General features: G+C 66.0%; 36 protein-coding genes (1 of these 36 only partly in view). 21 read left to right on the forward strand and 15 right to left on the reverse strand.

Going from position 1 to position 43084, the window contains the following annotated elements; genetic code table 11:
- Positions 1-424 carry the 5' portion of an AGE family epimerase/isomerase gene (locus ABE454_RS11735; RefSeq protein ID WP_346531870.1) on the reverse strand. It extends 1784 nt beyond the left edge of the window, so only the first 424 of its 2208 coding nucleotides appear in the window; the start codon lies at positions 422-424; its stop codon lies off the left edge, out of view.
- Between the two features lie 202 nt (positions 425-626).
- Here ABE454_RS11735 and ABE454_RS11740 point away from each other — a divergent pair, with 202 nt between their 5' ends.
- The 5 genes from ABE454_RS11740 to ABE454_RS11760 all read left to right on the forward strand — a co-directional run bounded on the left by ABE454_RS11740 (position 627) and on the right by ABE454_RS11760 (position 6285).
- A complete protein-coding gene (locus ABE454_RS11740) occupies positions 627-1346 on the forward strand; it encodes a sulfotransferase family protein (protein ID WP_346531872.1) in 720 nt (239 codons plus the stop codon).
- A gap of 58 nt (positions 1347-1404) precedes the next feature.
- Entirely contained in the window at positions 1405-2334 is a 930-nt protein-coding gene (gene argB, locus ABE454_RS11745) for an acetylglutamate kinase (protein WP_346531874.1), read from the forward strand.
- The gene (locus tag ABE454_RS11750) at positions 2331-3044 is read left to right on the forward strand and encodes a pyrimidine 5'-nucleotidase (protein ID WP_346531876.1); all 714 of its coding nucleotides are present in this window, start codon (positions 2331-2333) and stop codon (positions 3042-3044) included. The genes argB and ABE454_RS11750 overlap by 4 nt, the downstream gene beginning before the upstream one ends.
- Positions 3041-3913 (forward strand): 2,3,4,5-tetrahydropyridine-2,6-dicarboxylate N-succinyltransferase, encoded by an 873-nt coding sequence (gene dapD / locus ABE454_RS11755; RefSeq protein WP_346531878.1) that lies wholly within the window; start codon positions 3041-3043, stop codon positions 3911-3913. The genes ABE454_RS11750 and dapD overlap by 4 nt, the downstream gene beginning before the upstream one ends.
- A gap of 302 nt (positions 3914-4215) precedes the next feature.
- A complete protein-coding gene (locus ABE454_RS11760; RefSeq protein WP_346531880.1) occupies positions 4216-6285 on the forward strand; it encodes a S8 family peptidase in 2070 nt (689 codons plus the stop codon).
- 217 nt (positions 6286-6502) lie between these two features.
- Here ABE454_RS11760 and ABE454_RS11765 read toward each other — a convergent pair whose 3' ends face one another.
- Positions 6503-7675 carry an acetyl-CoA C-acetyltransferase gene (locus ABE454_RS11765; RefSeq protein ID WP_346531882.1) on the reverse strand — a complete coding sequence of 391 codons (1173 nt, stop codon included), beginning with the start codon at positions 7673-7675 and terminating at the stop codon, positions 6503-6505.
- 175 nt (positions 7676-7850) lie between these two features.
- On the opposite strand from ABE454_RS11765, the gene trhA reads away from it, so the two are divergent.
- The 3 genes from trhA (at position 7851) to ABE454_RS11780 (ending at position 9640) form a co-directional block, all read left to right on the forward strand.
- Entirely contained in the window at positions 7851-8546 is a 696-nt protein-coding gene (gene trhA / locus ABE454_RS11770) for a PAQR family membrane homeostasis protein TrhA (RefSeq protein ID WP_346531883.1), read from the forward strand.
- A 136-nt stretch (positions 8547-8682) separates the two neighbouring features.
- Positions 8683-9267: a polyhydroxyalkanoate synthesis repressor PhaR gene (phaR, locus tag ABE454_RS11775; protein ID WP_346531939.1), complete on the forward strand. Its 585-nt coding sequence runs from the start codon at positions 8683-8685 to the stop codon at positions 9265-9267.
- A gap of 7 nt (positions 9268-9274) precedes the next feature.
- Positions 9275-9640 (forward strand): hypothetical protein, encoded by a 366-nt coding sequence (locus tag ABE454_RS11780; protein WP_346531884.1) that lies wholly within the window; start codon positions 9275-9277, stop codon positions 9638-9640.
- 269 nt (positions 9641-9909) lie between these two features.
- On the opposite strand, the gene ABE454_RS11785 is transcribed toward ABE454_RS11780, so the two are convergent.
- Entirely contained in the window at positions 9910-10647 is a 738-nt protein-coding gene (locus ABE454_RS11785; RefSeq protein WP_346531886.1) for a glycosyltransferase family 2 protein, read from the reverse strand.
- Positions 10648-10760: 113 nt separating this feature from the next.
- On the opposite strand from ABE454_RS11785, the gene ABE454_RS11790 reads away from it, so the two are divergent.
- The 3 genes from ABE454_RS11790 (at position 10761) to ABE454_RS11800 (ending at position 13863) form a co-directional block, all read left to right on the forward strand.
- The gene (locus ABE454_RS11790) at positions 10761-11177 is read left to right on the forward strand and encodes a DUF2867 domain-containing protein (protein ID WP_346531888.1); all 417 of its coding nucleotides are present in this window, start codon (positions 10761-10763) and stop codon (positions 11175-11177) included.
- 74 nt (positions 11178-11251) lie between these two features.
- Positions 11252-12943 carry an ArnT family glycosyltransferase gene (locus ABE454_RS11795; protein WP_346531890.1) on the forward strand — a complete coding sequence of 564 codons (1692 nt, stop codon included), beginning with the start codon at positions 11252-11254 and terminating at the stop codon, positions 12941-12943.
- On the forward strand, positions 12940-13863 hold the full coding sequence (locus ABE454_RS11800) for a hydroxymethylglutaryl-CoA lyase (RefSeq protein WP_346531891.1): 924 nt from the start codon (positions 12940-12942) through the stop codon (positions 13861-13863). Before ABE454_RS11795 ends, ABE454_RS11800 begins: the two co-directional genes overlap by 4 nt.
- Before the next feature lie 44 nt (positions 13864-13907).
- Here ABE454_RS11800 and ABE454_RS11805 read toward each other — a convergent pair whose 3' ends face one another.
- The 3 genes from ABE454_RS11805 to putA all read right to left on the reverse strand — a co-directional run bounded on the left by ABE454_RS11805 (position 13908) and on the right by putA (position 19543).
- Positions 13908-15134: a hypothetical protein gene (locus ABE454_RS11805; protein WP_346531893.1), complete on the reverse strand. Its 1227-nt coding sequence runs from the start codon at positions 15132-15134 to the stop codon at positions 13908-13910.
- Between the two features lie 106 nt (positions 15135-15240).
- Positions 15241-16245, reverse strand: a complete 1005-nt coding sequence (locus ABE454_RS11810; protein WP_346531894.1) for a class I SAM-dependent methyltransferase — start codon at positions 16243-16245, stop codon at positions 15241-15243.
- Positions 16246-16432: 187 nt separating this feature from the next.
- Complete coding sequence (gene putA, locus ABE454_RS11815; RefSeq protein ID WP_346531896.1) at positions 16433-19543, reverse strand: bifunctional proline dehydrogenase/L-glutamate gamma-semialdehyde dehydrogenase PutA; 3111 nt, start codon at positions 19541-19543, stop codon at positions 16433-16435.
- A 263-nt stretch (positions 19544-19806) separates the two neighbouring features.
- Here putA and ABE454_RS11820 point away from each other — a divergent pair, with 263 nt between their 5' ends.
- The 3 genes from ABE454_RS11820 to ABE454_RS11830 all read left to right on the forward strand — a co-directional run bounded on the left by ABE454_RS11820 (position 19807) and on the right by ABE454_RS11830 (position 22832).
- Positions 19807-20892: a glycosyltransferase family 4 protein gene (locus tag ABE454_RS11820; RefSeq protein WP_346531897.1), complete on the forward strand. Its 1086-nt coding sequence runs from the start codon at positions 19807-19809 to the stop codon at positions 20890-20892.
- Between the two features lie 75 nt (positions 20893-20967).
- Positions 20968-21966, forward strand: coding sequence for a GSCFA domain-containing protein (locus ABE454_RS11825; RefSeq protein ID WP_346531899.1), 999 nt, complete (start codon positions 20968-20970; stop codon positions 21964-21966).
- Positions 21963-22832, forward strand: a complete 870-nt coding sequence (locus ABE454_RS11830) for a WcbI family polysaccharide biosynthesis putative acetyltransferase (RefSeq protein WP_346531901.1) — start codon at positions 21963-21965, stop codon at positions 22830-22832. Before ABE454_RS11825 ends, ABE454_RS11830 begins: the two co-directional genes overlap by 4 nt.
- A gap of 80 nt (positions 22833-22912) precedes the next feature.
- Here the strand turns inward: ABE454_RS11830 and ABE454_RS11835 are convergent, their stop codons facing one another.
- The 5 genes from ABE454_RS11835 to ABE454_RS11855 form a co-directional block, all read right to left on the reverse strand.
- Positions 22913-23986, reverse strand: a complete 1074-nt coding sequence (locus tag ABE454_RS11835) for a substrate-binding domain-containing protein (RefSeq protein WP_346531903.1) — start codon at positions 23984-23986, stop codon at positions 22913-22915.
- A 116-nt stretch (positions 23987-24102) separates the two neighbouring features.
- Positions 24103-24915 (reverse strand): phosphonate ABC transporter, permease protein PhnE, encoded by an 813-nt coding sequence (phnE, locus tag ABE454_RS11840; protein WP_430826239.1) that lies wholly within the window; start codon positions 24913-24915, stop codon positions 24103-24105.
- Complete coding sequence (phnD, locus tag ABE454_RS11845) at positions 24912-25919, reverse strand: phosphate/phosphite/phosphonate ABC transporter substrate-binding protein (RefSeq protein WP_346531905.1); 1008 nt, start codon at positions 25917-25919, stop codon at positions 24912-24914. The genes phnE and phnD overlap by 4 nt, the downstream gene beginning before the upstream one ends.
- A complete protein-coding gene (phnC, locus tag ABE454_RS11850) occupies positions 25916-26710 on the reverse strand; it encodes a phosphonate ABC transporter ATP-binding protein (protein ID WP_346531907.1) in 795 nt (264 codons plus the stop codon). The genes phnD and phnC overlap by 4 nt, the downstream gene beginning before the upstream one ends.
- A gap of 109 nt (positions 26711-26819) precedes the next feature.
- Entirely contained in the window at positions 26820-28052 is a 1233-nt protein-coding gene (locus tag ABE454_RS11855; protein WP_346531908.1) for a DUF2254 domain-containing protein, read from the reverse strand.
- A gap of 218 nt (positions 28053-28270) precedes the next feature.
- Between ABE454_RS11855 and ABE454_RS11860 the strand changes: the two genes are divergently transcribed.
- The 7 genes from ABE454_RS11860 (at position 28271) to ABE454_RS11890 (ending at position 36740) form a co-directional block, all read left to right on the forward strand.
- The gene (locus ABE454_RS11860; protein WP_346531910.1) at positions 28271-29533 is read left to right on the forward strand and encodes a type III PLP-dependent enzyme; all 1263 of its coding nucleotides are present in this window, start codon (positions 28271-28273) and stop codon (positions 29531-29533) included.
- 126 nt (positions 29534-29659) lie between these two features.
- A complete protein-coding gene (locus ABE454_RS11865; RefSeq protein ID WP_346531912.1) occupies positions 29660-30712 on the forward strand; it encodes a 1,9-bis(guanidino)-5-aza-nonane synthase in 1053 nt (350 codons plus the stop codon).
- A gap of 154 nt (positions 30713-30866) precedes the next feature.
- Entirely contained in the window at positions 30867-31187 is a 321-nt protein-coding gene (locus ABE454_RS11870; protein WP_346531913.1) for a ribonuclease, read from the forward strand.
- 71 nt (positions 31188-31258) lie between these two features.
- Positions 31259-31774 carry a hypothetical protein gene (locus ABE454_RS11875; protein ID WP_346531914.1) on the forward strand — a complete coding sequence of 172 codons (516 nt, stop codon included), beginning with the start codon at positions 31259-31261 and terminating at the stop codon, positions 31772-31774.
- Positions 31771-32604 (forward strand): phosphatase PAP2 family protein, encoded by an 834-nt coding sequence (locus ABE454_RS11880; RefSeq protein ID WP_346531916.1) that lies wholly within the window; start codon positions 31771-31773, stop codon positions 32602-32604. The genes ABE454_RS11875 and ABE454_RS11880 overlap by 4 nt, the downstream gene beginning before the upstream one ends.
- On the forward strand, positions 32604-33575 hold the full coding sequence (locus tag ABE454_RS11885) for a right-handed parallel beta-helix repeat-containing protein (protein WP_346531918.1): 972 nt from the start codon (positions 32604-32606) through the stop codon (positions 33573-33575). Before ABE454_RS11880 ends, ABE454_RS11885 begins: the two co-directional genes overlap by 1 nt.
- A 234-nt stretch (positions 33576-33809) precedes the next feature.
- Positions 33810-36740 carry a TonB-dependent receptor domain-containing protein gene (locus tag ABE454_RS11890; protein ID WP_346531919.1) on the forward strand — a complete coding sequence of 977 codons (2931 nt, stop codon included), beginning with the start codon at positions 33810-33812 and terminating at the stop codon, positions 36738-36740.
- A gap of 88 nt (positions 36741-36828) precedes the next feature.
- Here the strand turns inward: ABE454_RS11890 and aguB are convergent, their stop codons facing one another.
- The 4 genes from aguB to ABE454_RS11910 all read right to left on the reverse strand — a co-directional run bounded on the left by aguB (position 36829) and on the right by ABE454_RS11910 (position 42632).
- Positions 36829-37695, reverse strand: a complete 867-nt coding sequence (gene aguB / locus ABE454_RS11895; RefSeq protein WP_346531921.1) for an N-carbamoylputrescine amidase — start codon at positions 37693-37695, stop codon at positions 36829-36831.
- Positions 37695-38696, reverse strand: coding sequence for an agmatine deiminase family protein (locus tag ABE454_RS11900; RefSeq protein ID WP_346531923.1), 1002 nt, complete (start codon positions 38694-38696; stop codon positions 37695-37697). Before ABE454_RS11900 ends, aguB begins: the two co-directional genes overlap by 1 nt.
- Positions 38697-38897: 201 nt before the next feature.
- Positions 38898-41354: a TonB-dependent receptor gene (locus ABE454_RS11905; protein ID WP_346531925.1), complete on the reverse strand. Its 2457-nt coding sequence runs from the start codon at positions 41352-41354 to the stop codon at positions 38898-38900.
- Positions 41355-41522: 168 nt separating this feature from the next.
- The gene (locus ABE454_RS11910) at positions 41523-42632 is read right to left on the reverse strand and encodes a capsular biosynthesis protein (protein ID WP_346531926.1); all 1110 of its coding nucleotides are present in this window, start codon (positions 42630-42632) and stop codon (positions 41523-41525) included.
- Positions 42633-43084 lie beyond the last annotated feature (452 nt).

Below are 43084 nucleotides of genomic sequence, written 5' to 3' on the forward strand. Positions count from 1 at the left end.
CAATGCGTCCTTCGCCTGCAGCAGCCGCAGCGTTACGTACGGCCTCACGGAAAGCCTCATGGTCCGGCACATGGTGGTCGGAAGCGACGAAGACATTCACCGCGGCGGCGTCCTGCGTCAGCGTCCAGGCCGCGGCAGCGGCCATGGCGGCGGCCGAATCGCGCGCTTCAGGCTCCAGCAGGATATGAGTGCGATCCTGCAGGCCTAATTGCTCAAGCTGCTCAATCACCCATTCACGGTGGCGCGTTCCAGCCACCACGACCATCACGCCGTCGCCGACCAGCGGCGCGACGCGCATGGCGGTTTCCTGAAACAGCGAGCGATTGCCCGCCAGAGGAATGAACTGTTTGGGTCGTGAGGGACGCGACGCAGGCCAGAGTCGGGTGCCGGAGCCCCCACACATGATCACGGGATAGAGATTCATCGTGTCCTGTTAGTTCGTAAGGCCCCGAATGCGAAGGCTAGGACAGGCTGACGCGAACCGCTAGTGACAGTCTTCAGACAAACAACGTTGGCTGGAAATGACTGAAAGAACAGCGCTCATCGTTCTTGGCATGCATCGCAGCGGCACCTCCTCTGTTGCAGGCGCCCTGACCCTTGCCGGCGCCGCAGCGCCTCAGAATCTCATGCCGCCTGCTGAAGATAATCCGCGTGGTTTCTGGGAAAGCAGCGCCGTCGCCGATTTCAACGACCGGATGCTGACCCGAGAAAACTCGAACTGGCACGATTGGCGCGTCGTTTCGACCCGTGCGCTTGAAGAAGACACGGGCCTGCGCGCTGCAGCTGTGGACCTGTTGCACCAGGAGTTCGGCGACGCTCCCGTCATTGCGCTGAAAGACCCGAGAATCTGCCGATTGTTTCCATTCTGGCGCCGCGCCCTGATCGAGGCGGAATATGCGCCTGTCGTTATCAGTCCTTTTCGTGCGCCGTCAGAAGTCGCCGCCTCTCTGGTGTCGCGCAACACCATGGGACGCAGCCATGCCCTGCGCCTGTGGATGCGTCATATTCTGGACGCTGAGCGCGCCTCACGCGGCCTGCCCCGACGCTTCGTCATGTGGCCCGACTTCCTGAGCGACTGGCGGAGGGATTTCGCCGAAATCAGCCGGATGTGCCCGACCCCTCTCAACCTCGATGCTCAGGCGTCGACCGAAATCGACGCCTTCCTGTCCAGCGATCTGTACCGCCAGTCAGACGCGTCACCCGTTCCGGCGGCTGTCGCCCGCGCTCATGACGGCCTGATTCAGTTGTCTCGCCACGGCGACCATCCGGACCTGCGCAAGACGATGGATGATCTGCGCACCGCCTTTAACCAGGCGTGCGCCCTGTTTGAGGATGCGCCGCGCTGAACCTCGATACGCCTTTCATCGTGACTCACGCACTCTTCGCCGCTATCGAGCGGCCACGATGATAGAGACAGACCGGCAATCCGAGGAACGCGGCTGGGAGACGGCGAAGACGCTCGCCGAGGCCCTGCCCTATATCCAAGTTTATGACCGCGAGACCGTGGTCATTAAATACGGCGGCCACGCCATGGGCGAGAGCGCCGTGGCGAAGCAGTTCGCCGCGGACGTGGTGCTGCTGAAGCTGATGGGCGTGAACCCCGTGGTCGTCCACGGCGGCGGCCCGCAGATCAGCGCCATGCTGGACAAGGCGGGCGTGAAGTCGGCCTTCGTCGACGGTCTGCGCGTGACGGACAGAGACACGATGACGGTGGCCGAAATGGTCCTGTCCGGCGCCGTGAACAAAGAGATCGCCCACTGGATCACCGTCGCCGGCAAGGAAGCCGATGTGCGCGGCGTCGGCCTGTCGGGCAAGGATGCAGGCCTGCTGACGGTCGAGAAGACACGCCGCACCAAGCGCGACCCCGACAGCATGATCGAACATGAGGTCGATCTGGGCTTCGTCGGCGAACCAACCAAGGTCGATCCCAAGCTGATCAAGGGCCTGATCGCCTCCGAGACCGAGGACTGGGTGCCGGTCATCGCCCCCATCGGCGTGGCCGAGGACGGCCAGACCTATAACGTCAACGCCGACACCGTGGCCGGGGCCGTTGCGGGCGCCCTGCACGCCAAGCGGATGCTGCTGCTGACCGACGTGCCGGGGGTCAAGGGCGCCGACGGCGAGATCATCCGCCAGATGACGCTGGAAGAGGCGCAAGGCCTGATCGACACAGGCGTCGCCACCGGCGGCATGATTCCCAAGCTGGAGACGGCCATGGCCGCCGTGCGCGCCGGGGTCGAGGCCGTGGTCATCCTGGATGGGCGCCGTCCGCACGCCATGCTGGTCGAGCTGTTCACCGAGCATGGCGCCGGCACACTGGTCAAAAGGAAGTGACGGGTCCGGCGTCGGCGACGGCGCCCGGCGGCGCCCTGGCTGAACCCGGCGCGGACCTGCGCCATGTGCGCGCCTGGGTGTTCGATCTGGACAACACCCTCTACCCCGCCGAGAACCGCTTCATGGGTTTGGTCGAGCAGCGCATCAACCAGTATGTGGTGCGCACGTCCGGCCTGCCGTCCGACGAAGCCCTGTCGATGCAGAAGACCTTCCTGCATGACTACGGCACCTCTCTGGCCGGTCTGATGGAGCATTATCAGATCGATCCGCACCATTTTCTGGCCGAGGTGCATGACGTGCCGCTGGACGTGCTGGCGCCCGACGCCGACCTGCACGCGGCGCTGAAACGGCTGAAAGGCCCGCGTCTGGTCTTCACCAACGGCTCGACCGGCCATGCCGAACGGGTGATGCAGCGGCTGGAGCTGACCGGTCTGTTCGACGGCGTCTTTGCACTGGAGGACGCCGACCTGATCCCCAAGCCGGACCCGCGCACCTTTGCGAAGATGCTGGCGCGGTTCGACGTCGATCCGGCCACCGCCTGCTTCTTCGAGGACACGCCCAAGAATCTGGCGCCCGCGCGGGATCTGGGCATGACCACCGTGCTGATCGGACCCAAGGCCTTCATCGCCGAGGGCGATCACATCCAACACCGGGCCGCCTCCCTGGCCCCCTTCCTGGCCGCCGCCAGACTTGACGGAGACCCGCAATGACCGACCTGACCCACCTCGAATCCGTGATCGAAGCCGCCTGGGAAGCCCGCGCCGACGTCTCGTCCGCCACGCGCGGCGAGGTGCGCGACGCCGTCGACACCGCCCTGGCCCTGCTGGACTCAGGACAGGCGCGCGTCGCCTCGCGCGGGGATGACGGCGTGTGGACGACGCACCAGTGGCTGAAGAAGGCGGTGCTGCTGTCCTTCCGCCTGAACGACAACATCATCATGCGCGCCGACGGCCACGTCCCGGCCACGCCGCTGTCGGCCGACCAACCGGCGGGCGTCGGCCCCTTCTGGGACAAGGTGCCCAACAAGTTCGGCGACTGGACCGCCGCCGACTACCAGGCCGCAGGCTTCCGCTCGGTGCCCGGCGCCATCGTCCGCCGCGGCGCCTATGTCGGCAAGAACGTCGTGCTGATGCCGTCCTTCGTGAACATCGGCGCCTTCGTCGATGAGGGCTCGATGGTCGACGCCTGGGCCACGGTCGGCTCGTGCGCCCAGATCGGCAAGAACGTCCACCTGTCGGGCGGCGCAGGCATCGGCGGCGTGCTGGAGCCGCTGCAGGCCAACCCGACCATCATCGAGGACGGCTGCTTCATCGGCGCCCGCGCCGAGGTGGCCGAGGGCGTCATCGTCCGCGAAGGCGCGGTGCTGGCCATGGGCGTCTATCTGTCGGCCTCGACCAAGATCGTCGACCGGGCCACGGGCGAGATCTTCCGCGGCGAGGTTCCGGCCTATTCGGTCGTGGTGCCGGGCGCCCTGCCCGATCCGAACGGCGGCCCCAGCCTGTATTGCGCCGTCATCGTCAAGCGCGTCGATGCCCAGACCCGCGCCAAGACCGGCGTCAACGAACTGCTGCGCGACTGACCGTACGACGTTTTTTCGCTCGCCTAACACCTGCATCAGGGGCCTAATGCAATCCTGAAGCGCGGGAGGCGGCGATGAGGGGATGGCGGTGGCGTCAGGCGGCGGTGTCGATCGGCGCCCTGTGTCTGCTGGCCCTGCCGCTGGCGGCCTGCGGCGGCGGGGGCGGAGGAAGCGCGCGCGGGATCGTGACGCCGCCGCCGCCTCCACCGCCTCCACCGCCTCCTCCGCCCCCTCCTCCACCACCACCGCCCCCGCCGCCTATTCCAAGCGCCGGGTCGAGCGAGTTCCGACAGAACTGGGGCGTGGGCGATACAGGCGCACTGGCCGCCTGGCAGAAGGACGCCACGGGGCGCGGCGTCACGGTCGGCGTCGTCGATACCGGCGTCAAAGCAGACCATCAGGATCTGGGCGCGAACGTCTCTTCCCTGTCCACCGACATCATCACCGGCCGCAATGAGCTGAAGGGCGAGAGCAACCACGGAACCAATGTCGCCAGCCTGATCGCGGCGCCGTTCAACCACTATGGCTCCGTGGGCGTGGCCTTCAACGCGACCATTCTGTCGATCCGGGCGGACGTCAGCGACTGCAAGAAGCCCGAGGACAAGGTCTGTTTCAAATCCAGCGATCTGGCGCGATCGCTGGACTACGCCGTCCAGAACGGCGCCCGAATCATCAATCTGTCGCTGGGCGGCGAAGGCCCGCTGGGGTCCCAGTTCGAGGCCGCCCTGCAACGCGCCGTCAATGCGGGCGTGGTGTTCGCCATCGCCTCGGGCAATGAGGCGGGCGACAACCCCGAATGGCCCGGCCGCTATGCCAGCGATCCGCGCTTCAACGGTTCGATCATCGTCGTCGGCGCCCATGACGAGGCGCGCCGCATGGGCGACTTCTCCAACAGGGCCGGGGTGTCGCAGGGCGCCTATCTGACCGCGCCCGGCGTGCAGGTGCTGTTCAACTGCGAGGGAACTTCCTGCTGGGTCGGGGACGGCACCTCTTACGCCGCACCGGCGGTGGCGGGGGCGCTGGCCCTGCTGCTGGAGGCCTTTCCCAACCTGACCGGCAGGGAGGCCGTCGACATCCTGTTGCGGACCGGGGCCGACCTGGGCGACGCGGGGACCGACATCATCTTCGGGCGCGGGGCGCTGGATATCGCGCAGGCCTTCCGGCCGCTGGGCGCCACGACCTCGCCAATGGCGGCAGGCGCGGCCGTGAACATCGCCGTGGCGCCCGGCGCCCATGTCGGCGGCCCGTTCGGCGACGCCGTGAGCCGCACCGGCGCGCTGACCACCATCGCGCACGACGAATACCGGCGGCTGTTCCAGATCGACATGGCCGACGCCTATGGCCCCGCGCCGCGCCGCAGCTGGCAGCCGGACATGCCGACGCCCATGCGCCAGTCGCAGGTGTCGCTGGATGCGCCGGGCGGGGCGCGGCTGGCCCTGGCCGCCGCCGTGCCGGTCGAACTGCCCGAGCCGGTCGTGGCCCGTTACAGCCCCTATGACGCGCCGTGGCTGGGCGATGAACCGCGCAGCGAGGCCCTGTTCGACGTTCAGGCGGGGCGGCTGTCCTTCGCGGCGTGGCAGGGTCAGGGCGGGGCGCGCTCGCCGTTCCACAGCGGGTCCGGAGACGGTTTCGTGGCGTTGAGCCAGGCCGACCACGCCCTGCGCGGGGCGATGCAGTTCGGCGCCCTGACCTTCAGCGCCGAGAGCGGGTCGGGCGACCGGCGCGCTCCCTTACGTCCGGTCGAGCGCGACGCCTCGACCTATGCCCGCGCGGGGTTGGACTGGCGTGCGGAGAGCGGCGGCCTATCGTTCAGTCTCGGGGCGCTGGACGAGCGGATGGGGCCGCTGGGCGCCTATCTGCCGACGCAATCGGATTTCGCCCTGCCGTCGCGGACGCGCTTTGCGGCGGTCGGGGCGGATGTGGATCTGGGGCGGGGCTTCACCCTGTCGGGCGAGGCGGGTTTCGGCCGCACCGAACTGGAAGGACGTTTCCTGCACCTGTCGGCCCCTGCGATCAGCTCGACCTGGCGGGCGTCGTTACAGTCGGCCTGCCCGGCGTGGTCCTTCGCCAAGGCGCTGGGCTGCCGCAGCCTGACGTGGGAGGTTTCCCAGCCGCTGCGGATCGAGGGCGGGTCGTTCAGCGCCTATCTGGCCGATGTGCCGCTGGACTATTTCGATCCGGTGACCTTCTCGGAGCGGCGCTTCTCAGCCGCGCCGTCAGGGCGGCAGATCGACGTCAGCGTGCGCAGCCTGCACGCCCTGCCCGGCGGATCGTGGCTGCAGCTGGAGGCCGTGGCCAGCCGCGAGGAACAGCACCGCGCGGGCGCCCCGACCGGCTACGCCCTGCTGGGCAGCTGGCGGCGGGGGTTTTGAACACCCACCTGCCGCTCCTCCCGGCGGACGCCGGGATCCAGTAAGAGCGACGCGCGCCCGTCTTCACGGTTCTTAAAGCAGCCAAGCCCAGGCCGCAGCGCCTGAGGCCAAAGCACTGGGTCCCGGCGTCCGCCGGGAGGAGCGGAAATTAAGGGCGCAAGAAAAAAGGCCGGCGATCGCTCGCCGGCCTTTGTCGTTTCAGCCTCTAATGTCGCGCTTAGCGCTCGACGCACATCGCCACGCCCATGCCGCCGCCGATGCACAGGGTCGCCAGACCCTTTTTGGCGCCCGAGCGCTTCATCTCGTGCAGCAGGGTGGTCAGGATCCGCGCGCCCGAAGCGCCGACCGGGTGGCCGATGGCGATGGCGCCGCCGTTGACGTTGACCTTGGCCGGGTCGAGGCCCAGTTCCTTGACCACGCACAGCGACTGGGCGGCGAAGGCTTCGTTGGACTCGATCAGGTCCAGGTCGGCGACGGTCCAGCCCGCCTTCTCCAGCGCCTTCTTCGAGGCCGGGATCGGGCCAGTGCCCATGATCGCCGGGTCCACGCCCGCCGTGGCCCAGGAGGCGATGCGGGCCAGCGGCTCAAGCCCGCGCGCCCTGGCTTCATCGGCGCTCATCAGCACCAGCGCAGCAGCGCCGTCGTTGATGCCCGAGGCGTTGGCCGCCGTCACCGTGCCGTCCTTGACGAAGGCGGGCTTCAGCTTCTCCATCGCCTCGAGCGTGGCGCCGTGGCGGATGTATTCGTCCTGATCCACGACCACGTCGCCCTTGCGCGTCGAGATGGTGACGGGGACGATTTCGTCGGCGAACTTGCCAGCCTTCTGCGCGGCCTCGGCCTTGTTCTGGGAGGCGACGGCGAAGGCGTCCTGAGACGCGCGGTCGATCGACCATTTGTTCGCGATATTCTCGGCCGTCTGGCCCATGTGATAGCCGTGGAAGGCGTCGATCAGGCCGTCCTGCAGCATGCTGTCCTTGAGGCCCAGTTCGCCCATCTTCTGACCGTTGCGAAGCTGGGCCGTGTGCGGCGACTGGCTCATGCTTTCCTGACCGCCGGCGACGACGATCCTGGCGTCGCCCTGCACGATCTGCTGATAGGCCAGAGCGACAGCGCGCAGGCCCGAGCCGCACAGCTGGTTGATGCTCCAGGCCGGGGTTTCATTGGCCAGACCGGCGCCGATGGCGGCCTGACGCGCCGGGCCCTGCCCTGCGCCCGCCTGCAGCACCTGGCCCAGGATCACCTCGTCCACATCGGCAGGCGCCACGCCTGCGCGTTCCAGCGCCGCCTTGATGGCGACCTCGCCCAGCTTGGACGCCGGAAGGGTCGACAGGGCGCCGAGGAAAGAGCCGACCGGCGTGCGGGCGGCGGAGACGATGACGACATCGGTCATTTTATTCACTCCCTGGAGAAATCTTTGCGGCGTTTGTGCCGCATTCGCAGGCGCACGTCACCTGTTGCGTTGCAGCAATCAGCAAAACGTCATCGCCGCGCCGCAGCATGACGGGAACGACGGCGGGGGAACGATGCGCGCGGCCACGCTTTCAAAAGGGGAAGGAGACGTGATCGTGCTGAAACTCATCGCCCGCCGGATCTGCACCCCGGATGATCTGGACATGATCGAACACTATCAGACGCGGGCCGAGCGGCTGGCCGATCTGTGGGTGCATGTCGTGGGTCTGGCCCTGGCGGCGGCGGGCGGCGTGGCGCTGGCGGTGCTGGCCAGCGTCTATGCGGGCGTCGGCGCGGCGGTTTCGACGGCGATCTACGCCCTGTGTCTGGTGGCCATGCTGACGGCTTCGACGGTCTATAATCTAACCCATCCGTGCGCGGCGCGGCCGGTTCTGCGGCGGCTGGACGAGGCGGCCATCTTCCTGATGATCGCGGGCAGCTACACCCCCTTCACCGCCGTCAGGTTCGAGGGCGCATGGTCCGTGGGCTTCACCCTGGCGGTGTGGACGATGGCCATTGTCGGCGCGGGCGTGAAGATGCTGGCGCCGCGCCTGTCCGACGCCTTCTGGAGCGTGATCTACGTCCTGTTCGGCTGGGTGGCGGTGTTCGCGCTGAAGCCGATGATCGAGACGGTGCATCCGCTGGCGCTGGGCCTGCTGGTCGCGGGCGGGCTGATCTATACGGCGGGCGTCTTCGTCTTCATCAGCCAGAAGGTGAAGTTCCGCCGCGCCATCTGGCACGGCTTCGTCGTCACCGGCGCGGGCGTCCACTGGGCCGCCATCCTGATCGGGGTGGTGCTGGTCAACGCCTGATCGCCCACAACCGGAAGGCCCGCGTCAAAGACGGGACTCGCCTTCGCGCGCGCAATGCGTGATGCTTGGGCGTTGCAACATCGCGAGAATAAGCGTGACCGACAAGAAATCCGAGGGCGGAAAAACCCGTGACGGCATGGTCGTCATCAAGAAGTATGCGAACCGGCGGCTCTACAACACCGCCACCAGCGCCTATGTGACGCTGGACGATCTGGCCCGCATGGTGCGCGAGGGCGTGGAATTCGTCGTCTATGACGCCAAGACCAATGACGATCTGACGCGCCAGATCCTGACCCAGATCATCTTCGAGGAAGAAAGCCGGGGCGAAGCCCTGTTGCCGGTGCAGTTCCTGCGTCAGCTGATCGGCTTTTACGGCAACTCCATGCAAGGGGTGCTGCCGTCCTATCTGGAAATGTCGCTGGACAACTTCACCCGCCAGCAGGAACAGCTGCGCGGCCATTTCACCCGCGCCTTCGCCGCCGCGCCCGGCGGCAATCTGATGGAAGAGGCGGTGCGCCAGAACATGGCCATGTTCGAGCGCGCCATGCGGATGTTCCCCGGCTTCGCCCACGCCCGACCCGAAGGCGATGCAGACGCGGCACCTGCGGCGGCCGAGGCCAAGGCTGAACCGGCAAAGGAAGGCGCGGCGCTGGACGAGATGCGCCGCCAGATGGACGAGATGCGGGCCCAGATCGACCGCCTCGCCCAGTCCAAGGGCTGAGGCCGCCGTGGCGGACGAGATCCGTCCCATCGGGGCCTCGGGTCCGCTGAACGACCCGGTCGTGGACGACCGCCGCGAGGGCGACCGCCGCCGTCGCGAACGCCGCCGCGCGCGCGCCATGGTCGCGACCGAGGATGAAGCGGCGCAGGAGGCGGCCGATCCTGCCGCCTCCCCGGCAAAGCCTGCCGTCGTTCCGCCCCCGCCGCCCGCCGCCTTCGCCGCGCAGGTGCTGGGGCAGTCCGGGCAGAAGCGCGGACTGAAGGGCGGCGTTCCGGTGCTGGACGCGGCGCGCACCACCTATCTGGGCCGGGAATATTCAGGGCGGCACGACCGGCGCCCGTCGCCGGGGCGCTCACGCAAGACCGAGATCTGACGCGACTGGCGCCTGACTTGCGTAGGCCAGGGCTCAACCGTCTTCGGATTGCGCCATGCCCGCCGTTTTCAGCCTTGCCGCCCGCCTGCTCGACGTGACCGTGGTGGCGGTGATTTTTCTGGCGTTCAGCTAGGGTCTACCGGCCATACCCCCGCTCATCCCGGCGGAGGCCGGGATCCAAGAGGAGCCCCAAACTCGGCGGCAGATGTCAGCGGTGTAGCCAAAGCACTGGGTCCCGGCGTCCGCCGGGATGAGCGGAATTTTAAACCTCAGAACTCCGTCACCGCGCCCGGACGCCGCGAGCGGGACTTCAGCCACATCACGCCCAGCAGGTCCGAGAAGGACGCCCGCAACCGTCCCCAGTTGGTGTATTTCGACCGGCCCGTCTCGCGGTGGCGGTGATCGACGTCGAGGTAGCGGTTCTCATACCCCTCGCGGATCATCAGGGCGGGCAGGTAGCGGTGGATGTGATCGAAGTAGGGCAGCCGCAGAAAGACGTCGCGGCGGAATGCCTTCAGCCCGCAGCCCGTATCGTCGGCGTCGTCGCCCAGCAGCTTCTTGCGGATGCGGTTGGCCCACAGCGACGCCTGCCGCTTGGCGTTGGTGTCCTGACGCTTGGCCCGCACGCCGCCGATCAGGGCGACGCTGGGCGGAGCGGCCAGCAGGGCGTCGACCAGACGCGGCGCATCGGCGGGCGGGTTCTGGCCGTCGCCGTCCAGCGTCACCACGATCGGCCCGCGCGCGGCCAGGACGCCGGTGCGCACCGCCCGGCTCTGCCCCGCATTAGTCCCGTGCGACAGCACCCGCAGGGTCGGCAGTTCAGCCATCGCCGCCTGAAGCTCGACCAGGGTCGTGTCCCGGCTGGCGTCGTTGACGAAGATCATCTCATAGGACCGCCCGGCGAAGGCCTCGGCGATTTCGCGCGCCAGGGGCACGGCGGCGCCGGATTCGTCATGCACGGGCACGACGACGGAGATATCGGGCGAAGAAGCTGAGCGGTCGGTCATCGACGCTCTTTAGCGCAGGGCGCGCCCCGGCGAAACGGCGACGCGCGGCGTTGCGCCTCATGGCGTCAGGGCGGCGCCGGGCGGACAGTCCGGCCAAAGCAAGGAAGCCCCCGATGGCCGCCGTCCGCGAACTGCCGTTTGACCTGCCCCACCCCGCCCTGCCCCGGGCCGACTGGGGCGACCGTTTCGGCGTCGAAGGCGTAACCGGCCCCCTGACCGCGCGTCAGGCGCTGGAGCGGATGACGGCCCGCGCCCCTGACTGGATCGGGCGGCTGATGGCCCTGCGCAATCGTCTGGGCCGCATGGCCGGGCTGAAGACGGCGCCGATCAGCGGCTTTCCGGTCGTGGCCGAACAGGGCGATGAGATCATCGTCGGCTTTGACGACCGCCATCTGGACTTCCGCGTGGTGATCCGCGTCGAACCCTCGCCCGGCGGCGCGGACCAGAGCGTCAGCATCGCCACCCTGGTCGACCGGCACAACCTGTCCGGCGGGCCTACATCGCCGTCATCACGCCCTTTCACAGGCTGATCGTGACCCGAATGCTGGGCGCCCTTTCAAGCTGAAGCTTCCGGGCGCCGCACCCGGCGTGATACGACTGCAGCATGAACCGCCCGAACCTGGATCGCTACATCGCCGGCTGGCGCGGCCCCGTCCTCGCGGCCCTGCTGGCCCTGATCGCGGGCCTGCCCGGCCTGCTGCTGCTGCCGCCGCTGGACCGGGACGAGAGCCGTTTCGCCCAGGCGACCGCACAGATGCTGGAGGGCGGCGACTATGTCGACATCCGCTTCCAGGACGAGCCGCGCTGGAAGAAGCCCATCGGCATCTACTGGATGCAGGCCGCCGCCGTGGCCGCGACCTCGGACGTCGAGGACCGCAACATCCAGCCCTATCGCCTGCCGTCGCTGCTGGGCGCCATGCTGGCGGCCTGGGCCGTGGCCTGGGCGGGCGCCGCCCTGTTCGGACAGAGGGCGGGCTTTCTGGCGGGCGTCATGCTGGGCGCCACCTTCCTGTTGTCGACCGAGGCGGGCATCGCCAAGACCGACGCCATGCTGGCGGGGCTGACCACGCTGTCGCTGGCGGCGCTGGCGCGCATCTATATGTCCACGCGGGCGGGCGAGAAGGCGGACCGGCTGCACAAGCTGCTGTTCTGGACGGGCATCGGCCTGTCCATCCTGATCAAGGGGCCGATCGGCCTGCTGGTCGTGGCGCTGACCATCATCGCCCTGTCGCTGTGGGACCGGAACATCAAGTGGCTGGGTCAGCTGGGCTGGGGCTGGGGGCTGCCGCTGGTGGTCCTGCTGGTCGGGCCGTGGGCCATCGCCATCACCATCGCCACCGACGGCGGCTTCTGGCGTGAAGCCATCGGCGGCGATCTGGCGCCCAAGATCGCGGGCGCCCACGAAAGCCACGGCGGCTTCCCCGGCATGTATGTGCTGCTGTCGCCGCTGCTACTGTTCCCCGTCACCCTGATGCTGCCCGCCGCCCTGTCGACCGGATGGCGCCGCCGGGCGGAACCGGCGGTGCGTTTCGCCGTCTGCTGGCTGGTCCCGGCGTGGCTGATGTTCGAACTGGCCCCAACCAAGCTGTGGCACTACACCCTGCCGACGTTCGGGGCGATCGCCCTGCTGGCCGCCGCCGCCCTGACCCAGCCGATCGGCAAGATCTCGCGCGTGACCGGCGCCCTGCTGGGCCTGTTCGCTGCGGTGCTGATCTGTCTGATCACCGTCTACGGCCTGACCGAGTTCGGCCGCTCGACCGCCCAGACCTGGGCCACCGTCACCATCGTCTTCGCCGTCATGGCCGCCGCCGTGGGCGGCTTCCTGCTGGTCAACCGCGCGGCCATCACCGGGGTGCTGATCGCCATCGTCTTCGGCATACTGGCCCACGCCGGACTGGCCGGGACCATCCGCCAGCTGCGCCCGCTATCGATCGCGCCGCGGCTGGTCCAGACGCTGGAATCGGCCGGGCTGAACCCCGCCCAGGGCCGCTATCCGGGGCCAGTCGCCATCACCGGCTTCCACGAGCCCAGCTTCGTCTTCCTGACCGGCAAGGACACCCAGCTGACCGACGGCGCCGGCGCCGCGCGCGCCCTGTCACAGGGACGCCCGGCCATCGTCGAACGCCATGACGACGAAGCCTTCCGCAGCGCCCTGGCCGATCTGGGCGCCGCCGGACGTGCGGTGGGCGTCGTCACCGGCCACAACTATTCTTCAGGCGACGACGTCCGCCTGACCGTCTATGCCCCTGCGGGTGCTGGCGAGAGAAGCATGAACCAGGGGAACACGCGCCGATGAGCCGCTTCATCCAGATTGTCGAAGTCGGTCCTCGCGACGGCCTTCAGAACGAAAAGACGGTGCTGGAGCCCGCCGTCCGCGCCGAGTTCGTCCAGCGGCTGGAAGACGCCGGAGCCAAACGCATCGAAGCGGTCAGCTTCGTCCACCCCAAATACGTGCCCCAGATGGCGGGCGCTGAAGAGGTCATGGCCGCCCTGCCCCGCGCCGAGGGCCGCAGCCGCATCGGCCTTGTTCTGAACGGCAAGGGCTATGACCGTGCGCTGGGCACGGCGGTGGACGAGGTCAACGTCGCCATGTCCGCCACCGACGGCTTCGGCCTGAAGAACCAGGGCCTCAGCGTCGAGCAACAGGTGCAGATGCTGTCCGACATCGTGGCGGGCCGCGCCAATGCAGAAGGCGCGCCGGGCGCCACGCCGAAACTGTCGGCCACCCTGTCCTGCGTCTGGGGTTGCCCCTTCGACGGCGAGGTCTCGGTTGAACAGGTCAGCGATCTGGTCGCCCGCATCGCCGCCCTGGGCGTCGACGAAATCGCCCTGGCCGACACCATCGGCGTCGGCGATCCGTGGAGCGTGACGAAAAAGGTCGAGGCCGCCCGCAAGGCCGCCCCCGACGCCACCCTGCGCCTGCACTTCCACGACACCCGCAACACTGGCCTGGCCAACGCCTATGCCGGCGTCGAGGCAGGCGTCGACATCCTGGACGCCTCAGTCGGCGGCATCGGCGGCTGCCCGTTCGCGCCCGGCGCCACCGGCAACATCGCGACCGAGGATCTGGTCTATATGCTGGAGCGCGCGGGCTTCACGACCGGCTATGACCTGGACAGGTTGATCGACACGGCCCGCTGGATCGGCGGCAAGATCGGCAAGCCGAATCCTAGCGCCCTGAGCCGGGCGGGCGGGTGGCCGAAGCCGGCGGCCTGACAGTCAGAGACAACATCGAGCCCGCTGAACAGACATATAGACTCTCAACGGAACCAGGATGCCGGATGAGAAACCATCCCCAACCAGCCGTCTGACCAGCGCTTCACCCAACCCAGCGGGCGGGTCACACCAGCTCTGATTGCGGTCATCTGCTTTCGATACGTCTTGAGCGTCCGTCGATAGCGCAGACATCCAGGATCGCCTGCCATCGCCCGTTCGACAGCGGCGATGGCGTCGGAATGCGCGCCGCTCTCCCACAGAACTGCGCCTTCCCATGCATGAAGGTGCGCCATTTGAGGCCAGGTCTCAACGACCTGTCTGGCGAACGGCAATGCGTCGGCGGGTCGTTTGGCTGCTCTCAGGACATTGACGTAGTGAATAAGATAGATCGGCTCCGCCTTGGCCAGCTCGACAACGCGCTCCATCTCGCTGACAGCCTGATCATGCTCGCCGACACTGGACAATATTCTCGCCAGTGCGACGCCTGCCAAAGGGTTGCTCGGGGCCATACGCACCGACATACGCCCAAGGGAAAGCGCCAAAGAGGGCCTGTGTGTAGGCTGGGCCTGAGCAAGATTTGAAATGTAAACGCTGCTCTTACGCCGGTCCCGGCGTGCTTGCCGAATGAAATTCGCCGCGTCAATTTCGCCGGACAAGGCCTGCAGCACCAGCGGCTTGAGCATACCGATCTCGCTCAAAAAGGTCGTCGCTGGATGAGACACATAAGGAAGCCGTATCGGCGAGATATCGATATCATTCCTTATGAGCGCGACCTGCCGACCATCGTCAACCACAGGATCAAACACCACCACGGGCCGTGCGCGGCAATGCAACTTGCCGTCAATTTCCGGCAGCCATTGAATGCGCCTGCCATCCTGTAGCCAGCGCTTTTCAAACGGAACCTTTAGCGGGTCGACAGAATACTGCGGCGAGATCGCCAGAACCGCATGGGCGCCTGCCGCGTCGGCAAAACGCAGAGCCGCATACCCGCCCATGCTCGAACCATAGGTCATAACGCGCTCAGCGCCGGACACAGCCTGCCGAACAGCGGCCATGGCGGCGATCATTTCCGGATACTGATACCAGTCATCCCCGACCCCCAGCACATGCACGGCCGAGATGCCGCTGTTGCGCAGGAATTCCTCTCCGAAGCCCGGGCGATCAAAACCATGGCCGATGCCATAGTTGTCAAAAGTCACCACCCAGCGACGTGTATCCGATGTCGGCACGCTTCGGACAACAACATTATCGCTTCGGAACAGTTCAAGCATCCGGTCTCCTGGACCGATTTCGGAACAACGCAAAATTGCAGCATACTGTAATCAAGAAAGGCCGACATTGCCGTTCATAAAATCCCGACAGCAGCCACGAACTCCGCTATTGCCCTCGCTGGACAATGAACCCGATAGAAGTGGCGGCGAAACCGCTCAGAGCGACCTTGAGATGAGGCTGCTCCTTGTAGGGCGCGATATCGTAATAACGGTCCAAGGGTTCCAGCCCCGGGTTCCAGTCGATCGGTGCTACGAAATGCCCCTGTGCTCTCAGGCGCTCAGCCAGGGCCTCCAGGTCACGACGCCGAAACAGCACCGTTTCCATGTGATCCACTGTCTCAAGGTTCGACAGGACATTGAACTCGGTCGTATGGATCGCCCAACCGCCCGGCTTCAGGCACTGAACGGACCGCTCGATAAAGGCCAGCCCCTTCTCGATTGAACCCAGGTGCTCCAGAGCGCAGGCTGACCAGCAGAAATCATATCCCGTCAGATCGTCTGGCACTGCGTTCATATCGCATGCTCGGAACTCGACATTGCTGTCGAACAGATCATCGGGACAGATGGCGGGCTTGCGTAGCGCTTCCTTGCCGTCTGCATGCTGATTGGTCTCAGTCCATCCCAGGCTGATGGCGCCGTCGAGCATCAAATCTGTCGCCGTGACCTTCACGCCCTGAGAAGCGAAGAAAGCCGAAAGCGGCTCAGTACCAACGCCAAAACCCAGCCCCCTGTGTCCGGTCGTGACGACTCCTCGCTCCCACAGCGCCTGGGCGATAAACACGAACTCCCAAAGCTTGCGATGATAGCGCAGGGACTCGCCGAGACGTTCGGTCCAGTACGAGAAATAAGGCTGACGGAAGCTGTCCTGGCGGCACATGACGGCAGCCTCAAACACTTTTTGTCCCGGTTCGCCCTTGATGAGCGGAGGCTGTCCCAACCATTGCTCTCTCGGCGGGAAACACAAAGCGTCCAGCAGCAATAGGTTTTCACGCTTCTGCTCTGTGACCAACTTCAGCAGGCGATCCACCTTGCGTTCAAGCTGCGTCGTCCGGCCTGGCAGTCGGTTGATCTGCCGGAAGAACTGACTCGCCCGCTTTATGAATTCAGACATCCTGGCCTTCCTCTGTCCGCATCATACCAACGCTGGACGAATGAATGGGCCTAGCAGCACACGCAGAGAGAAGAAAGCACCGATCCGACACCCGCCGAGCCCTACTCAGAAGGCCGAATTCGGCATCAAACGCCGAAGCAGCAGAAGCGTTGCAGCGCGCTGTCGACAGCGCGCTGCAAGCCTAGCTCTAGAGATTCAACAGCGCCGGGTCGCCGCCCTGGGCCGCGATGTTGATGCTGATGGCTTTTTCGGCGGCGTAGCGGATCAGGCTGTTGGGGCCGCCGGCCTTGGGGCCGGTGCCGCTGAGGCCTTCGCCGCCGAAGGGCTGGACGCCGACCACCGCGCCGATGATCGAGCGGTTGACGTAGACGTTGCCAGCCGGGACCAGTTCCATCACTTCCTTGGCGAAGGCGTCGATGCGGCTGTGGACGCCCAGCGTCAGGCCGAAGCCGCGCGCCGCCAGCTTGCCTGCGACCTTTTCCAGGTCCTTCGGCTCATAGCGGTAGACGTGCAGGATCGGGCCGAAGACTTCGCGCTCAAGGAAGTCCGGGGTCGGGATTTCGGCGATGACCGGGGCGAACAGGTCGCCCTTGTCGGCGCCCGCCGGCAGTTCGGCGCGGGCGATGATCTTGGCTTCCTTGGACAGGCGTTCGACGTGGGCTTCCAGGTTGGCGCGGCTTTCGGCGTCGATCACCGGGCCGATGTCGGTCCTGGCGTCGGTCGGGTCGCCGAGAACCTGGGCGGCCAGGGCGCCCTTCAGACCCTCGATCAGGGCGTCGGCTGAATCCTTGGGCGCATAGAGGACGCGCAGGGCCGAGCAGCGCTGACCGGCCGAGCCGAAGGCCGACAGGATGACGTCGTCGATGATCTGTTCCTTCAGCGCCGTGGTGTCGACGAACATGCCGTTCAAGCCGCCCGTTTCAGCGATGAAGGGGATGATGGCGCCCGGACGCGCGGCCAGACCGCGGTTGATCGCCGAGGCGGTGTCGGTGCCGCCAGTGAAGGCCACGCCGTCAATGCCCGGATGGTTGGTCAGGGCCGCGCCAACCGTCTCGCCACGACCGGGGACCAGGGCCAGCAGGTCGGGGTTCAGACCGGCCTTGTAGTAGAGGCGCACGGCCTCGGCGGCGATCAGCGGCGTCTGCTCGGCGGGCTTGGCCACCACGGCGTTGCCGGCGGCGAGCGCAGCGGCGATCTGGCCGGTGAAGATGGCCAGCGGGAAGTTCCACGGGCTGATGCAGCCGAAGACGCCGCGGCCGTGCAGGACCAGTTCGTTCGTCTCGCCGGTCGGGCCCTTCAGGGTCTGGCGGCCGCCGAAGTCGCGCTCGGCCAGCAGGGCGTAGTAGCGGCAGAAGTCGGCGGCTTCGCGCACCTCGGCCACGCCGTCATTCAGCGTCTTGCCCGCTTCACGCGACAGCAGGGCGACCAGACGGTCCAGATCAGCTTCCAGCGCGTCGGCCATGGCGCGCAGGACGGGTGCGCGGCCCGCGCCGCCCAGACGGTCCCAGGCGACCTGGGCGTTGGCGGCGGTGTTGACGGCGGCGTCGACGTCCTCGACCGAGGCTTCAGAGACGTGGCCCAGGACGCGGGTGCGGTCGTAGGGATTGGTGACGTCCTGGGCGTTGACGCCGGCGCGCAGCTTGCCGCCGATGATCGGGCCGGCGGTCAGCTTCTCGCTGTCGACGCGCTCCAGGGCGGCCGCGTGACGGTCGCGGTCGGTCGCCTGCGAATAGTCGCGGCCGAGGGAGTTCTGGCGGTCACCGTAGATGTTCATGGGTACAGGGATCTTCGGATGGCGGTCAGGCTGGGCCTCGACCGAGGTGATGGGATCGGCGGCCACGTCGGCCGCAGGCACGCGCTCGTCCAGCAGGGCGTGGACGAAGGAGGAGTTGGCGCCGTTTTCCAGCAGGCGGCGCACCAGATAGGGCAGCAGTTCTTCGTGGCCGCCGACGGGGGCGTAAGCGCGCACGACGACGTCGCCCCACTCGACCTTGGCGCCGTCATACAGGGCCTCGCCCATGCCGTGCAGGCGCTGGAACTCGATGGTCACGCCGCGATCGGCGGCCATGCGGTGCACGGCGGCCAGGGTGTGGGCGTTGTGGGTCGCGAACTGGGCGAAGATGTAGGGCGAGGCCTCGATCAGCGCCTTGGCGCAGACCAGATAGTTCAGGTCGGTCGCGGGCTTGGTCGTGAAGACCGGATAATCGGTGCGGCCGTTGACCTGGGCCAGCTTGATCTCAGTGTCCCAATAGGCGCCCTTGACCAGACGCACCATCAGGCGACGGCCCGACGACTTGGCCAGTTCGGCCAGCTTGGCCACCGTCTCGGTCGTGCGCTTCTGATAGGCCTGAACGGCCAGGCCCAGACCCTGCCAGTCGCCCAGCGCCGGTTCGCGCGCCAGCCGCTCCAGCAGCTTCAGCGACAGGGCCAGACGGTCGGCCTCTTCGGCGTCGATGGTGTAGTTGATGTCGTATTTGGCGGCGATCAGCGCCAGACGCAGGATGCGGGGATACAGCTCTTCCCACACGCGGTCTTCCTGCACCGCCTGATAGCGCGGCGACAGGGCCGACAGCTTGACCGAGACGCCGTGGCCGCGCTCCGGTCCGTCGCCCTTGGCGGTCTTGCCCACGGCCTCGATGGCGTCGGCGTAGATTTTTTCATAGCGTTCCGCGTCAGCGGCGGTGCGGGCGCCCTCGCCCAGCATGTCGAAGCTGCACAGCCAGTTTTCACGGTCCGAGCGTTTCAACGCCGCATCGATGGTGCGGCCGACGACGAACTGCTCGCCCATGATCTTGACGGCGGTGGCGACGGCCTGACGGATCACCGGTTCGCCCAGACGCCCGACCAGACGCTTGAGGAAGTTCGGCAGGTCGCTGCGCGCCTCATCGTCGACGTCGACCAGCTTGCCGGTCAGCATCAGGCCCCAGGTCGAGGCGTTGACGAACAGGCTATCGGACTGGCCCATGTGGCTGGCCCAGTCGGCGGAACCGATCTTTTCGGCGATCAGACGGTCGCGGGTGTCGGCGTCGGGCGTGCGCAGCAGGGCCTCGGCCAGGCACATCAGCGCCAGACCCTCACGGGTGCCCAGGCTGAACTCCTGCAGGAAGCTCTCGACCACGCCCTGACGCTTCTGGCTCTTGCGCGCGCTTTCGACCAGGCCGATGGCGTCGTTCAGGACCGCGGCCCGACCGTCAGGCGTCAAGGGTTCGGAGGCCAGCAGTTCGGCCACCACCTCACGTTCGTCCCGGTACTTGTTCCGGTCCAGCTCATCCCAATGGCGAAGATCGGTCGGCGTCATGAAATCCATCCTGTGAATTTCTGCATATATGGGGAGAATGGCCGAATGTGCAGCGCATCATTGCCGCAGGCGACGTATAAAATTCAAGAAAAAGCAAAATCTTCTGTCATTTCCCACACGCGGAAATGAGCTTCGGCTCAAGACGCCGTTCGCGAAGAGGTGAACCCCGTTCAGGCGCCGCTTTATCATGCCGTCTCGCCTTCGTCATGCGGAACGTCTAGAAGGGCCTGCTCGACGAAACGGCCAGGGGCCCACTCGACTTCATGCGCATCGTTCTGGTCACCGACGCCTGGGAGCCCCAGGTCAACGGCGTCGTCCGCACCCTGACCCGCACCGTGGCCGAGTGCCGCGCCATGGGTCATGAGGTGGAGGTCATCGAACCCAGCCAGTTCAAGACGATTCCCTGCCCGACCTATCCGGAGATCCGTCTCGCGCTGGGCGCCGAGGAAGAGATCCGCGAACGTCTGCGCGCCTTTGAGCCCGAGGCTGTCCATATCGCCACCGAGGGGCCGCTGGGCATCGCCACGCGCCGCATCTGCGTGGAGTGGAAGCTGCCGTTCACGACCAGTTATCACACCAAATTCCCGGAATACGTCTCGGCCCGTTTCCCGATCCCGGTGCAGGTCGGCTACGCCTATATGAAGTGGTTCCACAAGCCGTCGGGACGGCTGATGGTCGCCACCCCGACCCTGCGCGACGAACTGGTCGAGCATGGCTTCAAGAACGTCTCGCCGTGGACGCGCGGCGTGGATACCGATCTGTTCCGCCCCGATCTGGAGCCGATCTATAAGGAGATGGGCGCCGAGAACTGGCCCCGCCCCTTCTTCCTGAACGTCGGCCGGGTAGCGGTCGAAAAGAACATCGAGACCTTCCTCAAACTGGACCTGCCGGGGACCAAGATCATCGTCGGCGACGGCCCGGCGCGCGCCGAACTGGAAGAGAAATATCCGGACGCGAAATTCCTCGGCGCCCGGTTCGGCGAGGATCTGGCGCGCTGCTTCGCGGACGCCGACGTCTTCGTCTTCCCCAGCTGGACCGACACCTTCGGCCTGGTGATCCTGGAGGCCATGGGCACGGGCACGCCGGTCGCCGCCTATCCGGCGCATGGCCCGATCGACCTGATCCCCGGCTCGGGCGCAGGCTTCATCGACGACGACCTGAAGACCGCCTGCCTGAAATGCCTCGAACTGGATCGCAAGGACGTCCGCGCCTACGCCGAGAAGTTCAGCTGGCGCGCTTCAGCCGAGCAGTTCATCGAGAACCTGCAACCCTATCCCGAACCCGCGCGCGGCCGCTTCTGGCGCCGCCTGCGCCGTGTGGCGCGACTGCGGCGGCGCGTCGCAGCCTGACAGGAAAGCGACATGGTCAGCCCAGGCCAAAATCCCTACCGCTCGCAGCCTGGCCACGCCTTCTGGTCCCGAGCGATGGCTCAGACTCCTGCTGATGACGTAGACCCTGTCGTCAAGCCGCAGTTCACTCTCAGGCGTGAAGATCAGATCGCCACCGCCGGAAGCTGCTTCGCCCAGCACATATCCAGGGCCTTGCAGACCAAGGGCTTCGGCTACCTGATCACCGAGCCGGGCGAAGAAGAGCGGAACTACGGCGTCTATCCGGCCCGTTTCGGCAACATCTACACCGCACGCCAACTGCTGCAATTGTTCCAGCGCGCCTTCGGCCTGTTTGCTCCGGCCGAAGCGGCTTGGCGTTCTGGCGATCGTTTCGTGGACCCCTTCCGGCCTCAGATCGAGCCTCGGGGGTTCGACAGTCTGGACGCCATGCTGGCCGACCGCGAGCGGCACCTGGATTGCGTGCGATCCATGTTCGAACAGGCCGACGTCTTCATCTTCACTCTGGGACTGACCGAAGCCTGGGCGTCGTTGGAGGATGGCGCCATTTTCCCCCTGGCGCCCGGCGTTGCAGGAGATGCGCCTCGGCCCAATCTGATCCAACCCCGAAACTTCAACGTTCAGGACATCGTCGATGACCTGACGGGCTTCGTGAACCTTGCGCGGATTCTCAACCCGAGCTTGCGGGTGTTGCTCACTGTCTCACCCGTTTCCCTGGTCGCTACGTTCAGCGACCGCCACGTTCTGTCGGCCACGACCTACAGCAAGTCCGTGCTTCGCGTCGCCGCTGAGACGATCGTGCGCGAACATCCGGGGGTCGACTATTTTCCAAGCTACGAAATCATAACCGGCCCCCAGAGCCGAGGGCGCTATTTTGGCCAGGACCTGCGCAGCGTCCTTCCAGAAGGCGTGGCCCAGGTCATGAAGGTTTTCAATCGCCACTATCTCGGCGACATAGTCGGCTCTACGCCCCGGCCCGCACCTATCGTTCCGTCTGCGCCAACGACAACGGCGGCGCAGGAGTACGCGGCCCTGCAGAACATTGTCTGTGATGAAGAAGCGATAGATCGAGCATGAAGATCGGCGTGCTCGGCAACTGTCAGACTCAGGGCGTCGCCCAGTGCATTCGCCTGTTCGCACCTCAGATCGACGTGACGGCACATGGCCTGTCTCTGGCGGCGGGCGACAATCCCGACCTCGTGGCGACCGTCGCCGCCGAGATGGAGACATGCGACCTGATCTTCATTCAGGATCAGCCTCGTCTGGAGACTCTCTTCGCCGTCATCCTTGAGCGATGCCAGGCGCCGTTGCGTCGCTGGCCGCCGATTCTCTTTCGCGGCTTCCACCCCGACTGCGTCTACGTCATCCGCAAGGGGCAGGCGGTGGATGGCGTCGTCGGCCCCTATCACTCCGCCCTGCTGTGCGCCGCCTGGGTCGAAGGGCTTTCTCCCGTTCGAGCCGCAGGCCTCTTCAACGCCTTCAGCTATGCCGCGTTAGGCTATTTCGACGCATACAACGAAGCCGCCGCGCTGCTTGCCGTTCAGGCCGAACGGCTCGGCTATGATTTTTCCGCCGCTCTGAACGGCCCGACGGAATCCTTTATGCACACCATCAACCATCCCAAGGTGGCAGTGCTCCAATCGGTAGCCAGCCAGGCGTTGGATCTGTCGGGTATTCCTCGCGAGACGTCCGCTCCATTGCCGGAAGACGTACTGGCGCGCGGCCCGGTCTGGCCTGACTATCCGGACCTTGCTCGGCGCGGGGGATGGACGCCGACGCCCGCCTCCTGGGATACAGCCGACATGGAGGCGGTGGCCCGCCGGGTCTTCGATGGGCTTGATCGTCTAGGCGATCGCTCGCTGGGCCAGTCCGGCGACCCTGGCGAACAGGCTATCCTGCGCGCGCGCGAGTTCATTCGTTCACACGTTACACCCAGCCGCTAGGCGCGATTTCAGGGTCTAGCGTTACAAAAAAACCGCCCCCAGGAGCGCTCCCGCAGGCGGTATTTTCAGCTAGGCCTGCCTCAGTTCGGACGGGGCATCGAGGTCATGGCGGCGGCCTTGGCGCGTTCGGCGGCCAGCGCCTCGGTCGGGAGCGGCACCAGACCGCGGTCCTGCAGATAGCCGCCGCGACCGGCGGAGCCGTCCGAGATGAACTCCTGCACGAACTGTTCGAGGCCCGGCGTCACGCCGATGTGGGCCTTCTTGACGTAGATGTAGAGGCTGCGGGCCAGCGGGTAGGAGCCATCGGCGATGGTGGCGACCGAGGGGGCCACGCCGTCGATGGTCTCGGCCTTCACCGTGTCCATGTTCTGCTCCAGGAAGGAGAAGCCGAACACGCCGATGGAGCCGGGCGTGCGGCTCAGGGTCTGGACGATGGCGTTGTCGTTCTCGCCCGCGTCGATCCAGGCGCCGTCTTCGCGCAGGGTGTGGGCCACGGTCTCGAAGCGGGTCTTGTCCTGCTTTTCGATGGCGGCGACGGCCGGGATCAGCTTGGCGCCCGGCGCCATGCCCAGCTCCAGGAAGGCGTCGCGCGTGCCCGAGGTCGGCGGCGGCCCGTAGACCTGGATGCGGGTGGTCGGCAGGGCCTTGTTGACGTCGTTCCAGGTCTTGGCCGCATTGGGGCCCAACTGGCCGTCGGCGCCCGGCGTTTCCTTGGCCAGGGCCTCATAGAGGTCGTTCAGTTCAAGGTTGAAGCTGGCGCCGGTGCGGGCGGTGGCGACGACGATGCCGTCATAGCCGATCTTGATCTCGACGATGTCGGTGACGCCGTTGGCGACGCAGCGGTCGAACTCGCTCTGCTTCATCGGGCGCGAGGCGTTGGCGATATCCGGGGTCGAGGGGCCTACGCCGGCGCAGAAGGCCTGAATGCCGCCGCCGGTGCCGAGCGCTTCAACGCGGGGGGCCGAGCCGCCGCCGTTGCGGGCGAAGGTTTCCGCCACGCGGGTCGAGAAGGGGAAGACGGTCGAGGAACCGGCCGACCAGATGCCCGTGCGGGCCTTCTGCGAGCCGGGGGCGGCGCCGCCCTCATTGTTTCCGCAGGCCGCCAGGGCCAGCAGGGCGGCCGCGCAGGCCGTGAACTTCAGTGTGCGGATCATGGCCGGACCTTCTCCAAGTCGTCAGTGTGCGACGCTTAAAGCAGGAGATTGTGACGGTCCGGCCAGACCTTTGTGACAGTCAGTGGAAACCTGTGCGCGGCCTTATGACGCCGCCGTCAGAGCAGGCGTCTGCGCATGACCTGCGACAGGGTGTCGATCAGGGTCACGGCGATGACCACGATGATGACGATGGCGGACACGGCCTTGAAGTTGAAGGCGTTCATGCTGTCGAACAGCACCTGGCCGATGCCGCCCGCCCCGATCAGGCCCAGCACGGTGGCCGAGCGGCTGTTCGATTCGAAACGGTAGAGGGCGAAGGAGGTCCACAGCGGCGCCACCTGGGGGATCACGCCCCAGACGATCTCGTGCAGCTTGGAGGCGCCGGTGGCGCGCACGCCTTCGACCGGGCCCTTGTCGATCGACTCGACCGCTTCGGAAAACAGCTTGGCCAGAACGCCCGCCGTATTCAGGGCGATGGCCAGAACCCCCGCCAGCGGGCCGAGGCCCACGGCGGTGACGAACAGCAGGCCGATCACCAGATCCGGCACCGAACGCAGCAGGTTCATCACCCAGCGCACCGGCGTCACGACCCAGACGGGCGCCATGTTGCGGGCGGCCGCCAGACCCAGCGGAATGCCGACCAGCACGGCCAGGAAGGTGCCCCACAGGGCGATCTGGACCGTCTCCCACATCTTGGCGACGAACAGCTTCCAGTCGGAGAAGTCCGGCCGCAGCAGGTCCTGAACGAACAGCCGGGTGCTCTCATTGCCCGAAAACAGGCGCGAGACATTGCCCAGATCGACCGCATCGATGCTGTACAGCAGGACGACGGCGATCCCGCCCCACACCAGCATGTCCAGCGCCCAGGACAGGGCGGACTTGCGCGGCGCAGACGGAACCGCCGAGGCCGTAAGCGGCGCCGAGGTCAAGGTTGAACCTCACGCAGGCTGCGCAGGCGCTGAATTTCGGCGGTCGCAGCGGCGGCGCCGGCCTTGTCGCCCTTGGCCTCGGCCTCGGCGCGCTTCTGGTCGGCGATCATTTCGCGGATCGGGTTCAGATAGGAATCATCGGCCGGGGCGAAGCGGGAATATTCCAGATTCGCCAGCACCTTGCGCTGACGCTCGGCCTCGGCGCCCTCGCCCTGGCCATAGGTCAGGAAGAAGCCGCGGATCTTTTCCTTGATGGCCGGGTCCAGATCCTGACGCACGACGATGCCGCTCTCGGGCACCGGGGGCGAGGTCCAGATTTCCTCGATCTGATCGGCCAGCTGGGCGTTCTCGCGGCGCATGAAGATCAGGTTGACGCTGTTCGAGGTGGCCACGTCGATGACGCCGGTGGCGACGCCGAAGGCGTTGGCCTGGTGATTGGCCGAACGCACCGTCTTGAAGCACTGGGCCGGGACGACGCCGCGCTCGTTGAACAGGAAGGTCATGGGCGCCAGCGTGCCCGAGGTCGACTGGGCGTCGCCGATTCCGAAGTTGTAGACCTTGCCGCAGGCCAGCACCTTGTCCAGCGTGATGCCCGAGCCCTTTTTGACGATCAGGGTCGACTGATAGGAATCCAGCCCTTCACGGTTGACCGTGCGGGCGATGACCTCGGCGTTGGCGCGGTCGATGGCCTCAACCTCGGGCTTGGCCGAGAACCAGCCGACCTGGGTGTGGTTGCCGCGCATGGCCTCGACCAGCACGGTGTAGTTCGAGCCGAAATAGGGCTTCACCGGCACGCCGATGGCCTTGGACATATCGTCCAGCAGCGGCTGCCACAGCGGCCCGGCCGAGGCCTGGCCTTCCGCCGACAGGATGGAGAAGGTGATTTCCGACGGCGCGGCGCCCGGCGCCTTTTCGTCGCCCTTGCCGCAGGCGGCCAGACCGAGGGTCAGCGTCGCGGCGACGGCGGCGCCCAGCATCCGGCGGGTCAGTTTGGAATGGGTCATGCCTTGGCTTCCCAGAACGCGTCCTCGTATTCGGGACCGTAGATTTCGATCAGGCGCTTGGTGTCCAGCCCGGTGGACGGGCCGTCGTAGACCACCTTGCCCTTCTGCAGGGCGACGACGCGGTCGCAGTAGCGGATGGCGTAGTCCACCTGGTGCAGGGTGACGATGACGCCCATGCCGTCGCGCTTGTTCAGCTCGACCAGCAGCTCCATCACCTTGCGGGCCGACACCGGGTCCAGCGAGGCGACGGGTTCGTCGGCCAGAATGGCCTTGGCGCCCTGAACGATGGCGCGGGCGATGGCGCCGCGCTGCTGCTGGCCGCCCGACAGGGTGTTGGCGCGCTGGGCCGCATAGTCGGACACGCCGACGCGGTGCAGGGCGGCCATGGCCTTGTCCTTGTCCGCGCTCGGCCAGACGCCGAACAGGCCGCGCCACGACGGCAGACGGCCCAGCGCGCCCAGCATGACGTTGGAGAACAGGCTCAGACGCCCCACCAGATTGAACTGCTGGAAGATCATGCCCAGACGGCTGCGGGCCAGGCGCACGGCGCCCGTGACGCGGCCGTTCTGCTGAACCACATCGCCGAAGACGGAGATGCTTCCGCCCGGATCGATCGGGTGCAGGCCGGTGATCGAGCGCAGCAGGGTGGACTTGCCCGAACCGGACGGACCGATCAGGGCGACCATTTCACCGGCGCCGACCTCGACGGACACGCCGTCGAGCGCCTTTCTGGCCCCGTAGGTCTTCGAGACGTCGCGTACGGACGCGACGGCGGCTGTTGAAGAACTCATGAACCCATGGATGAGGTTGCGACAAAGGGGGCGCCGCATGACGCGAGACGAGCGCAAGGGCAAGTCTTAATGGCATGTCTGCGTCGATTTCGTCCAGTGCGGCGCGGTCTCACACCCCCGTGTCATCTTCGAAGGCGGCCCGATCGACGGGATCGTCCAGCTTTCTCAGCGCCGCCTCACGCGCCCATTGCGCCGCGTGCTGCGCCGCCCGGCCCAGATCGCCGTCGCGTTGCGACAGCACCGCCAGCGTCTTCTGCATCTTGATCGCTACCGAGACATCCGACGAGCCGTAGCGGATGATGGGGGCGTAAAGGTCCTCGACCATGTCGCGCGCCGACACCAACGGCACGAACAGGCGATTGCAGCTTCCGCTGTCGCCCTCGGCCCCCTGACAGGTCAGAGCCCAGTCATCCAGCAGGCGCGCGCCCGTGCTGATGACCTGAATGGCCGTGCCCGCGTCGTTGATGCCGGGCGACAGCGCCTTGGCCGCGATCTCACCCAGCACGATCAGCCCATAGCGAGGATCCTGATCGAAGGTGCGATCGGCATCCAGAATGAAGGCCTCGCGCCACGCCGCCAGCCCCTCTTCGTCAGGGCGCCCGCCCGACAGCCGGGCCAGAGGCTGGCCGCGCATCATGAAGGCGCCCGGGCGCACCAGCACTTCCACCTGACGGTCCTGCGCCTCGGCCAGCGACTGCAGCAGATGGACGTCGATGTTCTGGACATGGCCCGCCGCCGCGCTGCCGATCTCGACGCCGTCGGCGACGTGGCCCTCGGCGCCGCCCAGACGGGGCGAACGGGCATAGGCCTGCATGGCGGCGGCCGTGCGCGCCTCGACCTGGGCGATGGTGTGGCCCAGGCGCGCCAGACTGGTCAGGCGGCTGACCCAGGCCAGCAGGCGAAAGGCGACCAGCGCCACAACAGCCAAGCTTAATATAAAGAGGATCGCCCGGCCGCCCGGCCCGTAATATTCGGCGTTGATCGCCGTCACCCCGACCACAGAATAGAGGAAGGCGCCGACGAAGGTGGCCAGCGACTTCTGGGTGCTTTCATCGCCGGTCACCAGCGCCGCTGCGCGCGGCGTCGCCGAGGAAGACACGCTGGTGTAGGCCGTCACCATGGCGCCCAGCGAAAAGGTCGCCACCGCCAGCAGGCTGGACGCCAGAATGGTCAGCACCGCCTCGACCGACGATCCGCCCAGCCGGTCGGCCAGCGCCTCCGGGACATAGGGGGCGCCGACCGCCGCCAGCAGGGCCGCCAGCACGCCGAAAAGCGCATAGAGGCTGGCGCGCCACCACAGCTGGCGCGACGTCCTTTGGATCAGAAACAGCCAACGGTTCATGCAGAGCCTCCCACCGTCGCCCAACGCGCCGCCTGCGCGCGGGTTGCCGCCCCCTTCCTGCGGCGTCGCGTCGCCGCGCATCGAGGCCCTGCCGCAATTTTTCCACTTTACATGACAGGCCAATGACCCCATATCGCGCGTTCCGGCGGACCCCGTAGGTCCTACTTGCGCCGCTAACGCCGGGTCTGGGTTTAACAATCATCAGGGGGTTACGTGAGTTGCACACGTACCAGCTTCCCCTGGACCTGGTCCGTCAGCGGTCCCCGGAGCGTCCGGTCGCACTCGTGCGCCCTCGCTCCGTTGCCGTAGCGGCGCAGTGGTTCCAGGATAATCTAAAAGCCGACGTCTTCTATGCGGTGAAGGCGAACCCTTCGCGCTGGATCATCGAGATTCTGGTCGAGCAGGGCGTCAACGCCTTCGACGTCGCGTCCCTGGCCGAGATCGAACTGGTTCGGTCGGTCAGCCCTGACGCGCGTCTGGCCTTCATGCACCCGGTCAAGAGCCGCGGCGCCATCCGTGCGGCCTATGCCGACCACGGCGTGCGTACCTTCGTGCTCGACAGCCACGACGAACTGAACAAGATCCTTGAGGCCACCGGCCACGCCGAGGATCTGAACCTGATCGTGCGCATGGGCGTGTCGGCCGACGGCGCCGCCTATTCGCTGACGGGCAAGTTCGGCGTCACCCCGGATCAGGCCCCGGCCCTGCTGCTGGCCACGCGCCATGCGGTCAAGGACGGCCTGATGGGCGTGTCGTTCCACGTCGGTTCGCAGTGCATGCGCCCCTCGGCCTATGAGGCGGCGATGACGCAGGTCGGCCGCGCCATCAAGAAGGCGGGCGTCTTTGTCGACATCGTCGATGTCGGCGGCGGCTTCCCTTCGGTCTATCCGGGCATGGTCCCGCCGGACCTGAGCGAATACGCCGACGCCATCCATCGCGGCTTCAACGAGATGCCGGTGTCGGAAACCACCGAGCTGTGGTGCGAACCCGGCCGGGCGCTTGTGGCGGAATCGTCGTCGGTGCTGTGCCGCGTGGACCTGCGCAAGGGCGATGCTCTTTATCTGAACGACGGGTCGTACGGCTCGCTGTTCGACGCCACCCACTCGCGCTGGCCCTTCCCGACCAAGCTGGTCCGGGACGGTGAATCGTCGTCGGAGCTGAAGCCCTTCCGCTTCTATGGTCCGACCTGCGACAGCATCGACCATATGCCCGGTCCGTTCTGGCTGCCTGCCGACGTCAAGGAAGGCGATTTCATCGAGATCGGCATGCTGGGCGCCTATGGCGTGGCCATGACGACCGGCTTCAACGGCTATGGCGAGCATGAGATCGCCGTGGTCGAGGACGCCCCCATGGGTTCGATGTACGGCCTGGCGCCGCGCTCCATCCCGACCGTGCGCACCACGGCCGAGGAGAACGCCCGCAAGGTCGTCCGCCTGTCGCGCCCCAAGGGCAAGGCCGGTCAGCGCAAGCGCAAGCGCTGATCCAACGCATCACGCCTTGAACTGAAAAATGTCTCAAGGCTTTGATACAAGCAGCGGCCCGTCGCTCCGTCCGGGCCGCTGTTCCTTATTGACGACGGGCGCTCAAACCAAAGGGAAACCCGAGAGATGAACGCACCGGTTCGTTCCAACGCCAAGGCGGAGCTGTTGGCCACCACTGTCGAGCACATCGACATCACCAGCTTCGACGCGCGCCCGATCATCGATTCCATGCGCAAGATGTCCTTCAGCTCGCGCGACACCGCCCGCGCGGCCGACATCTTCAACATGGCCCTGGAAGACGAGGCCTGCTCCCCGTGGCTGATCCTGGCCGGTTCGACCTCGGCCGGCGGCTGCATGGACGTCTACCGCGACATGGTGAAGTTCGGCATGGTCGACGCCGTGGTCGCCACCGGCGCCTCCATCGTCGACATGGATTTCTTCGAGGCCCTTGGCTACAAACACTATCAGGCCGCCGGCGAGGTGGACGACAACATCCTGCGCTCGCACTACATCGACCGCATCTACGACACCTACATCGACGAAGAAGAACTGCAGGCCTGCGACAATGCGATCTATGAGATCGCCAGCCGCCTGGAGCCGCGCGGCTATTCCTCGCGCGAGTTCATCTGGGAAATGGGCAAGTGGCTGTCGGAAGGCAACGCCAAGAAGCCCGGCTCGCTGATCCAGACCGCCTATGAAGAAGGCGCGCCGATCTTCTGCCCGGCCTTCGTCGACTCCTCGGCCGGTTTCGGCCTGGTCAAGCACCAGAAGGAGCGCATGGCCGAGGGCAAGCCCTACATGATGATCGACGCGGTCGCGGACTTCCGTGAACTGACCGACATCAAGATCGCGGCGGGCGTCACGGGCCTGTTCATGGTCGGCGGCGGCGTGCCGAAGAACTTCGCCCAGGACACCGTCGTCTGCGCCGAAATCCTCGGCGTCGAGGCCGACATGCACCGCTATGCCGTGCAGATCACGGTCGCTGACGTGCGCGACGGCGCCTGCTCGTCCTCGACGCTGCAGGAAGCCGCCTCGTGGGGCAAGGTCCAGACCACCTACGAACAGATGGTCTATGCCGAAGCCACGACCGTCGTGCCGCTGATCGGTTCGGACGCCTATCACCGCGAAACCTGGAAGAAGCGCCAGCCGCGCCGCTGGAACAAGCTGTTCGTCAAATAAGACGACAGAGAGCGGTCGGGAGGGTTCGTCCCTCCCCCCATCCCGCGAACGGAAACGGGGCCGATGGAGCGATCCATCGGCCCTTTTCCATGAGCCGCATCCCGGAACCTACCGGCGGCCGGTCCGCTTCTTCTTCGTGACAGAGGAGATCGCCATGACCGACCCGACACCCGACAACACCGACGCCCGCGAAGCCTCCGACATGGGCGAGAAGCCTGATCGCGGCCATATCGAAGACGCGCTGAAAACCGCCCTTCAGGGCACGGATTCCGGCTCGGACACCCGCGCGGGTTCGCTGCGCGGCGGCTCGGCGTCGGGCTCGGAAATCGACCCGGATCAGGACGCCATCAACGCCGATCTGGCGCGACAGGGCCGCGAAATGGCCGAAGGCCAGACGCGCCCGGCAGGCGGCCCCGATCAGGCGCGCAAATCCACCGGCCAGCCCGGCGACGATGTCGACGCCCCAACCGGTTGAACCGCCTTGCTGCCGCCGCACGGATAGGCCACGGTGAAATTAACCGTGCAGGTATTAAGGACGTAGGCTGAATGAAGCGTATCGTGGCAACCGTAGTCTTGGCGTTCAGCGTCGGCCTGACGGCGTGCAATGAGCGCAGTCAGGCCGGGCCTGAAGCGGAATCGGCGCTCGCCGCCACGGCCGACGCATCCGGCGACGTCGGCGCGGGATCCTCCGGCGCCTCGAATCATGCTGCAGCCCCCACGGCGAGCGACGCTGCGCCTGTCGCCATCAAGGGTGCGCCCGGCTTCGCCGTCATCTATCCGGGCGGGCAAGCCGACGGACAGGCCCTGACCGCCGCCGGCCCGGACGGCCCCGGCGGCATCGTCACCTTCACGACCGACGCCACCCCCGATGCGGTGATCGACTTCTATCGCCAGCGCGCCGAGCGCGCCGGGCTGGACCCGATCATGGCGATGAATCAGGGCGAAGCCCGCGCCTACGGCGCCTCCGCCCGATCTGAAAAAGGCCCCGGCCTTCAGGTCGTGGCCGCCCCGGCTGAAGGCGGCGTGACCTCGGTGCAGTTGAGCTGGAACGGCGGCGCATGAGCGCACGTCCGGCGACGGCATCGCGCCTTCTGCTGCTGACGGCGACGGCCCTGCTGCTGACGGCCTGCGCCGGGACGCCCGCCGCCCTGCGGCCGCAGGCCGAGCGCCCCGTCGCTGCGCCGGGCGGCTATCTGGACGCGCCGGTTCTGGAACAGTTGGCCGCCGCCCTGCCGCCGCCGCCTGCGCCCGGCTCCGCCGCCGATCTCGAAGACAAGGCGCAGTCCGCGCGCATGACGGCGCTGGAAGACACCGACCGCTGGCTTCTGGCCACGGCCCATGCCGAACTGCGCGCGCCGCTGGCGCTTCAGCATTTCAACTGTCCGCTGGGCGTGCAGATAGATCCGCAGGCGACGCCTGAACTGACCCGGCTGATGCAGCGGCTATTCCACGACGCGGATACGGCCGCCGAGGCGGTCAAGGCCCGCGCCTTCCGCGCCCGCCCGGTCGGCGACGATCCCGCGCGTCAGGCCTGCCAGCGCGTCAGCGAGGCCGGGCGCCGCAGCGCCTCCTATCCATCCGGCAGTTCGACGGTCGCCGTCGTCTATGGCGAGGCCTTCGCCGCGATCGACCCGGAACACGCCGCCGAAATCCGTCGCATGGCCCATGAGATCGGCCAGAGCCGCGTGGTCTGCGCCATGCACTATCCTCGTGATGTCGCGGCGGGCGAGGATCTGGGCCGCGCCGTCTTCGCCGCCGCCGCCGCCGCCCGTCCGGAATTCGCCGCTGATGTGGCGGCCGCCCGCGCCGAGCTTGTCGCCCTGAGGACACGCGGCGCGACCGCGCCCGGCTGCGCCGCCGAGGCGCGGGCGCTGGCCACGCCCCTGCCCTGATGGCGGCGCTGCTGGCCGGACTGGTTCTGGTCGGCGGCCTGCAGACCTGGACCCTGCCCGCCGCCCGCCCGTGCGAGGCCGCCGAACTGGCGGAACTGACGGCGGATGCGCAGACGCCCTATCGCCTCACCTGCCGCGCGGTCCTGACGCCGGGGCAGGCCGTTGTGCGCCCGATCCTGATCGAGGGCGCCGAAGCGTCCGGCGCAGGACTGGACTGCGCAGGCGGCGCGGTCGGCCGCCCCGGCGCCCCGGTCAGCACCCGCTCGCCCAGCATCGCCGTCTGGTCGCGCCGCCTCGCTGCTGACCGCTGGAGCCGCCCGACCGATATCCGCATCGAACGCTGCCTGATCCACGGCTCCGTGCGCGTCTGGGGCATGGGCGCCAACGGCCGCTATGACGATCTGCGCGCCTCATCGCGCACGGCGGACCACACGGCAACGGCGCAGGCCGCCGCCCCCGCCCATGTCACGCTGGACACGGTGACCATACGCGGTTCCGGCTCCATCCCGCTTTATGTCGGCCCCGGCGTCACGAACTTGACCCTGACCCGTTCGACGCTGGAGGGGCGCAGCGTCTCCACCGCCCTCTATCTGGACTCCGAAAGCGCGGACAACCGTATCGAAGACAATCTGTTCCGCACCCGGACGCGGCGGGAGATGATCGCCATCGACGGATCGGCCCGGAACCATGTGACCGGCAACCGTTTCGAACTGGGCGGCCGCCCGGGCGTCTTCCTCTATCGCAACTGCGGCGAGCGCGGCGTCATCCGGCACCAGACGCCCTCCTTCAACATCATCACCGACAATGTCTTCACGGGCGCCAATCCGCTGCGCCCGCGGCTTGTCGTCGAAAACGCACGGCAGGGGCGCCGCCCCTATTGCCACGAAGACCGCGGCTATCCGTGGGGAAGCAGCATTGACGATAAAGATGGAGGTTCGTCGAACGTAGTTCGTATAAATTCCAGAAAATGAGCGAATTTTTTGCCATTCTTTCCGGATATTCTTCTGGTAGGGGTAATTTTTTCCGAATTGTGCTATTTTTGACGCAATTCTGACTTGCTTGCACACGCGCTCGCCTTAAACGTCCGGACGGCAGGCCAAATGGCCCTGTTTTTTCGTGGCGAGCCGCGTTTGCGACCCTCTTGTACGGGCCGGAACGCGCGCTTGTTTTGTTCCAGGAGAGGGTCTCTTTTGACAAAGAGAATTGTGCGCGAGTCCTTGCTCGCATCGACCATCATCGGGGGCGCCGCCCTCAGCTTCATGGCCGCAACCCCGGCCTTCGCCCAATCGGCCGGCGAAGAAGTTGCCGAAGTCAGCGCCATCGTCGTCACCGGCTCGCGCATCCGTCAGCCGGGTTATGAGGCTTCCAGCCCCATCACCTCGATGAGCTCTGAATCGATCGCGATGTCGCAGCCGGTGGCTGTGGAAGAGCTGGTCAAAGACCTGCCGGCCGCCGTGCCGGCCGTCGGTTCGGCCACCAACAACGGCTCGGGCGGCGGCGCGACCATCAACCTGCGCGGTCTGGGCACCAACCGCACGCTGGTCCTGATCAACGGCCGCCGCGTGGTGCCGTTCAACCTGGAAGGCGTCGTCGACACCAACACCATCCCGCTGGCCCTGGTCGAGCGCGTCGACACCGTCACGGGCGGCGCCTCGGCTGTGTACGGCGCTGACGCCGTCGCCGGCGTGGTCAACTTCGTCCTGAAGAACAACTTCGAAGGCGTTGAGCTCAACACATCCTACGGCTTCTCGGGCGAAGACGACGCTGTCCGTCGCAAGTTCGACCTGACCGTCGGCGGCAACTTCGCCGACGACCGCGGCAACGCCGTCGTCAGCTTCGGCTACACCAAGACCGACCCGCTGTACCAAGTCCGCCGTCCGTGGGGCGAAGTCGCGCTCTCGTCGACGAACGGCAAGCCGCTCGGTTCGGGCACCTCGGTTCCCGGCCGTTTCGACCTGACCCCGGTCAAGGGCGGCGTCGCCCTGCCGTCGGGCGCCGAACTGGACCCTACCACGGGCGCCCTGATTGGTTCGGATCATCCGAACTACAACTCGGCCGGCTATAACTACAACCCGTACAACCTGTATCAGACGCCGCTGAGCCGCTACCAGATCAACGGCCTGGGCAGCTTCAAGATCAACTCTGCGGCTGAAGTCTACAGCCACCTGACCTTCGTCCAGAGCGACGTCTCGCTGGACAACGCTTCGAGCGGCACCTTCGGCAACACCTATAAGGTGCCGATCGGCAACCCGTTCATCCCGGACGCCATGCGCCAGCAATTCTGCGGCGCCCTGATGATCGACCCGACCAAGTGCGTCGCCGGCGCAGCGGGCGACACCATGATGGACCTGACCATCAACCGTCGCTTCACCGAAATGGGCACCCGTCCTGTCGACATCGAAAACAGGACCATCCAGTTGCTGGCCGGCGTGCGCGGCGACATCAACGCAGACTGGAACTACGACGCCTACGTTTCGCACGGCGAAACCCAGCAACTGCTGACGCGCCGTAACTGGGGCTCGCTGTCAAAGCTGCGTAACGCTCTGAACACTGTCTCGGCGACCGACTGCATGGTGCCTGGCGCGACCACCGCTATCGCGGGTTGCGTGCCGATCAACGTCTTCGGCCCCGAAGGCACGATCACCAAGGAAATGATCGACTACATCAACCTGTCGTCGATGAGCAAAACCACGATCAAGCAAGACGTGGCCTCGGGCTCGATCTCGGGCGTCCTGCCTGACCAACTGAGCAGCCCGTGGAGCGAGCGCCCGATCGCTGTCGCCTTCGGCGCCGAATGGCGTCGTTCCAGCGCAGGCACCCGTGGTGACGCGGCGTCGCAAGCTAACGGCGAAATCCTGGGCACCGGCGCGCCGGTGCCGGATCGCAACGGCCAGTTCGAAATGCGTGAAGCCTTCGCCGAATTCGCGGTGCCGCTGATCGAGAACCTGCCGTTCATCCACAGCATGAACCTGGAAGCTGGCTACCGCCAGACCGAGTTCAAGGCCGCCGGGCACAAGTCGCAATACGGCAGCTACAAGCTGGGCGGTGACTGGTCGCCGATCGAGGACGTTCGCGTCCGCGTCATGTACCAACGCGCCACCCGCGCACCTAACATCGGCGAACTGTTCAATCCGCAAGTCACGGGCCTGGGCAACCGCGCCATCGATCCGTGCCAACTGGACCTGATCAATACGGCTGACGCCAACACGGCTGGCACGCTCAGCAACCTGTGCCGCCTGACCGGCGTGCCGGAAGGCGCCATCGGCTATGTGGCCAAGCCCAACTCGGGTCAGGTCAACCAGCAAACGGGCGGCAACCCGAACCTGGGTCCGGAAGAAGCCGACACCTGGACCATCGGCGCTGTCTGGCAACCGGCCTTCGTGCCGAGCCTGCGTCTGAGCCTCGACTACTATGACATCAAGATCGACAAGACGATCAACAGCCCCAGCCTGGATGATGTCATCAACGGTTGCTACGACAAGGCTCTGAACCCGACCCTGGCGTTTAACGACAGCTGTAAGGCCATCCAGCGCAGCACCGCCAACGGCTCGCTGAACGGCGTCGACGCCAAGGGCGTGATCCGTCCGTTGACCAACGCCGGCAACGAACGCGTCTCGGGCTTCGACCTTGCCGCCAACTACCGCGTTGAACTGGCCGACTTCGGCTGGGACATCGGTCGTGTCGACCTGAGCGTCAACGGCAACATCGTCACCAAGCACGAGACCCAGTCCAACCCGGCCTCCATGCTGCGTGACTGCGTCGGCTACTACTCGGTGTCGTGCGGCGAGCCCAAGGTCAAGCAACGCTGGAACAGCCGCGCGACCTGGACGATGGGCGACTACTCGGCCTCGCTGATGTGGCGCCACCTGTCTGGCGTCGAAGTCGAGCCGGGCAACACCAAGTGGTTCCCGGACTACGCCCAGATCGACAGCTACGACTACTTCGACCTGAGCGGCCGCTGGGACATCACCCAAACGGTCCGTCTGACGGCGACGATCAACAACCTGTTCGACAAGTCGCCGCCGATCGTCGGTTCGCAAATCGGCACCACGGCTGCGAACAACGGGAATACCTTCCCGCAGACCTACGACGCGATCGGCCGCTACTTCACCTTCGGCGCCACGCTGAAGTTCTGATAGCGTTCAACGCATAAAATGAGAGAGGCGGAAGACCCCGGTCTTCCGCCTCTTTTTTGTCTGGCGATGCGCTTGCTTTAAAGGCCGATCAGGCTGGGCGGCCTGTCGCCAGCGCCCCATACAGGTCGGTCCGGCGGTCGCGGAAGAAGCCCCAGGCCGCGCGATGGCGGTCCAGGAAGTCCAGGTCGAAGGTGTGAACCAGCACGCCTTCTTCACGGTCGAGACTTTCAACCAGATCGCCGCGATGGTCGGCAATGAAGGAGTGGCCGTAGTAGGTCTGCCCCGCCTGGGTCACCTGCTCATGGCCGATCCGGTTGGCGCCGACGACCGGAACGACGTTGGACACGGCATGGCCCTGCATGGCGCGACGCCACGGCGCGGCGGTGTCCAGAGTATCATCATGCGGCTCCGTGCCGATGGCCGTCGGGTACAGCAGCACCTCGGCGCCCTGCAGCATCATCGCCCGCGCCGTTTCCGGATACCACTGGTCCCAACAGATGCCGACGCCGATGCGGCCGAAGCGCGTGTTCCAGACCTTGAAGCCGGTGTCGCCGGGGCGGAAGTAGTACTTCTCCTGATAGCCGGGGCCGTCGGGGATATGGCTCTTGCGATAGACGCCCATCAGCTCGCCGTCAGCGTCGATCATCACCAGGCTGTTGAAGTAGTGCGGCCCCTCGCGTTCGAAGATCGAGACGGGCAAGACCACGCCCAGTTCCTTGGCTACCGACTGAAGCTGGGTGACGGCCGGATGCTCCCGCCACGGATAGGCGGCGCCGAACCACTTCTCTTCCTGTGAAACGCAGAAATACGGCCCCTGGAACAGCTCCGGCGCCAGGATGACCTGGGCGCCCTTGGCCGCCGCCTCGCGGATGAAGCCGATGGTCTTGTCGATGTTCGCCTGCATGTCCTCGCTGTACGAGGTCTGGATGGCGGCGACGCTGATCTGACGGGTCATCAAGCGGGCTCCTGCTGGCTGATGCAGTGGAACGAACCGCCGCCCGACAGGATGGCGGTCGACGGCAGGGGGATGATCTCGCGATCGGTGAAGACGGTCGCCAGCGCCTCGCAGGCCATGCGGGCGGCCATGTCGTTCCCATAGGTCGGCACCACCACGGCGCCATCCGCGATCAGGAAGTTCATGTGGCTGGCCGGGACCGGGCGCTCGTCCTCGTCCAGGATCATGCCGGGCGAAGGAATCCGCAGCACCCTGATCGCGCGGCCGGCGGCGTCTGTCATCGCGGCCAGCGCCAGCGCCGTCTCGTCATAGACTTCCGCGTTGGGATCCTTGTGCCCGAAGCCGATCGGGCAGGCGACCACGCCCGGCGCGACGAAGCGGGCCAGATTGTCGACGTGGCCGTCGGTGTGGTCGTTCAGCAGGCCGTCGCCCAGCCACAGCACCTTCCTGGCGCCCAGAGCCTGAGCAAAGGCGGCCTCCGCCGCCTCCTGCGTCCAGCCGGTGTTGCGGTTGCGGTTCAGCACGCACTGGCGCGTGGTCAGCACAGTGCCCTCGCCGTCGTGATCGACAGCGCCGCCTTCCAGAATGAAGTCATGGCGGGTCAGGGCGACGCCCGACTGCTCGCCGATCTGATCGGCGACCTCGTCATCGTGCGGCAGGTCGTATTTGCCGCCCCAGCCATTGAAGACGAAGGCCTGAGCCGAGGCCGAACCGGCGCCGAAGATCGGCCCGGTGTCACGCAGCCAGATGTCGCCGAACCGTCCGGCCACCACGGTGACGCCCGCCACATCGGCGAAACGCGCCTGAGCGTCGGCCAGAGCCTCATCATTGCCGACCATCAGCTTGACCTGTTCACCTCCCGGCCCGGTCAGGGCGCGGACCAGCGCCTCGACCTCGGCCTGGGCCGGTTCGAGGTTCTCCTCCCACAGATCGGCGTGGCTGGGCCAACCGACCCACATCGCACGGTGCGGCGTCCATTCAGCAGGAACAGGCAGGGTCATGGGCGAAGTCATGGGGCGAAAACGTCCACATAAAAGGGATGAAGCACGAAGGGGGCGAGATAGGCCCTGACGGCCCCGGGTTCAATGGCGGCTGCGCCACAGTCGCCAACGCGACAAGGCCACCGAGCGAGCAAGAAGAAAGGGCGGCCCGTCGCCGGACCGCCCTTCACTGTCTCAATACCAGAGATCCTCGCTACGTCCTTAGAAGGCGTAGGTCACGGTCGCCTGGATGGTGCGCGGGGCGCCCTGCGAGGCATACAGCGACTTGGTCGAGTTGATGCCGGTGCCCAGCGAGCCATAGTACTTCTCGTCGAACAGGTTGATCACCCGCAGGGCGATGCTCGAGTTCTTGTAGCCGAAGTAGCCTAGGTCAAAGCGCGCATCGGCATTGACGGTGATGTAGCTCGGCACGGCCAGGTCGTTCTCGTCGGTCAGCCAGCGCTCGCCGACATACTTGGCCTGAGCGCCGACCTGCAGCGGGCCGGTCTCATAGTTGGCGCGCAGACCGAAGGTCCAGTCCGGCACTTCCACCAGCGTCTTGCCGCCGACCTGGATCAGCGTCGAGCCGTCATAGTAGTCCTGCTTGATCTCGCTGTCGGTGTACGAAGCCGACGCATAGATCGACAGACCTTCCATCGGCGAGAAGCCGATCTGCGAGTCGAAGCCGTACAGGTCCACATCGCCGACGTTACGGTCGAAGTAGGCGTCCAGCTCTCGGTCGTAGGTCGAGAGGATGCGATCCTGGAACTTGGTGTACCAGACGTTGGCCGAGGCGATCAGCACGCCCGTCTGATAGCGGTAACCGAAGTCCCAGGTCTTCGACATTTCAGGACGCGCGATCGGCGAGGTGATGTCGCCCGCGTCGTCGAAATAGACCGTGTACAGGTTGTCCGTGCGCGGCAGGGTCAGAGATTCGGCGTACGAACCATAGATACTGTGCGGGCCGGAAATGTTCCAGGTGACGTTAACGTTCGGAAGAATATCGTCAAACTTCACCTCACGGCTATAGGGGTTGATGTAATCCCTACCCGCGATGGCTACCGTGCCGTTTGCATTGGTTCCCGTCGGCGTTTCCGTGGTGCAGCGAACATTGCTGTTCTTGTATTGCGAGTAGCAATACTGATTCATCTCACGCTTGAAGAATGGCGCACGCACGCCGATGTTGACACGCACGGCATCATCAAAGAAGCGACCACGATATTCCAGAGCGAACTGGTTCAGGATCGCATACGACAGGCGGTCGCGCGTACGCAGGGCGTAACCATCCAGGTTGTAGATGCGGTTATCTTCGTCACGCAGGCCCGCGAACGGATCCAAGAAACGCGGCTCAGACGGGTTCGAGAAGTCGATCTTGCCATAGAGGCCCGTCTGACGGTGACGGGCGTGGTCCAGCGTATAGGCCGCGCGCAGCGAGTGGTTGTCAGCCAGATTCCAGATCAGCGAGGTGTTGATGCCATAACGCTGAGTATGGGTGTTGTTGGTGGCGTGCAGACGAACACGGTCCAGCGTATCCCCATCGCCGTTCAGGTCGACGCCGCCGGTCTTCTTCGTTCCCAGCAACAGGGCATCGTTCTCGTTCAGCGTCGTCTGGCCCGAACCGCCCGTGGCCAAGGTGTACTGGAACGACGGATCGAAGGTGAAGATCAGGCCTTCGCGCAGGGTGAAGCGCGACTGGGCGCGCAGGTTGCCCGTGTCCGACGGGTTCTGGCGCAGAGCCCAGTAGTTGCTGGAGTTTGTGTCGTCATCGCGCTGGCCGTTGACGAAGGTCGGCGCCTTGTAGGTCGGGTCGTAGTCGACGTTCCAGCCGAACGGCGAGGTGTCCGCCGTCGTGCCCAGCGAACCATCCGGGTTCTTGAACAGGTTCGGGCCGTTGTAGTTGTTGTTGCGGTTGCGGTTCCAGTGACCAGCCAGCGAGACGAAGTCGCCGTTGTCGCGGATCGGCTGATAGACCTTGAAGTTGTACTGAATCTTGCCCAGGTCGCCCTGGCCCTTGAACTTGTCGTACGACTGATCCGAGTAGGAGAACCAGGCCGACGTGCCCCAGGGGCCGACTTCACCGGTGTTCACCAGCGCCATGACGCGCTTGAAGCTGAAATCGCCGAGCGAGCCCTTGACCCAGCCGCCGAACTCCGACGTCGGGTTGATCGAGTTGACGTTGATGGTGCCGCCCGTGGCGGAAGCCGTCGGGGAGTCGGCGTCGGTGGTGCCGGTGTTGACCGAAGCCGAACCGATCAGTTCCGAGTCCAGTTGCTGGTTGGTGTACAGCGAGTAGTTGCCCGAGTCGTTCATCGGCATGCCGTCGAACGTCTGCGAGATACGAGCGCCGTCAAAGCCGTGCAGACGGATGTTGCCGCCCGACGAACCATAGGGGTCGTTGTTGGTGAAGTTCATGCCCGGAACGAGGTTCAGGATCTCGTTGATCGTCTGACCCGACGCCTGAGTGTCGATAAACTCCTGGGTGATGGTCGAGCGCGACTTGCCGACGGTTTCGGCCACCATGGCGCCGTCAATCGTACGCGGACCGCGACGGCCCGTAACAACAACCTGATCGACTTCGACGGCGGCAGTGCCGGTCGACTGGGCCGAGGCGGTTTCGGCGACGAAGAGGCTGCTCATCAGGGCGGTGGTCGCCCAGAAAAGCTGTTTGCGAAGGGTCATCTGTCAGTATCCCGGTGATATGGCGAAACGCCGTGCAAACGGGTCTGAAGAACGCCCGCTCGGTCCGTCGGGGATTTAAGGCCGCTCTGGGAAGTTGGGGCGACATTCAGATGACAGAACGATGACGGCCTCACGGGGTGGCATGGGCGCCACACCGGAAAACACCTATCATCGAACAGGAATGGACGGCGGGTTCAACCGTGTCGCAAAGGCGTCCGCCACACGGTTGGCGGTGGCGTTCATGGCGCGAGGTTCGTGATAATTGCCGTTGATCTGGGTGCGGTTGATCACATAGGCGCGGAAGGCCGTGAACAGCTTGGGATCAGCGGGCCTGGGCGTCTTCCAAAAGGCGTCCAACGGCTTCTGGTCGGTCAGGCCTTCGAAGTCAAAGAAGGCGTCGCCCAGGACCTTGACCGGCGTGCCGAAGCCCAGCGCCGACAATGCCGCGCTGGAATTATTGACCACCATGCCTTCGGAAGCCCGACAAAGTTGGGCCAGGTTTCCGCCGTCGATGAAGTCGACGCGGCCTTTGAGGCCACGTTCTTCGGCCATGCGCCGCGTCTCGCGCGCGAGGTTGATCAGGCCGGGATCCAGCGGATGGTTTTTAATGACGAGACGACTGGCGGCGGGAGCGCCGACCGCAAAGCTGTCCAGGACACGCGCCAGGAAGGACAGGTTATCGTGGATGCTGGAATAACGCAGCAACTGCGCATCGCCGTCGCGCTGCAGGCAGGCGATGAAGAAAGGCCCCTTGGCGCGCAGACGGTCCGCGTCGCAGGCCCCCCTCGCCCGCATGCCCAGTTCCAGATAACGCCGCACATGCCCCAGGCATTGCCGCCAGGGCGACGCCGAATAGGGATGGCGATAATGGGGGAACATCAGTCGGCCCAGCGGTTGGAGCGCATGATACAGGCTGATGTTGATGACGTGGTGCGGCAGGATTTTGCCGACCGGTCGTGAGATCGGCAGTTCCGGCGGCGGCGGCGGATACCCCGCGCCTGATCGAGGCAGGGCGCTGGAGCCGTTCACCCCGTCGCGCTCAAGCGTGATCCAATCTGGACGGAAATAGCCGTTCTCGAGAACCCAGACGCGAGCCTTCAGCCGCTTCGCCTGTGAAAGAACGCCCTGATTATAGGGGCCGCCCTCGCCGAAAACGATGATGTCAGTGAATTCTTCAGCCAAAGCAGCGAGCCGCTGCGGCCAGTCGCTGGCGCGTTCGCGATATGCGATGCCGCCGACCCGACCCCAGTTCGAAATATCGCCCGCATTGAACAGCATACGCCGAGCCTCGCCCCCACGCGCCTCGATCGCCCGAGCCAGCACACGGCCGAAGCGCCCAAAAGGAGCGGACACGATAAGGAAACGGCGGCCAGACAAATCGACAGCGATCTGTACCGTGGCGTCTAACTGATCTGGGTCAAAGGGCGCTAGCAAACGCTGATATCTCTCGAGGCAGCCCTTCATACAAGAAGGCGCAGATTCGTTAAAAGCTCAGATAAAAGCGAATTCGACCGTCAACTTAGAAAGTGACGCCGCCGAAGTAAAAATAAAAGCCGCCGAACCCAGACTAGAGCTCGGCGGCCTCATTCTCAACACTCACAGGCTTTGGAGGCCGGTTTCCCGGCCCCCTCAGTCTTAGAAGTTGATGTCGACCGTCGCGCGACGGTTCAGCGGCTCACGCACGCCGTCGGCGGTCGGCTTGGCCAGGTCGGTCTTGCCCTTGCCGTCCA

Source organism: Brevundimonas diminuta (assembly GCF_039673845.1).
GTDB classification, from domain to species: domain Bacteria; phylum Pseudomonadota; class Alphaproteobacteria; order Caulobacterales; family Caulobacteraceae; genus Brevundimonas; species Brevundimonas diminuta_E.

Excerpts from the sequence above, each read along its gene's own strand:
- ABE454_RS11880 (WP_346531916.1), top strand. The coding sequence starts at position 31,771 with ATGAGCGCACGTCCGGCGACGGCATCGCGCCTTCTGCTGCTGACGGCG.
- aguB (WP_346531921.1), bottom strand. The coding sequence starts at position 37,695 with ATGACCCGTCAGATCAGCGTCGCCGCCATCCAGACCTCGTACAGCGAG.
- phnD (WP_346531905.1), bottom strand. The coding sequence starts at position 25,919 with ATGACCCATTCCAAACTGACCCGCCGGATGCTGGGCGCCGCCGTCGCC.
- argB (WP_346531874.1), top strand. The coding sequence starts at position 1,405 with ATGATAGAGACAGACCGGCAATCCGAGGAACGCGGCTGGGAGACGGCG.
- ABE454_RS11855 (WP_346531908.1), bottom strand. The coding sequence starts at position 28,052 with ATGAACCGTTGGCTGTTTCTGATCCAAAGGACGTCGCGCCAGCTGTGG.
- dapD (WP_346531878.1), top strand. The coding sequence starts at position 3,041 with ATGACCGACCTGACCCACCTCGAATCCGTGATCGAAGCCGCCTGGGAA.
- ABE454_RS11910 (WP_346531926.1), bottom strand. The coding sequence starts at position 42,632 with ATGCTGTTCAATGCGGGCGATATTTCGAACTGGGGTCGGGTCGGCGGC.
- ABE454_RS11865 (WP_346531912.1), top strand. The coding sequence starts at position 29,660 with ATGAACGCACCGGTTCGTTCCAACGCCAAGGCGGAGCTGTTGGCCACC.
- ABE454_RS11785 (WP_346531886.1), bottom strand. The coding sequence starts at position 10,647 with ATGACCGACCGCTCAGCTTCTTCGCCCGATATCTCCGTCGTCGTGCCC.
- phnC (WP_346531907.1), bottom strand. The coding sequence starts at position 26,710 with ATGAGTTCTTCAACAGCCGCCGTCGCGTCCGTACGCGACGTCTCGAAG.
- ABE454_RS11810 (WP_346531894.1), bottom strand. The coding sequence starts at position 16,245 with ATGTCTGAATTCATAAAGCGGGCGAGTCAGTTCTTCCGGCAGATCAAC.
- ABE454_RS11900 (WP_346531923.1), bottom strand. The coding sequence starts at position 38,696 with ATGACCCTGCCTGTTCCTGCTGAATGGACGCCGCACCGTGCGATGTGG.
- ABE454_RS11905 (WP_346531925.1), bottom strand. The coding sequence starts at position 41,354 with ATGACCCTTCGCAAACAGCTTTTCTGGGCGACCACCGCCCTGATGAGC.
- ABE454_RS11885 (WP_346531918.1), top strand. The coding sequence starts at position 32,604 with ATGGCGGCGCTGCTGGCCGGACTGGTTCTGGTCGGCGGCCTGCAGACC.
- ABE454_RS11870 (WP_346531913.1), top strand. The coding sequence starts at position 30,867 with ATGACCGACCCGACACCCGACAACACCGACGCCCGCGAAGCCTCCGAC.
- ABE454_RS11765 (WP_346531882.1), bottom strand. The coding sequence starts at position 7,675 with ATGACCGATGTCGTCATCGTCTCCGCCGCCCGCACGCCGGTCGGCTCT.
- ABE454_RS11825 (WP_346531899.1), top strand. The coding sequence starts at position 20,968 with ATGGCTCAGACTCCTGCTGATGACGTAGACCCTGTCGTCAAGCCGCAG.
- ABE454_RS11875 (WP_346531914.1), top strand. The coding sequence starts at position 31,259 with ATGAAGCGTATCGTGGCAACCGTAGTCTTGGCGTTCAGCGTCGGCCTG.
- ABE454_RS11835 (WP_346531903.1), bottom strand. The coding sequence starts at position 23,986 with ATGATCCGCACACTGAAGTTCACGGCCTGCGCGGCCGCCCTGCTGGCC.
- ABE454_RS11805 (WP_346531893.1), bottom strand. The coding sequence starts at position 15,134 with ATGCTTGAACTGTTCCGAAGCGATAATGTTGTTGTCCGAAGCGTGCCG.
- phaR (WP_346531939.1), top strand. The coding sequence starts at position 8,683 with ATGGTCGTCATCAAGAAGTATGCGAACCGGCGGCTCTACAACACCGCC.
- ABE454_RS11740 (WP_346531872.1), top strand. The coding sequence starts at position 627 with ATGCCGCCTGCTGAAGATAATCCGCGTGGTTTCTGGGAAAGCAGCGCC.
- ABE454_RS11795 (WP_346531890.1), top strand. The coding sequence starts at position 11,252 with ATGAACCGCCCGAACCTGGATCGCTACATCGCCGGCTGGCGCGGCCCC.
- putA (WP_346531896.1), bottom strand. The coding sequence starts at position 19,543 with ATGACGCCGACCGATCTTCGCCATTGGGATGAGCTGGACCGGAACAAG.
- ABE454_RS11800 (WP_346531891.1), top strand. The coding sequence starts at position 12,940 with ATGAGCCGCTTCATCCAGATTGTCGAAGTCGGTCCTCGCGACGGCCTT.
- ABE454_RS11830 (WP_346531901.1), top strand. The coding sequence starts at position 21,963 with ATGAAGATCGGCGTGCTCGGCAACTGTCAGACTCAGGGCGTCGCCCAG.
- ABE454_RS11790 (WP_346531888.1), top strand. The coding sequence starts at position 10,761 with ATGGCCGCCGTCCGCGAACTGCCGTTTGACCTGCCCCACCCCGCCCTG.
- ABE454_RS11820 (WP_346531897.1), top strand. The coding sequence starts at position 19,807 with ATGCGCATCGTTCTGGTCACCGACGCCTGGGAGCCCCAGGTCAACGGC.